At 34.9% G+C, this 57,671-nt stretch carries 62 protein-coding genes, 2 pseudogenes and 4 riboswitches; of the genes and pseudogenes, 60 read left to right on the forward strand and 4 right to left on the reverse strand.

From position 1 onward, the window contains the following. The 20 genes and pseudogenes from N3C_RS07780 to N3C_RS07875 all read left to right on the forward strand — a co-directional run. A pseudogene (locus tag N3C_RS07780) lies at positions 1–510 on the forward strand (glycosyl hydrolase family 18 protein); the annotation flags it as partial. Between the two features lie 108 nt (positions 511–618). Further along, entirely contained in the window at positions 619–1,017 is a 399-nt protein-coding gene (locus N3C_RS07785) for a phage holin family protein (protein ID WP_242944061.1), read from the forward strand. Further along, positions 1,014–2,018, forward strand: a complete 1,005-nt coding sequence (locus N3C_RS07790; RefSeq protein ID WP_074365480.1) for an N-acetylmuramoyl-L-alanine amidase — start codon at positions 1,014–1,016, stop codon at positions 2,016–2,018. Before N3C_RS07785 ends, N3C_RS07790 begins: the two co-directional genes overlap by 4 nt. A gap of 53 nt (positions 2,019–2,071) precedes the next feature. Further along, positions 2,072–2,290 (forward strand): SHOCT domain-containing protein, encoded by a 219-nt coding sequence (locus tag N3C_RS07795; protein WP_012208274.1) that lies wholly within the window; start codon positions 2,072–2,074, stop codon positions 2,288–2,290. 61 nt (positions 2,291–2,351) lie between these two features. Continuing rightward, a complete protein-coding gene (locus tag N3C_RS07800; protein ID WP_074365481.1) occupies positions 2,352–3,920 on the forward strand; it encodes a recombinase family protein in 1,569 nt (522 codons plus the stop codon). Then, on the forward strand, positions 3,884–4,375 hold the full coding sequence (locus N3C_RS07805; RefSeq protein WP_074365482.1) for a recombinase family protein: 492 nt from the start codon (positions 3,884–3,886) through the stop codon (positions 4,373–4,375). Before N3C_RS07800 ends, N3C_RS07805 begins: the two co-directional genes overlap by 37 nt. Further along, the gene (locus tag N3C_RS07810) at positions 4,338–5,906 is read left to right on the forward strand and encodes a recombinase family protein (RefSeq protein ID WP_074365483.1); all 1,569 of its coding nucleotides are present in this window, start codon (positions 4,338–4,340) and stop codon (positions 5,904–5,906) included. The genes N3C_RS07805 and N3C_RS07810 overlap by 38 nt, the downstream gene beginning before the upstream one ends. A 186-nt stretch (positions 5,907–6,092) precedes the next feature. Then, positions 6,093–6,329: a DUF5320 domain-containing protein gene (locus N3C_RS07815; protein WP_074365484.1), complete on the forward strand. Its 237-nt coding sequence runs from the start codon at positions 6,093–6,095 to the stop codon at positions 6,327–6,329. Positions 6,330–6,346: 17 nt separating this feature from the next. Next, positions 6,347–6,664, forward strand: coding sequence for a DUF5320 domain-containing protein (locus tag N3C_RS07820; RefSeq protein WP_074365485.1), 318 nt, complete (start codon positions 6,347–6,349; stop codon positions 6,662–6,664). A 128-nt stretch (positions 6,665–6,792) separates the two neighbouring features. Beyond that, positions 6,793–7,758, forward strand: coding sequence for a radical SAM protein (locus N3C_RS07825; protein WP_074365486.1), 966 nt, complete (start codon positions 6,793–6,795; stop codon positions 7,756–7,758). 83 nt (positions 7,759–7,841) lie between these two features. Next, positions 7,842–8,216 carry a DUF134 domain-containing protein gene (locus N3C_RS07830; protein WP_065820957.1) on the forward strand — a complete coding sequence of 125 codons (375 nt, stop codon included), beginning with the start codon at positions 7,842–7,844 and terminating at the stop codon, positions 8,214–8,216. A gap of 2 nt (positions 8,217–8,218) precedes the next feature. Further along, the gene (locus tag N3C_RS07835; protein ID WP_065820956.1) at positions 8,219–8,617 is read left to right on the forward strand and encodes an iron-sulfur cluster assembly scaffold protein; all 399 of its coding nucleotides are present in this window, start codon (positions 8,219–8,221) and stop codon (positions 8,615–8,617) included. Continuing rightward, entirely contained in the window at positions 8,592–8,960 is a 369-nt protein-coding gene (locus N3C_RS07840) for a NifB/NifX family molybdenum-iron cluster-binding protein (protein WP_065820955.1), read from the forward strand. Before N3C_RS07835 ends, N3C_RS07840 begins: the two co-directional genes overlap by 26 nt. A gap of 1 nt (position 8,961) precedes the next feature. Next, entirely contained in the window at positions 8,962–9,822 is an 861-nt protein-coding gene (locus tag N3C_RS07845; protein WP_065820954.1) for a nucleotide-binding protein, read from the forward strand. Further along, positions 9,800–10,684, forward strand: coding sequence for an ATP-binding protein (locus tag N3C_RS07850; protein WP_065820953.1), 885 nt, complete (start codon positions 9,800–9,802; stop codon positions 10,682–10,684). The genes N3C_RS07845 and N3C_RS07850 overlap by 23 nt, the downstream gene beginning before the upstream one ends. Next, positions 10,681–11,502 (forward strand): MBL fold metallo-hydrolase, encoded by an 822-nt coding sequence (locus N3C_RS07855; protein WP_074365487.1) that lies wholly within the window; start codon positions 10,681–10,683, stop codon positions 11,500–11,502. The genes N3C_RS07850 and N3C_RS07855 overlap by 4 nt, the downstream gene beginning before the upstream one ends. A gap of 37 nt (positions 11,503–11,539) precedes the next feature. Continuing rightward, positions 11,540–12,265: a ZIP family metal transporter gene (locus tag N3C_RS07860; protein ID WP_207648612.1), complete on the forward strand. Its 726-nt coding sequence runs from the start codon at positions 11,540–11,542 to the stop codon at positions 12,263–12,265. Between the two features lie 55 nt (positions 12,266–12,320). Beyond that, positions 12,321–13,169: an Mrp/NBP35 family ATP-binding protein gene (locus N3C_RS07865; RefSeq protein ID WP_065820950.1), complete on the forward strand. Its 849-nt coding sequence runs from the start codon at positions 12,321–12,323 to the stop codon at positions 13,167–13,169. Then, positions 13,166–13,609 (forward strand): annotated as a pseudogene (locus N3C_RS07870) (C-GCAxxG-C-C family protein); the annotation flags it as partial. The gene N3C_RS07865 and the pseudogene N3C_RS07870, both read left to right, overlap by 4 nt. A 21-nt stretch (positions 13,610–13,630) precedes the next feature. Beyond that, entirely contained in the window at positions 13,631–13,990 is a 360-nt protein-coding gene (locus N3C_RS07875) for a NifB/NifX family molybdenum-iron cluster-binding protein (RefSeq protein ID WP_074365529.1), read from the forward strand. Between the two features lie 132 nt (positions 13,991–14,122). On the opposite strand, the gene N3C_RS07880 is transcribed toward N3C_RS07875, so the two are convergent. Beyond that, positions 14,123–14,686 carry a chromate transporter gene (locus tag N3C_RS07880; RefSeq protein ID WP_074365489.1) on the reverse strand — a complete coding sequence of 188 codons (564 nt, stop codon included), beginning with the start codon at positions 14,684–14,686 and terminating at the stop codon, positions 14,123–14,125. Beyond that, the gene (locus N3C_RS07885; protein ID WP_065820948.1) at positions 14,683–15,264 is read right to left on the reverse strand and encodes a chromate transporter; all 582 of its coding nucleotides are present in this window, start codon (positions 15,262–15,264) and stop codon (positions 14,683–14,685) included. The genes N3C_RS07880 and N3C_RS07885 overlap by 4 nt, the downstream gene beginning before the upstream one ends. Positions 15,265–15,368: 104 nt before the next feature. Between N3C_RS07885 and N3C_RS07890 the strand changes: the two genes are divergently transcribed. Further along, positions 15,369–16,235 (forward strand): LysR family transcriptional regulator, encoded by an 867-nt coding sequence (locus N3C_RS07890; RefSeq protein WP_065820947.1) that lies wholly within the window; start codon positions 15,369–15,371, stop codon positions 16,233–16,235. A 42-nt stretch (positions 16,236–16,277) separates the two neighbouring features. On the opposite strand, the gene lgt is transcribed toward N3C_RS07890, so the two are convergent. Next, positions 16,278–17,084: a prolipoprotein diacylglyceryl transferase gene (gene lgt, locus N3C_RS07895; RefSeq protein WP_074365490.1), complete on the reverse strand. Its 807-nt coding sequence runs from the start codon at positions 17,082–17,084 to the stop codon at positions 16,278–16,280. Between the two features lie 340 nt (positions 17,085–17,424). Here lgt and N3C_RS07900 point away from each other — a divergent pair, with 340 nt between their 5' ends. The 39 genes from N3C_RS07900 to N3C_RS08090 all read left to right on the forward strand — a co-directional run bounded on the left by N3C_RS07900 (position 17,425) and on the right by N3C_RS08090 (position 54,854). After that, positions 17,425–17,712 (forward strand): transposase, encoded by a 288-nt coding sequence (locus N3C_RS07900; RefSeq protein WP_178377794.1) that lies wholly within the window; start codon positions 17,425–17,427, stop codon positions 17,710–17,712. Further along, positions 17,709–18,641, forward strand: coding sequence for an IS3 family transposase (locus tag N3C_RS07905; RefSeq protein ID WP_074365492.1), 933 nt, complete (start codon positions 17,709–17,711; stop codon positions 18,639–18,641). The genes N3C_RS07900 and N3C_RS07905 overlap by 4 nt, the downstream gene beginning before the upstream one ends. 120 nt (positions 18,642–18,761) lie before the next feature. Further along, positions 18,762–20,027: a transposase family protein gene (locus N3C_RS07910; protein ID WP_278281065.1), complete on the forward strand. Its 1,266-nt coding sequence runs from the start codon at positions 18,762–18,764 to the stop codon at positions 20,025–20,027. A gap of 648 nt (positions 20,028–20,675) precedes the next feature. Continuing rightward, positions 20,676–21,089, forward strand: a complete 414-nt coding sequence (locus N3C_RS07915) for a hypothetical protein (RefSeq protein WP_074365494.1) — start codon at positions 20,676–20,678, stop codon at positions 21,087–21,089. A gap of 237 nt (positions 21,090–21,326) precedes the next feature. After that, positions 21,327–21,992 (forward strand): SAM-dependent methyltransferase, encoded by a 666-nt coding sequence (locus tag N3C_RS07920; RefSeq protein WP_242944063.1) that lies wholly within the window; start codon positions 21,327–21,329, stop codon positions 21,990–21,992. Positions 21,993–22,110: 118 nt separating this feature from the next. Beyond that, complete coding sequence (locus tag N3C_RS07925; RefSeq protein WP_373432802.1) at positions 22,111–22,746, forward strand: NUDIX hydrolase; 636 nt, start codon at positions 22,111–22,113, stop codon at positions 22,744–22,746. Positions 22,747–22,827: 81 nt separating this feature from the next. Then, positions 22,828–23,646, forward strand: a complete 819-nt coding sequence (locus N3C_RS07930) for a hypothetical protein (protein WP_143312627.1) — start codon at positions 22,828–22,830, stop codon at positions 23,644–23,646. Positions 23,647–23,730: 84 nt separating this feature from the next. Further along, positions 23,731–24,273 carry a helix-turn-helix domain-containing protein gene (locus tag N3C_RS07935; RefSeq protein WP_074365497.1) on the forward strand — a complete coding sequence of 181 codons (543 nt, stop codon included), beginning with the start codon at positions 23,731–23,733 and terminating at the stop codon, positions 24,271–24,273. A gap of 39 nt (positions 24,274–24,312) precedes the next feature. Then, positions 24,313–25,665, forward strand: a complete 1,353-nt coding sequence (brnQ, locus tag N3C_RS07940) for a branched-chain amino acid transport system II carrier protein (RefSeq protein ID WP_074365498.1) — start codon at positions 24,313–24,315, stop codon at positions 25,663–25,665. Positions 25,666–26,071: 406 nt separating this feature from the next. After that, on the forward strand, positions 26,072–26,983 hold the full coding sequence (nadA, locus tag N3C_RS07945) for a quinolinate synthase NadA (protein ID WP_074365499.1): 912 nt from the start codon (positions 26,072–26,074) through the stop codon (positions 26,981–26,983). A gap of 15 nt (positions 26,984–26,998) precedes the next feature. Continuing rightward, positions 26,999–28,561, forward strand: a complete 1,563-nt coding sequence (nadB, locus tag N3C_RS07950) for an L-aspartate oxidase (protein WP_074365500.1) — start codon at positions 26,999–27,001, stop codon at positions 28,559–28,561. Then, the gene (gene nadC / locus N3C_RS07955; RefSeq protein WP_074365501.1) at positions 28,554–29,384 is read left to right on the forward strand and encodes a carboxylating nicotinate-nucleotide diphosphorylase; all 831 of its coding nucleotides are present in this window, start codon (positions 28,554–28,556) and stop codon (positions 29,382–29,384) included. The genes nadB and nadC overlap by 8 nt, the downstream gene beginning before the upstream one ends. Positions 29,385–29,704: 320 nt before the next feature. After that, positions 29,705–30,928, forward strand: a complete 1,224-nt coding sequence (locus N3C_RS07960) for an FprA family A-type flavoprotein (RefSeq protein ID WP_074365502.1) — start codon at positions 29,705–29,707, stop codon at positions 30,926–30,928. Between the two features lie 18 nt (positions 30,929–30,946). Next, a complete protein-coding gene (locus tag N3C_RS07965) occupies positions 30,947–31,303 on the forward strand; it encodes an arsenate reductase family protein (RefSeq protein WP_074365503.1) in 357 nt (118 codons plus the stop codon). 417 nt (positions 31,304–31,720) lie between these two features. Continuing rightward, positions 31,721–33,790: a methyl-accepting chemotaxis protein gene (locus N3C_RS07970; protein ID WP_074365504.1), complete on the forward strand. Its 2,070-nt coding sequence runs from the start codon at positions 31,721–31,723 to the stop codon at positions 33,788–33,790. Positions 33,791–34,027: 237 nt separating this feature from the next. Further along, complete coding sequence (locus N3C_RS07975; protein WP_074365505.1) at positions 34,028–34,870, forward strand: pyridoxamine kinase; 843 nt, start codon at positions 34,028–34,030, stop codon at positions 34,868–34,870. A gap of 128 nt (positions 34,871–34,998) precedes the next feature. Next, complete coding sequence (locus tag N3C_RS07980; RefSeq protein WP_074365506.1) at positions 34,999–35,850, forward strand: GNAT family N-acetyltransferase; 852 nt, start codon at positions 34,999–35,001, stop codon at positions 35,848–35,850. Between the two features lie 638 nt (positions 35,851–36,488). Then, positions 36,489–36,587: riboswitch (TPP riboswitch) on the forward strand. Between the two features lie 135 nt (positions 36,588–36,722). Then, on the forward strand, positions 36,723–37,556 hold the full coding sequence (gene thiM, locus N3C_RS07985) for a hydroxyethylthiazole kinase (protein WP_074365507.1): 834 nt from the start codon (positions 36,723–36,725) through the stop codon (positions 37,554–37,556). Positions 37,557–37,559: 3 nt separating this feature from the next. Beyond that, on the forward strand, positions 37,560–37,856 hold the full coding sequence (locus tag N3C_RS07990) for an MTH1187 family thiamine-binding protein (RefSeq protein WP_074365508.1): 297 nt from the start codon (positions 37,560–37,562) through the stop codon (positions 37,854–37,856). A gap of 47 nt (positions 37,857–37,903) precedes the next feature. Next, entirely contained in the window at positions 37,904–39,208 is a 1,305-nt protein-coding gene (gene thiC / locus N3C_RS07995) for a phosphomethylpyrimidine synthase ThiC (protein WP_074365509.1), read from the forward strand. A gap of 85 nt (positions 39,209–39,293) precedes the next feature. Then, a riboswitch (FMN riboswitch) is annotated at positions 39,294–39,407 on the forward strand. 115 nt (positions 39,408–39,522) lie between these two features. Then, positions 39,523–40,668, forward strand: a complete 1,146-nt coding sequence (gene ribD, locus N3C_RS08000) for a bifunctional diaminohydroxyphosphoribosylaminopyrimidine deaminase/5-amino-6-(5-phosphoribosylamino)uracil reductase RibD (protein WP_074365510.1) — start codon at positions 39,523–39,525, stop codon at positions 40,666–40,668. Next, the gene (locus N3C_RS08005; RefSeq protein WP_074365511.1) at positions 40,631–41,281 is read left to right on the forward strand and encodes a riboflavin synthase; all 651 of its coding nucleotides are present in this window, start codon (positions 40,631–40,633) and stop codon (positions 41,279–41,281) included. The genes ribD and N3C_RS08005 overlap by 38 nt, the downstream gene beginning before the upstream one ends. Before the next feature lie 17 nt (positions 41,282–41,298). Continuing rightward, complete coding sequence (locus N3C_RS08010) at positions 41,299–42,507, forward strand: bifunctional 3,4-dihydroxy-2-butanone-4-phosphate synthase/GTP cyclohydrolase II (RefSeq protein WP_074365512.1); 1,209 nt, start codon at positions 41,299–41,301, stop codon at positions 42,505–42,507. A 23-nt stretch (positions 42,508–42,530) separates the two neighbouring features. Next, entirely contained in the window at positions 42,531–42,992 is a 462-nt protein-coding gene (ribH, locus tag N3C_RS08015; protein WP_074365513.1) for a 6,7-dimethyl-8-ribityllumazine synthase, read from the forward strand. A gap of 311 nt (positions 42,993–43,303) precedes the next feature. After that, entirely contained in the window at positions 43,304–43,876 is a 573-nt protein-coding gene (locus N3C_RS08020; protein WP_074365514.1) for a GrpB family protein, read from the forward strand. A gap of 335 nt (positions 43,877–44,211) precedes the next feature. Then, complete coding sequence (locus N3C_RS08025; RefSeq protein WP_242944064.1) at positions 44,212–45,348, forward strand: putative ABC transporter permease; 1,137 nt, start codon at positions 44,212–44,214, stop codon at positions 45,346–45,348. Between the two features lie 72 nt (positions 45,349–45,420). Continuing rightward, entirely contained in the window at positions 45,421–46,200 is a 780-nt protein-coding gene (locus N3C_RS08030; RefSeq protein ID WP_074365515.1) for an EFR1 family ferrodoxin, read from the forward strand. Positions 46,201–46,400: 200 nt separating this feature from the next. Beyond that, complete coding sequence (locus tag N3C_RS08035) at positions 46,401–46,874, forward strand: GNAT family N-acetyltransferase (RefSeq protein ID WP_074365516.1); 474 nt, start codon at positions 46,401–46,403, stop codon at positions 46,872–46,874. Positions 46,875–46,972: 98 nt separating this feature from the next. Then, entirely contained in the window at positions 46,973–47,620 is a 648-nt protein-coding gene (locus tag N3C_RS08040) for a hypothetical protein (protein WP_074365517.1), read from the forward strand. A 98-nt stretch (positions 47,621–47,718) separates the two neighbouring features. Next, positions 47,719–47,818, forward strand: a riboswitch (TPP riboswitch). An 87-nt stretch (positions 47,819–47,905) separates the two neighbouring features. Further along, positions 47,906–48,005: riboswitch (TPP riboswitch) on the forward strand. A gap of 78 nt (positions 48,006–48,083) precedes the next feature. Continuing rightward, complete coding sequence (gene thiD, locus N3C_RS08045; RefSeq protein ID WP_074365518.1) at positions 48,084–48,884, forward strand: bifunctional hydroxymethylpyrimidine kinase/phosphomethylpyrimidine kinase; 801 nt, start codon at positions 48,084–48,086, stop codon at positions 48,882–48,884. 20 nt (positions 48,885–48,904) lie between these two features. Next, a complete protein-coding gene (gene thiM, locus N3C_RS08050) occupies positions 48,905–49,729 on the forward strand; it encodes a hydroxyethylthiazole kinase (protein WP_074365519.1) in 825 nt (274 codons plus the stop codon). Continuing rightward, the gene (thiE, locus tag N3C_RS08055) at positions 49,713–50,345 is read left to right on the forward strand and encodes a thiamine phosphate synthase (protein WP_074365520.1); all 633 of its coding nucleotides are present in this window, start codon (positions 49,713–49,715) and stop codon (positions 50,343–50,345) included. Before thiM (N3C_RS08050) ends, thiE begins: the two co-directional genes overlap by 17 nt. Before the next feature lie 194 nt (positions 50,346–50,539). Then, the gene (locus N3C_RS08060) at positions 50,540–51,025 is read left to right on the forward strand and encodes an RNA polymerase sigma factor (RefSeq protein WP_074365521.1); all 486 of its coding nucleotides are present in this window, start codon (positions 50,540–50,542) and stop codon (positions 51,023–51,025) included. Continuing rightward, positions 51,022–51,579, forward strand: a complete 558-nt coding sequence (locus N3C_RS08065; RefSeq protein WP_074365522.1) for a zf-HC2 domain-containing protein — start codon at positions 51,022–51,024, stop codon at positions 51,577–51,579. The genes N3C_RS08060 and N3C_RS08065 overlap by 4 nt, the downstream gene beginning before the upstream one ends. Further along, a complete protein-coding gene (locus N3C_RS08070; RefSeq protein WP_074365523.1) occupies positions 51,580–51,915 on the forward strand; it encodes a hypothetical protein in 336 nt (111 codons plus the stop codon). A 287-nt stretch (positions 51,916–52,202) separates the two neighbouring features. After that, on the forward strand, positions 52,203–52,943 hold the full coding sequence (locus N3C_RS08075; RefSeq protein ID WP_074365524.1) for an energy-coupling factor ABC transporter permease: 741 nt from the start codon (positions 52,203–52,205) through the stop codon (positions 52,941–52,943). Positions 52,944–52,946: 3 nt separating this feature from the next. Next, entirely contained in the window at positions 52,947–53,270 is a 324-nt protein-coding gene (locus N3C_RS08080) for an energy-coupling factor ABC transporter substrate-binding protein (RefSeq protein WP_074365525.1), read from the forward strand. Further along, a complete protein-coding gene (gene cbiQ / locus N3C_RS08085) occupies positions 53,263–54,051 on the forward strand; it encodes a cobalt ECF transporter T component CbiQ (RefSeq protein WP_074365526.1) in 789 nt (262 codons plus the stop codon). Before N3C_RS08080 ends, cbiQ begins: the two co-directional genes overlap by 8 nt. Beyond that, positions 54,048–54,854 carry an ATP-binding cassette domain-containing protein gene (locus tag N3C_RS08090; RefSeq protein WP_074365527.1) on the forward strand — a complete coding sequence of 269 codons (807 nt, stop codon included), beginning with the start codon at positions 54,048–54,050 and terminating at the stop codon, positions 54,852–54,854. The genes cbiQ and N3C_RS08090 overlap by 4 nt, the downstream gene beginning before the upstream one ends. A 174-nt stretch (positions 54,855–55,028) precedes the next feature. On the opposite strand, the gene N3C_RS08095 is transcribed toward N3C_RS08090, so the two are convergent. Continuing rightward, the gene (locus N3C_RS08095; protein WP_074365528.1) at positions 55,029–57,131 is read right to left on the reverse strand and encodes a methyl-accepting chemotaxis protein; all 2,103 of its coding nucleotides are present in this window, start codon (positions 57,129–57,131) and stop codon (positions 55,029–55,031) included. Between the last annotated feature and the right edge of the window lie 540 nt (positions 57,132–57,671).

Genomic DNA, 57,671 nt, shown 5'->3' on the forward strand with positions numbered 1-57,671 from the left:
CCAGGTAGTGGTTATGCAGGGTACAGCTCGGACAACCGGACGGTATGCGAGCTGCTGAGACTGGGCGATGCATGGGTATATGAACCATACGAGCGTTTTGATGTGGAACTCCCGGATGGAACTATAACCAGCTTTGGCAGGCTTGCTCGCACTGGTGTCACGTGGGATGATGAATTTCAGGTGTTTTCAGTAAATAACGATGTGGAGGAATCGGCAACTCGCAGTGAGGACATTTCGATGGACTATGACTTCTTCCACTCACAACTTTTGGCTCTTTCTTGCGGTAATGACTATGAAGTAAAGATTATACCGAAAGACATCAATATCTGGATATCCCGTCTCTTCCTCGGAGATGCGGATGGTTTTTCTATTCTGTATTACCAGGATGTGGATAGCCTTGTTTACTGGGCAAACGAAGCGGCTTATCGATGGAAATTGCGAGGTATAGCCATCTGGTCGCTTGGGCAGGAGGATATGCGGCTGTGGGAGGCGCTTCCGAAGCAAATGTAGGTTAAAAGTTTTATATATTCAGCGCTTTGCTTTAAGGCAGGGCGCTTTTTTATATGCAAAATTCAAGTTGAACGGAGGGTTAAGACAATGAAAACAGTATAGAACTGGGTGCAGGCGGTTTTTACTGCTATTGGCGGATTTCTTGGATGGTTTCTTGGAGGGCTGGATGGATTTTTATATGCGCTCATCGCTTTTGTGGCCATTGACTATGTGACCGGCGTGATGTGTGCCATTGTAGACAAAAAGCTTTCGAGTGAAGTCGGAGCCAAGGGCATCTTTAAGAAGGTACTTATTTTTGTACTTGTGGGTGTGGGACACATAATCGACAGCCAGGTGCTCGGCAACGGCGGGGCAATCCGGACAGCGGTGATTTTCTTTTACCTGAGTAACGAGGGAATTTCAATTCTTGAGAATGCAGCACATATAGGACTGCCCATTCCTAAAAAGCTGAAGAACGCATTGGAACAACTGCATGGCCACTCAAATGAGGAGGATGAAAAGAAATGAAGCTTTTTACAAAATACATGACGCGAAACGATTGCTATACAGCAGGCCGCAAAATCACGCCTAAAGGAATCATGGTACATTCGACGGCTGTGCCGGGTGTAATGGCGGCTGAGTGGTTTTCCCGTTGGAACAAATCTTACAAGGCCGGCGAAATAAATAGGCAGGTATGTGTTCACGCTTTTGTAGACGATAAAGAGATTTGGCAATACCTGCCTTGGGATCATCGCGGGTGGCATGCGGGAGGAGCAGCCAACAATACCCATATTGGCTTTGAAATCTGTGAGCCTGCTGGGTTTTCGTATAAATCCGGGTCGGTAATGGTGGGTTATGATGCAGCAAAGCAGGAAGATTATTTCCGTAAAGCGTGGCAGAATGCTGTTGAACTCTGCGTTATGCTCTGCAAGAAGTACGGCCTTAATGAGAATGACATCATCTGCCACTCCGAAGGATATAAGCTCGGTATTGCCAGCAACCATGCTGATGTGATGCACTGGTTTCCCAAGCATGGGGAGAATATGGACACTTTCCGTAAAGCAGTAAAAAAAGCGCTGGAGAACAGTACAGATACCAATACTGATATTGGAATTGGAGATATGGTGGAGTTTAAGGTCAGTGTAAAGAATTACTACCCCGGCAGTGTGGAAGTTCCAACGTGGGTCAAAAATGACTATTACCACAGGGTCACACAGACTTTATACAAAGGCAAGCTGGTCATAAAAGGCGGCAAAGAATGTGTATTGCTTGGCAAAAAGGTTAAGAAATCCGGCGGTCAAGAAATCGCAGGCATAAACACTTGGGTAGCAAAAGAAAACCTTGTAATTGTAAACAGCATTCCTGATAACAAGGGCAATAGAACCTATACAGTGCAAAAAGGCGATACCTTATGGAGAATAGCGGAAAAAGAACTCGGTAGAGGAACAAGATTTCCGGAGATTAAGAAACTGAATAGCCTGACTTCAGATACTATTTACCCCGGACAAGTTCTCAAATTGCCGGAATAACGATAAAGGACAGCCAATCGCGGCTGTCCTAAGTCTTTATAGGAGGTGCTTGAATGATAGAGGCGGCTAATCATTTACCATATAACCCGCAGGAAACGAACTATACAAAGATAACACAGGAGGAAATTCAAAGAGAGGTTGATTACTGGCGGGCGTACAAAATTCTGCAGAGGATGCTTAAGGCGGGACTGATTTCAGAAGAAGAATTCAACAAAATCGACAAGTTGAACCGCAAAACTTTCTCGCCGATGTATGCACAGCTTATGGCCTAATTGGCTTGCTATTAGCGGCACACAGAGGTAACATGTCACATACCCAAAGGAGGTGAAAACAGTGAGAAAGGTAACAAGGATTGATGGAAACAATGCTCTCCAAGCTTTCAAGCCAAAGGTGAAGGTAGCGGCTTATTGCAGGGTTTCAACAGACAGTGATGAACAAATGGCAAGCCTGGAAGCACAAAAAGACCATTATGAATCCTATATAAAAGCAAATCCTGATTGGGAATTTGCAGGGATTTACTATGACGAAGGCATATCAGGCACAAAAAAGAAAAACCGAACTGGACTTTTAAGGCTGCTTGCAGATTGTGAAAACAAGAAAATTGACTTTATTATAACCAAGTCGGTCAGCAGATTTGCCAGAAACACAACCGACTGTATTGAGATGGTGAGAAAACTTACCGATCTCGGTGTTTTCATCTATTTCGAGAAAGAGAATATAAACACACAGCGCATGGAAGGCGAATTGGTGCTGACAATTTTGAGCAGTCTTGCAGAAAACGAGTCATTATCCATTGCAGAAAATAGTAAGTGGTCTATCAGACGTAGGTTCCAAAACGGAACATACAAAATTTCGTATCCTCCCTATGGTTACGATTATGTGGATGGAAAGCTATTTATCAATAAAGAACAGGCTGAAATCATAAAGCGGATTTTTTCCGAGGCTTTGGACGGTAAAGGCACACAGAAAATTGCAGATGGGCTAAATTCCGATAAAATCCCAACAAAGAGAGGTTCACACTGGACAGCGACAACTATCCGCGGCATTTTAAGCAATGAAAAATATACTGGGGATGTTCTTCTGCAAAAAACCTATACAGATGAGAATTTTAAGCGGCATTATAATCATGGGGAAAAAGATCAATACATGATAAAAGATCATCATGAAGCCATTATATCCCATGAGGAATTTGAAGCCGCCCAAGAGATATTAAAGCAAAGAGGAATAGAAAAAGGTGTAATCAAGGGAAGCAGCAAGTATCAAAAACGTTACCCATTCTCGGGGAAAATCAAATGCGCAGAATGTGGCAGCAATTTTAAGCGTCGAATTCATGGCAGCGGTGACCGTAAATATATTGCCTGGTGCTGCACAAAGCATATAAAGGACGCATCAAGCTGTTCCATGAAGTTTGTCAGAGAGGATGCAATCCATCAGGCCTTCGTTGTAATGATCAATAAGCTTATTTTCGGTCATAAATTCATTCTAAGACCATTGCTACAAAGCTTAAAGAAAGCAAATTACTCAGATAATCTAGCGAAGATTCAAGAATTGGAAACAAAAATCAAAGAAAATACAGAGCAGGTTCAGGTGATTATGGGACTTATGGCCAAAGGATACCTGGAACCCGCTCTTTTTAATACACAGAAAAATGAGCTGCTCAAAGAAGCGGTTTTATTAAAAGAACAAAAAGAAGCCATAAAACGAGCAATCGATTGGAGTCAGACTATCCTTGTTGAGGTTGAGAAGCTTCTTAAATTTACAATGAAAGCTGAAAAGCAGATTGATAAATTTGATTGTGAAATATTTGAGAACTTTATTGAAGAAATCATTGTGTTTTCACAGGAGGAAATAGGTTTCAAAATGAAATGCGGGTTGAACCTAAGGGAAAGGTTGGTGAAATGATGAGCCATATACCTTTTGGATATACCATTCAAAACGGCAGGGCTGTCGTTAATGAAGAGGAAGCAGTTAAGATTGAGAAACTATTTGAGGCTTATCTTTCCGGGCTTTCTTTAACCGAAGCGGCACAAAAAGCGGGCATTAAACGCTACCATACATCTATTGCAAGAATGCTTTCGGATAAACGGTATGTTGAGGACAAATTTTATCCGCAAATTATCAGCAAGGACACATTCGAAAAAGCACAACTGGAAAGACGCAGGCGAGCTGAGGCACTTGGTAGGATTTATGAACATAAAGGAAATGAAAAGAAAATCTTAAATTTTAAGTTTCATGCTTCAATGCCAGATAATCTATACGATGATCCATTTCAGCAGGCAGAGTATGCTTATAGTCTTATTAAGAACGAGGTGATTTTAGATGACAACCAGGAATGTTACGGTAATTCCTGCCCGTAAGCGAATCGGGAATAGTGCAAAGGCCGAGGAATTGCCTAAGCTTCGGGTAGCAGCTTACTGTCGTGTTTCTACGGACAGCGAGGAGCAGGCAACCAGTTATGAAGCGCAAATTGAGCACTACACAAACTACATCAAAAGCAATCCCGAATGGGAGTTAGCAGGCATATTTGCAGATGAAGGTATTACCGGAACTAACACAAAAAAGCGTGAAGAATTTAACCGGATGATAGAAGAATGCATGCAGGGCAAAATCGATATGATAATTACAAAATCTATCAGCCGGTTTGCAAGAAATACGCTGGACTGCCTAAAGTACATAAGGCAGCTTAAAGAAAAAAATATTCCGGTTTACTTTGAAAAGGAAAATATAAACACATTGGATACCAAAGGAGAAATCTTGTTGACCATTATGGCATCTTTGGCACAGCAAGAAAGCCAATCGTTAAGCCAGAATGTAAAACTGGGTATTCAGTACCGATATCAGCAAGGAAAAATCCATATCAATCACAACCGGTTTCTTGGCTATACAAAGGATAAGGATGGCAATTTAGTTATCGTACCTGAAGAAGCTGAGATCGTCAAACGCATTTACAGAGAATATCTTGAAGGTTCCAGTATGCTACAGATAGCTAGGGGTTTGGAGGCTGACGGAATTCTGACGGGTGCAGGCAATCCCAGATGGCATACCAGCACCATCAACAAGATTTTGAGGAATGAAAAATATATCGGTGATGCGCTATTACAGAAAACCTATACAGTAGATTTTTTATCGAAGAAAAGGGTACCCAATAATGGTATAGTTCCACAATACTATGTAGAAAACAGCCATGAGCCTATAATCCCGCGTGAAATTTTTATGCAGGTTCAGGAACAGCTTGTCAAAAGAAGATGTGTGCATATAAGTAAGAATGGAAAGAAAAGAAACTATAGCAACAAGCATCCTTTATCACAGATGGTTTTCTGCGGCAACTGTCATGAAATATTTCGAAGGGTTCATTGGAATAACCGAGGAAAGAAATCAATCGTATGGAGATGCGTCAGCAGATTGGAAAACACCGGTTTATTTTGTACCGCTTCCACTATACTTGAAGATACGCTTAAAGAGAAAATTGTAGAAGCAATCAATGTAGCGGTCAGCGGAAAAAACTCTTTTCTGGCTATACTGAAAAAGAATATTGAAACCGTATTAAGCGCGGATTTGGATGAAAGTACAGCAGACATTGATAAAAGGCTGGAAGAACTCCAAACCGAGTTGATCCAAAAGGCAAATTCAAAGGAAGCATACGATAATATTGTCAACGAGATTTACCGCTTACGGGACTTAAGGCAAGAAACCCTTTCGAGAAATGCTCTCCGCCAAGATAAGCGGGATCGGATTGCTGAGATGACTGACTTTCTTAACACGCAAACGGGTGATATTACGGAGTTTGATGATAAACTGGTCAGAAAATTAGTTGAAAAAGCAATTGTATATGATGACAGGATAGTGGTAGAGTTTAAGTCGGGTCTGGAAATAGAAGTGAAACTATAGGATTTCAATATGATTGCCGCCAATCGAGAAAAATTCTTGATTGGCGTATTTTTTTAAAATAGTTATTGACATATGTCAGAATAGGGGTATAATATAAGATGTAAATGACATATGTCATTTACGCTGAGTAACAGTTGAAAGGATAATCAATTCATTTAATGGATTGTAAAAATGAGGAGGACTATTATGCCCAGAGGTGACAGAACTGGTCCTTTGGGAATGGGACCATTAACTGGACGGAGGTTAGGTTTTTGTGCAGGTTCCAAAGTGCCCGGTTATTTGAACGCAAGTTACAGACGAGAATTTTGGTTTGAACGACGAGGTTACAGGCGTGCATTCTGGCTTGCTGGAATGATACCCTGGTGTTTTTATCTAGCTTATCACTTATTTAATCGTAGCAAAATTAAAAGTAAGAGATTATAAGGAAAGGGGGTGACATTATGCCAAGAGGAGACGGAACCGGGCCTATGGGAATGGGTCCTATGACAGGGCGAGGTGCAGGATTTTGCGCAGGTTTTGCCGTTCCGGGTTATGCAAATCCAATCGGTTACGGATTTGGATTCGGACGGGGACGAGGCTTTAGGCGAATGTTTTATGCGACCGGTTTGCCAAGGTGGGCACGCTTTGGTACTCAAAATGCAAATGGGGCGTACTTTGCATCAGATGCTGATGAAAAAGAATTTTTGAAAAGGCAGGCTAAATTTCTTGAAAATCAGCTTGATGATGTAAAAAAGCGCCTCGATGAGTTAGAAGAATAGTCCTGTCGTAATGCGAAAGGCAGGCTTGCTGCCTGCCTTTCGCTATTATGCATAGATATGAAGTTACAAAATAATACTTACTCTAATCCTATGTGAAAGTGAGATTCTACCAGAAAGGAAATAAAATAATGCTTGTATTCGGTCCTATACCCTCACGAAGATTGGGGCAAAGTCTTGGGGTCAACAATATTCCGCCAAAAGCTTGTTCTTATTCCTGTATTTATTGCCAGATTGGAAGAACGACAAATATGCGGATAAACAGAAAAAAATTCTATGAGCCTCTTGAAGTATATTCACTAGTTCAGTCTAAGGTAAAACAGCTTCAGGAATATGAAAAGAAGCTGGACTATATATCTTTTGTTCCAGATGGTGAACCTACGCTTGATAAAAATCTAGGCACTGAACTTGATCTTATAAAAGAATTAAATATTAAGACAGCGGTTATTACGAATGCATCTCTTTTATGGATGGATGATGTTAAAGAGGATTTATCAAAAGCAGATTGGGTGTCTGTAAAGATCGATGCAGTTTGGGACGATGTTTGGCACAAGATCAATAGACCGCATGGTGGTTTAAGTCTCAAAAACATTTTAGATAGTATAATTAATTTTTCAAAATCATATAAGGGAAACCTTGTAACTGAAACCATGCTTGTCTCTGGATTTAATGATGATCTTCAGCATATTGAGGGAATAGCTGAACAAATTTCAAAAATCAATCCGCGTAAATCTTATTTATTAGTTCCAACAAGACCGCCTGCTGAAAAAAATATATCCAGAGTGACCGGAGAAAAACTCATCCAAGCTGCTGGCATTATCAACAGTATTTCGGGCGTAGATGTTGAATGTATAACCGCAGATGATACAGAACAAGGTTTTTTCTTTACCGATAACATTGTAAAGGATCTTTTAAGCATAACTTCGGTACATCCAATCAGAGAAGAAATTATTAAGCACTATTTTAAATTGGTGAAAGCAGATAGCTCAATCTTGCAAGAATTAATAAAGCAGAACAAAATAATTAGATGTACATACCAAGGAAAAACTTTTTACAAAAAAAATTTGCTTTTTTTTAATAAAAAAGATAGTTTGTAAAACAACCAAAATTTATAAATGCTTAATTTTAAACAATTAAAGAGCGCTTTAGCTACTTTTATTTATATTGAGGTGACTAAAAAATGCCTAGACCAATGAAATGGAGAAAAGTATGCTGTTTGCCTGAAAACAGTAAGTTTGGTCCCCTTGACTTAAAGGTGGATGATGAGAATATTGTCAGAATGACAGTTGATGAGTATGAAGCCATAAGGCTTATTGATTTGGAAGGCTTTACGCAAGAGGAATGCGCCAAGCAGATGGATGTTGCACGCACTACTGTTCAAGGCATTTACGCTGAAGCCAGAAAAAAGATTGCCGAGTCTCTGGTTAATGGTAAGGTACTATTGATAGAAGGTGGCGAATACAGGCTATGTGAAGGATTCGGAAATGGGTGCGGACGAGGTTGTCGCAGGCACCGGCATGGTTGGCGCTTTGCAGGTAGTGATAGAGGTGACTGATAATGTATTCTGACAAAGTGATAGAACATTTTATGTGTCCTCAAAATGCTTATAGTATGCCGGATGCCGATGCAGAGGGGAGTTTCGGTGATCCTACATGCGGAGATTATCTTACGATTTATATTAAAGTAAAAGACAATCGTATAAGTGAAATAAGCTTTCTTGTGTTTGGTTGTGCTGCGGCAATTGCAACATCCAGTATGACGACGGTATTAGCTAAGGGTAAAACCCTGGATGAAGCATTGGAAATTTCAGAAGAAGATGTCATACATGCCTTAGATGGACTTCCTGAGAACAAGGTTCATTGCTCTAATTTAGGCGTTAGCGCATTACGAAATGCGATCAATAATTATATTAATAGAACGGAGGATTCTTATGAAAATAGCAATTCCGGTAAATGAAAAAAGTTTGGAGTCGAATGTATGTGTATCCTTTGGACGCACTCCTTACTTTCTGATTTATGATACCGATACCCAGAAAAGTGTGTTCCTTGACAATAGTGCCGCAGCAAGTACAGGCGGAGCAGGAATTAAGGCAGCACAAATGATAGCAGATAATAAAGTGAATATTTTGCTTACTCCCCGATTAGGTGAAAATGCTGCTGACGTACTTAAATCTGCGGAAATCGAAATATATAAAACGACAACTGCTTCAGCTAAGGATAATATCGATGTCTTCATTGCTGGAAAGCTTCCTTTGCTGAATGAAATACATGCTGGTTTTCATGGACATGGAGGCAAATAATATGAAAATAGCTGTGCTAAGCGGCAAGGGGGGAACGGGGAAAACGCTAGTGTCGGTTAATTTAGCTGCGGTAGCCAAAACATCAACCTATATAGACTGTGATGTTGAGGAACCAAATGGACATCTATTCTTTAAGCCCAAGGATATCATTGAAGAAGAAATTTCAGTTAAAATTCCAAAGGTGGATGGAAATCTATGCAGCGGATGCCGAAGGTGTGTTGAATTTTGCAAGTTTAATGCTCTTGCCTATATAAAAGAAAAACTGATAGTATTTGAAGATATTTGCCACTCTTGCGGTGGATGTATCTTGCTTTGCCCTGAAAAGGCATTGACAGAGAAAGAAAAGGTTATCGGCAGAGTGCAAAAAGGTACTTCAGAGCAGGTGACAGTATATACCGGGATATTGAATCCTGGTGAACCTTCAGGGATACCCATAATAAAAAAGCTGCTTGATGAGAATGAACATGAAAGAAGCAAGACGATATTTATCGACTGCCCTCCTGGAAGTGCCTGTATAGTCATGGAAAGCATTAAGGATGCAGACTACTGTATATTAGTAGCTGAGCCTACATTGTTCGGAGTTCATAACCTTAACATGGTATATGAACTGGTCAAGTTATTTAATAAGCCGTTCGGAGTGGTTTTAAACAAGTGTCTTGACGGTGAAAATCCGTCGGAAAAATTTTGCATAGAAAAAGGCATTCGGATTTTAGGCCGAATACCTTTTGATAATGAGCTTGGATCATTGAATTCAAATGCAGAAATTGCTGTAAGGAAAAGTGAAAAATATCGTACAATCTTTTCTTCTTTGCTGGAGGACGTGAAAAAGGAGGTGCATCATGAAACAACTTCTGATTCTTAGTGGTAAGGGTGGTACCGGAAAGACAACCATAGCAAGCGCGTTTATCAAGCTATCTAAGGCTCGCGCTTATGCTGATTGTGATGTTGATGCACCTAACCTGCATCTTATAACAAAGCAAAACTCCTTGCCAAAGAAAAGAGACTATTATGGCTTGCCGAAAGCCGAGATAGATACAGAGTTGTGCATAGAGTGCGGACAATGCAGGCAAAACTGCCGTTTTGACGCTATTTCAGCAGATGGAAAATACAAGGTAGATCCTTTTGCCTGTGAAGGCTGCGGGGTTTGCGAGCTTGTTTGCCCTGTTGAAGCTGTGACTTTAAAACCTGCTGTAGCTGGTGAACTGCTGTTATATACAGAAGGAGAAAAAGTATTTTCTACAGCGCAGCTAAAAATGGGCAGCGGAACCTCCGGAATGTTGGTTACCGAGGTAAAGAAGCAAATGAAGTCAGCAGCCGCTGATGTGGAGTTTGCCATTATTGACGGATCTCCCGGTATAGGCTGCCCGGTTATAGCGTCTTTGAGCGGTGTTGATATGGTGTTAATTGTGGCCGAGCCATCCATATCCGGAATTAGTGACATGGAGCGGATTATAAATACAGCGACGAAATTTGGCGTAAAGACGGCGGTATGTATCAATAAGTTTGACACAAATATGCAAAACACAGAAAAGATAGAAAACTTCTGTAAAGGTCAGGGAATTAGCCTTATGGGTAGAATACCCTTTGATTCGGACGCGGTAAAAGCAATTAATAATGGGCAGACAATTGTTGATATAGTCTGTGCCTCAGGTGCAGCAGTGAAAGTAGTTTTTAGCAAGACAATGGAGCTGCTGTTTGAAGAAGGTGGTGGGCTGAGGTCATGATTATCAAAACATTAGTTGAGAATACAGCGCTATCCAAAAACTTCGGCAGCGAACACGGACTTAGCCTTTATATAGAAGCAAATAGTCGCAAAATTCTTTTTGATGTTGGTGCTAGTGAATTATTTCTTGAAAATGCAAAGAAACTGAATGTAGATATCTGTGAGGTTGATTATCTGATTATTTCGCATGGACATTATGATCATGGTGGCGGGCTAAGAGCTTTTTTGCGTGAAAACACAAAAGCCGAGATATTCCTACACCGACTGGCATTTGAAAAATACTATGCTTTGCGTTCGAATGATGAACCGGAGTATATTGGTTTGGATGAAGAATTGAAGCAAAACAGGCGAATTGTATTTACATCAGACCGTTTCTTTGTCAGCAAGGGGGTTCAAGTGTTCTCAAATATTACCAGGAAGGAACCTCTACCAAAGTCAAATGACAGTTTGCTTATGAAACAAGACGGCAAAATAGTACAGGATACTTTTGCGCATGAACAAAACCTCATTATAGAGGAGGCAGGAAAGACGCTTTTGGTAACAGGCTGCGCCCATAATGGTATTGTAAATATTCTTGAATACTTCCATGACTTAAAAAGACGTATGCCTAACTATGTGATAGGTGGATTTCATCTTTCCAGCCGTTCTGGCGGAAACGAGGCCCATGAAATGATAGATAGAATTGGTAAATACCTGGTGGATACAAAAGCAAAGTTTTACACATGTCATTGCACTGGTCTGGAGCCTTATAAAAGGCTGAAAACTATTATGGGTGATAGCATCGATTATCTGTCAGCAGGCAGTGAAATACACATATGAATTATTTGATAGTGCAAATCAAGGGAGATGAATGCCTGTGAAAGATATTAATACATTTATTTTTATTTCTGCTTTTGCAATGGGAGCAATGATAGTAAACAGTTTGGGAATCTGGAATCTTTATAAAAATCGCGAATGGGCAGAAAAAATTAAAGACTATTGTATGTGTTTTGCTGCGGGAATACTTATCTCTTCCCCGCTGATAATGACTTTACCTCAAGCTATACAAAAAACCTCCTACGCAGGATTTACTGCGCTCGCAGGATTTTTATTTATGTATTTCAGCAATGAGATCATCAAATACAAAACAAAGCAAAAAGAACTGGCCTTTGGCATAACTGCAATTGAAGGTATCTTAATTCATTCACTTATAGATGGCGTTGTATACACAGTTACTTTTAGTATCAGCACAGTAGTTGGAATTCTTACTGGAGTTGGGTTGGTTGTTCATGAGTTCGCCGAAGGCGTTATAACTTTTTCAATGTTACTTAAAGGTGGATATAGCACAAGGAAAGCTGGGATTTATGCTTTTCTTGCAGCAGCATTAACAACTCCTATCGGTGCCTTTATAGCATATCCAATTGTTCAACATCTTAGTAACAATGTTTTAGGACATATGCTTGGATTTGTTGCTGGTGTTTTAATATACGTTTCGGCATCGCATTTATTGCCTGAAGCAAGGGATTATGAGAAAAAGCACTCTACCCTAGCATTTATATTGGGAATTGTTTTCGCACTGCTTATTATGTTTACCGAACACTAAAGTTATTACAGCATAACAACCATGCATGAAAAATATACAGGAAGGAGCTAATATTATGAGCGAAAATTGCAACCAAAGCTGCAGCAGTTGCTCGGAGGACTGCGCAGAAAGAAAAGAGAAGAAAAATGATTTCTCCGTGAAACCACATGAAATGAGCAGCATTAAAAAGGTTATTGGTGTTGTCAGTGGTAAAGGAGGGGTTGGAAAGTCACTGGTAACTTCCATGCTAGCTGTTACCATGAATAGAATGGGTTATCATACCGCTGTTCTGGACGCTGATGTAACCGGGCCTTCTATTCCTAAGGCATTTGGTATCAAGGAAAAAGCCACAGGAAGTGAATTTGGCTTATTCCCCGTTAAAAGTAAGACAGGTATTGATATCATGTCTGTTAATTTGCTTTTAGAGAATGATACCGATCCAGTTGTGTGGAGAGGACCCCTGATCGGAAATATGGTAAAGCAGTTCTGGTCAGATGTTATCTGGAGCGATGTGGATTTTATGTTCATCGATATGCCACCGGGCACCGGCGATGTTCCCCTTACTGTATTTCAATCCATTGCTGTTGATGGGATCATTGTTGTAACTTCGCCTCAGGAGCTTGTATCCATGATTGTATCAAAAGCAGTCAGGATGGCTGAAATGATGAATATTCCTATCGTTGGTTTAGTAGAAAATATGTCCTATTTTAAATGTCCGGATTGCGGTAAGGAACACAAAATTTTCGGCGACAGCCATATTGACGAAATTGCCGAAAAGCATAATTTAAAAGTGCTTGCTAAGCTTCCGGTCAACCCCAAAATTTCTGCCGCCTGTGATAAGGGTATGATAGAACTTTTTGATGGCGATTGGCTTGAACCTGTAGCAAAAGTATTGGAGAAAAACATTGAGGAAGATAATAAATGAGTGCACATTCAGATTTGGCAAGAGAATTGTTTAGAAAAGGCTACAATTGCTCTCAATCTGTTTTTGCTGCTTTTTGTGATGAAACGGGGCTGGACATGGAAACAGCATTAAAAATTGCATCTTCTTTCGGAGGAGGTATGGGTAGGTTGCGGGAAGTATGTGGTGCTGTGACAGGAATGTTTATGGTGGTCGGCATGAAATATGGTTACACAGATCCATCCAGCAAAAATGCGAAAGCAGAACATTATGAGCTAGTTCAAGATTTGGCAAAACAATTTGAAAATGAAAACGGATCAATCATATGCAGGGAACTGTTAGGTATTTCAATTAAGCATGATAAACCTATACCCGAGACCAGAAATGATAATTATTATAAAAAGCGGCCTTGCGCAGAACTTGTTGAGCAAGCTGCAAGGATACTTGATGAATATATTCTAAATAAAGAATGGAGGAGACCAGCTATGATTAAAATTGCTGTAGCAAGTGAAAACGGAATGGTGACTGAGCACTTTGGACATTGCGAAGGGTTTATAATTTTTTACACCGAAAACAACAAAATTGTTAAAAGTGAAACCATCGCTAACCCCGGGCATAAACCTGGATTCTTGCCTAATTTTCTTGCCGATCGTGGAGTAAATGTCATCATCAGTGGTGGTATGGGAGGAGGTGCAGTTGACATTTTTAATGAAAGAAACATTGAGGTTATTGTTGGGGCAAGAGGTGATGCCAAAGCAGCAGTAGAAGCATACCTGCAGGGTTCTCTTAAATCTACTGGTTCTGTTTGCCATGAACATGAGCACCACGATGAATGTGGAGAATGAAACAGGACTTTGAATTATAATTTCCTATACTTGAATTGTTCCGGCATTATTCCTATGTCGGAGCAATTCATTTTAGGAGAGTTTCCAACATCAATAAACTATTCTTTATATAATCGTAGTTTCATTTTCTACCTATATCAACAAGTAAATTGCTCCACCGATAATGCCTGATCCGAGCATTACATAAATAGGATTCGGTTTCCACTTCCGTAAAATGAAAATAGCCACAGTAAATAATAAAACAGAAACCAAATTGATTGTTAGAGGATTTGTTGAAAAGCCATCTTCTCCCCATACAACCAGTATAAAAATCGACAACCCTGCTGATGCAATCAGCGCTACTATGGTAGGTCTTAGACCAGACAATATTCCTTGTACAACGGTCAACTCTTTGAATTTAAAGTAAATCCATGCCAGGAGTGAAACAATGACACAGGATGGGAAGATACATCCAATAGTCGCAACAATCGCTCCTGGAATGCCGGCAATCCTAATTCCCACAAATGTGGCTGAATTGATGGCAATGGGTCCGGGTGTCATTTCCGCAATAGTAATGAGGTCGGTAAATTCCGTTAATGTCAACCAATGGTGCAAATTAACTACTTGATTTTGAATCAGCGGCATTGCAGCCATGCCACCACCAATGCTAAACATGCCGATTTGAAAGAAACTCCAAAAAAGTTTTAATAGTATCATTGTGGATCACCGTCCTTTTGTACTTTTTTCATTTGAATCAGAATCTTTACCGCTCCGATACACCCACACACTAAAATAATATACATAACATTAATTCCAAAGAAAAATGTGGAAATAAACGCACCAACCATAACAATCACAGATACTATGTCCTTTTGTTTAAAGACATTACTGCCGAGACTCATAACCACATCTGCAATAACAGCGGCAACACCGGCTTGCATTCCTTTTAGAACCGCATTTACTACAGTGTTATCGCGAAATGCAGTGTAAAAAATAGAGATAATAGAAAGAGTTATAAAAGGTGGTAATATTGTACCCAGAATCGTTACCAGGGCACCTGATATTCCAGCAACACGATACCCCAGCAGTATCGCTGCATTGACTGCAACTGCTCCGGGTGAGGATTGTGCAATTGCTGTTAAGTTCAGCATTTCTTCCTCCTCAATCCATTGCAAATCATCTACAAATTTCTTTTTCATTAATGGTATAATGACGTATCCTCCACCAAAGGTAAAAGCGCTTAAGTAGAAGGTAGACGCAAACAATCTTCTGTAAACGTGTTTTTGGTTTTTCAAGTCATTGACCTCCTTTTAGTTTATTATAGAACTTGATAGATTATAAATAAAATAGTATTATTATATAAAGTTCATAATGTTTTTGTTATAATTAGGAGGCGTCAATGACATTAAGGCATCTCAAAATATTTGTTACTGTATGCGAAACCGGTAGTACAACTGCAGCCGGAGAAAAGCTGCATATTGCGCAGCCTTCTATAAGTCTTGCAATATCAGAGCTTGAAGATTATTATGGGATAAAACTATTTGATCGCATTGCAAAGAGACTCTATATCACAGAAGCTGGAAAGAAGTTTCTTCAATATGCAACACATATTGTAGGACTTTTTGAGGAGATGGAAAGGGAAATCAAAAACTTTGATGCAACGGGAATCATCCGTATTGGAGCAAGTATTACCATCGGAAACTATTTATTACCAGGCTACATAACCCGGTTTAAGAAAATTCATCCTCAAATGGATGTTAAGGTAATCATAGATAACTCAGAAAAAATCCAACAATATATTTTATCCAATCAGATTGATATTGGGCTGATAGAGGGTATTGTATATAGCCCTTATATTGCGGAGCATAAGTTTCGGGATGATGAATTGGTAATGGTCTGCGGGAACGCGCATCCCTTTGCTAATCAAAAAAATGTTGAGATTTCAAAGCTTCAAAATGAAAGTTTCATTTTAAGAGAATCAGGAAGCGCTGGACGTGAAATTTTTGACAGTACTATGACCTCGCTCGGAATAAAAATTCTACCTGCTTGGGAGAGTACAAGTACTCAGGCAATAATAAGAGCAGTGCAGGCAAATTTAGGTATTTCTGTGTTGCCTTATTTATTGGTAAAGGACTCTCTTAACCGTAAAGAAATCAGTCAGTTTCATATAGATGGGATACGTTTTCAAAGAAGTTTTTCTGTCATTTACCATCAAAATAAGTTTTTAACGGAGAGTGCAAAAGACTTTATTGCACTGTGTAAATAAAAAAAACACCGCTTCAGTACAAAAACTGACAGCGGTATCTTTTTATTTAATCATATATTTACCCGTATAATCAGGCGTTTTTTTGAAGAGATTTTTGTGAAACACGAATATGATAATTCCGATAATGATCAGAACCAATGACAGCGCTTGCGATATTCTAAGTCCCGGGACCAGATAAAGACTATCCGCACGCAATCCTTCAATCCAAAAACGGCCTAATCCATATCCGATAAAGTAAGTTGCCAAAAGCTGACCGCTAAACTTTGTCCTTTTGCGGAAATAAACCAGTACGGCAAATACGCACAAATTCCACATGCTTTCATAGAAAAATGTAGCTTGATGCCATTCTTCCAACTGTTCTATGAATACAGCATAGGGGAAGAATTGAAGATTCGGGTTTGTAACGAGATTGCCGAAGGCCTCCTGGTTCACAAAATTACCCCATCGACCAATTGCCTGCCCTAGAATCAAGCTAGGTACAACCATATCAACAAGCCGGAAGAATGGGAAGTGGTTGCGTTTTGAAAAAATAATCGCAGCAATGATTCCACCGATAACTCCTCCATATATAGCAAGTCCACCTTCCCAAATAGCAATCATCTTTGTAAAGCTTCCGTTATATTGTTCCCATTCAAATACAACGTAATAAATTCGTGCGCAGATGATTGCGATGGGGAGCGCTAAAAAGAGAAAATCAAAGATTATTTCACTTTTAAGGTTCTGTCTTTTAGCTTCACGACAGGCAATCAAAACACCAAGTAAAACCCCGAATGCAATAATAACTCCATACCATGCAATATTTAAGCCATTAATGCCAAATAGGTTTTTTATTAAATATCTATCTATCATACAATCCGCCTTTCTAAAGTATTCATAATGAATATGATTTTGAATTTAAAATATCAGCGTATAGAGGTAACTTTAATAATAGTATCACAATGAGGTATTTACGTAAACCATTTAAACATGTATACAGCTCTGAAAGGTAAATATTTTTCGCACTAATTATATTAAGAAATTTAAGGCTTTTGGCTGCTAGATATGATAAAATAGTAAAAACTTTTTCACAAAGGAGAATTTTTATCATGTCTAGAGCTTCTAGAAGAGTGGTGCTAGAATATAAATGGTACAAGTTAGACATGGAAATTCCTTAACATAGAAGTATAATAGAATAAATGGAGGAATGAACATGGCTATACAGTACACAGAGGAATTCAAAATCAATGCAGTAAAATACTGGAATGATCATCAGGATTTAGGCATCGGAAAGTGCGCAAAGAACTTAGGAATCAGTAAAAGTGCTCTTTCTAATTGGGGGAAAGCCTATACAATTAATGACGGCACGATCCCTACAAGAGGGCGTGGTAATTTCGAAAGCGACGATGCTAAGGAAATAGCTAGACTACGTAAAGAGTTACGTGATACTCAAGATGCACTTGATATATTAAAAAAAGCAATCGGCATACTGGGAAAATGACCGAAGCTCTGTTTCTGGAAGCTGCTATAAAAGAAGAGCAGCTTCTAGAGCAGGGAAAACGCCGGCTGAATGTCTCTGGTGTGCTGAAAATATTAGGCGTTTCAAGAAGCGGATATCTGAGCTGGAAAAAACGGCTTCCATCTAAAAGAGAGAAAAGAAAACGTATCATTAAAGAGCGGATTATCGATATCTATAAGGACTCCCATCAAAATTATGGTGCGCCAAAGATAACCGAATGTTTAAGGAAAGAAGGAGAAATCATTGCTGAAAAAACCGTAGGTAATTACATGCGTGAGCTTGGAATAAAAGCGCAGTACGTAAAACCTTATACAGTGACAACAATAAATTCAGATTTCAGCAATGAGTTAAAAAATATACTAGAGGAGCAATTTAATCCCCAAAAACCGGATGCTGTTTGGTGTTCAGATATTACATATATTTGGACATATGAAGGCTTTGTATATCTTACTAGTATCATGGATCTATATTCTCGAAAAATAATTGCTTGGACCTTGAGCAATACACTGGAAGCCAGATGGGTAATTGAGACAGTAAATAAGGCTAAAAAAGCGAGAAATGTAAGTGCCCCGTTAATCTTACATAGTGATCGAGGTATACAGTATGTAAGCACCGAATATATAAAAGCAACAATAGGCATATGCCGAAGTTACTCTAAAAAGGCATATCCGTGGGATAATGCGTGCATAGAAGCCTTTCATGCATTAATAAAAAGAGAATGGTTGAATCGATTTAAGATATACGATTATAACCAAGCATATCGTCTGGTATTCCAGTATATTGATACCTTTTACAATACAATTAGAATACACAGCCATTGTGGATATCTTTCACCTAATGAATACGAATCCAGTTACTGGGATAAACTGAATAAAATGGAACGAAAGGAAGCAAGATATGAAGCATGTTAATAGAAAAGTTCACGTTTAACTTGTACTTTTTCTTGACATAGTACCAGAGAAATTAAAAAAGCATTTCAGAAAGATATCGTTGAATTTTTAAAAGTTCAGAAGCATTTTCTGCCAGATTTAATCAAAGAGTTAAGTGCGGTAAGGGATCCAAGACATACATCTTATACCGATTATGACATTGAAGAGATTTTATATACCGTTATCATGAAAAATGTATGTACCATATCTTCTATGCAGGATATGACTGATAAGTTTAATACCGAGGAATGTGCGCATAATCTTTGTCTGATCCTTGGAAAAGAGGAAAAAGAATATCTTCCTCATTATGTGACTATCAATGAATGTCTGGAGAAGCTTGATCCAGAAGAACTACAGAAATTCAGAAAGCACATAATTAAAAAGTTACTTAGAAAGAGGAGTTTTGAGCACGCAAGATTTCTGGGTGAATATTGGATGGTAATAGTCGATGCAACACAGTTGTTCTGTTTTAATGAAAAAATAGATGAACACTGTTTAAGAAAAACTATTAATAAAGGAACCAAAGATGAAAAAACCTACTATTATCATAATGTATTAGAAGCTAAGATTGTATTAGGAGACAACCTGATTATCAGCATTGCTACAGAGTTTATTGAAAATGAAAATGAAGATGTTGAAAAACAGGATTGTGAAAGAAAAGCCTTTAAAAGACTGGCAAAAAGGCTGAAGAAAGACTACCCAAGATTACCGATTTGCATACTTGGTGACAGTCTGTATGCTTGTGAACCGGTATTTCAAATCTGTAAAGATAATAGATGGGGATATCTTCTCCGATTTAAAGATGGAAGCATCCCTTCTCTTGCAAAAGAGTATCAAACCATCGTTGGAATGGGTGAAAATGAAGAAAAGATTATAAAAGAAGAGAAAACACATAAAAGGAAAGCTCGCGAGAGTGTTAAGCATGAGATGAAATGGGTATCAGAGCTTTACTATGAGGGTCATAATCTCACAGTAATGGAACTAAAGATAGAGAAAGATGGTGAACCGGAAGGAAGCTTTCAATGGATCACCGGGTTGCCAATCAGAGGAAAGACAGCCTGGGAGTTTGCACAGACCGGAAGGAAACGCTGGAAGATTGAAAATGAGGGATTTAACATCCAGAAAAACCATCGTTATGATATAGAGCATGCAAACAGCCTTAATTATAATGCTATGAAGAACCATTATTTGCTGACACAGATAGCAGATGTACTGTTACAGCTTTATGAAAATGGAATAAAAGGATTAAGAGAAATAAAAAGAACAATAAAAAATATATCTTCCGATTTGCTAGCAAGCTTTGGTCGGCAACTAACAAGAGAAGATATATCCTATACAGAGAAACGCACATCACTAAGCATTTCTTGATAGGAACAGTATACCAAAGGAAGTGATATCTGAAAAGAGTAAATTTAAAAGAAAATAAATCCACAGATATATGAGATTAGAAAATAAGTCTAAGTATACGATGTGGATAACTTACCTGAGAGTTCATAAAACAGAGGATAGATATCCACAATTACTGTTTTAGGTGAATTTAGACATACTTAAAGAAGTTTACCTTTCAGAGCTGACATGTATATTAGAAAGAAAGGCTTGTTGATATGTTCCCGCGAACGACGATTTTTCAAAAAAGACCGAAAAACCCATTGACATGTTCCCGTAAACGTAAGGTGCAGAAAATCAGCCCAAGACATCAATCCGAGCGGCTCGGGCCATGTTGAGACGGTCGTATTGATGACAAAGAAATCAATTTAAAGTGAACCCTGATGGGTGCTGTGAATGTAGTATATATCAGGTTTTGTAAAAGCTTATCGTTGAAAAGTAGTGATAGCAATATGACCGTTTCGACGTTTGTAGTGTGTGGGAACATATCTACTACTTATAATGCGTATTATTAGCTATTAGTAATAGGATTGAGAAATATAGGGTCGACACGACACTATGGATATCAGGAAAATGCATACAGTTCAACTATATCAAATTTTAATTTACGCGCAATCAGGGGAGATGGAAATGAAAAAAGTATTTTATATTCTAATTCAATGTACATGGGGTGGATTAGCGACACTAATTGGCTTTTTTTTCTTTATAGCTAATAGAAAATGTGAACATCAATGGTATCGTTGTTGTATTGATACGAAATGGAATGCGAGAGGTGGACTTAGTTTAGGCTTATTTATTTTCACTCCTAAAGATGATGTACCAAATTCGCAATTAATTCGTGTTCATGAGTATGGTCACACGATTCAAAATCTAGTACTAGGCCCATTGATGTTGTTTGTAGGTATTATTTCAGTTATATGGGGAAATCATCCATACTTTGCGCGGAAAAGAGAACAAGGGGTACCTTATACTGCTTGTTTTGTAGAGGCATGGGCAAGTAAGTGGGGTGAACTTGTGTCGGGCGAAAAGGCAATCTGGAAATAAAGATTGGAATCATATGTTTATAACGGAGTTATAATTTTAATGTTGATTATGGGGTGAATGACAATGAAGCGGTGCAAATATTGGACAATTTAATAAAAGAATTTTTGCTATTACAGGTTTGAACAATAAGGTGAATAGAACTCGAGGATTTAGACAGGAGAACCATCCTCTTGTCTAGAGAAAGGATGACATATGAATATCAGTAATTATAAAAAGTATATTTCGGCAGAAACAATGATGGGACCAAACTGCGTAAGGATTCTTGGAGAGTTATTCGACAAATATCCTTTGCAACTTACGTCAGATGATTTAGTTCTTGATTTGGGATGCGGAACGGGGCTGACGAGTCTTGTGATTGCAAAAGAGACTGGAGCAAAGGTCTATGCAAATGACCTCTGGGTAAGTGCAGAAGAAAATGGGAAACGATTTGCTGAATGGGGGATTTATGGACAGGTAACACCTATTTGGGGAGATGCGAATAATTTGCAGTTTAATGAAAGGCAATTCAATTCTTTGGTTAGCATTGATTCATATCACTATTTTGCAGGTGAGCAGGGATTTTTCCAAGAAAAAATTCTTCCATTTATGAAAGATGGTGGAGTGATTTTAATCGGTATTCCTGGCTTGAAGGATGAATACTCAGGCTGTTCCAAAGAACTTCTATCCGATTGGCTTGGTAAGGAAGCCTATATGTTTAAAAGTCCAAAACTTTGGAAAAAGCTTATTGGCAGCCATGACAGAATTGAATCAGTGGTAACATGGGAAATGGCTTGCTTTGAAGAAGCATGGAATGAGTGGCTTGCAATTGATAATGAGTATGCACACAGCGACAGGCAATTCTTTGAAACAATTATCAAGCCTTATACTTGCTTTGTTGGTATATATGTAAAGTTAAAACGGTAATGGAAGGCTAATCTGGAACTTTGAAAACAATGGATATATATTGCCATGCAGCATGGTAGGTTGATATCAATTCCATCAACTCGAGCCATGTGGAGAGTGTAGTCTTGCTTACAAGAAGATGAGTATTGGTTTAGATTTTTCAAACTATGATGGTATGCGCAGTATTGAATCTGTTTGTGGTTTAAGGGGTGGTGGATATAAAGTGGAAATATTAGATGTAGTTGACGAAAAGGGTAATCCTACGGGAAAAACGGTAGAGCGTGAAAAGGCTCATGAGGAAGGTATAATGCATAGGACCTCCCATGTATGGCTTCTTAGAAAAAGGTGCGGCAGGACTCAGATCCTGCTTCAGAAAAGATGTGAAACTAAAGAATCATTTCCTGGTTGCTATGACATATCAAGCGCCGGTCACATTCCTGCAGGAATGGATTTTGCTCAATCAGCCATAAGAGAATTAAAAGAAGAGCTCGGTGTTTCCGCTTCTGAGGATGAACTTATTTTCTGCGGTGACAGAATTGTTATCTGGGATGACTGTTTTTATGGCAGACCATTTCATGACAGGCAGTATTCACGTGTGTTTGCCCTGTGGCATGATATAGAGGAAGAGAAGCTTACTCTTCAAAAAGAAGAAGTGGATAGTGTGCTGTGGATGGATCTTGACAAATGTATTGAGCTTGTTGAGACAGATCAGATTAACCATTGCATTTATCCAGAGGAATTAAGAATGGTAAAGGATTCTTGTGATGGTAATTAAATTATAGACAGGTCCAATAGTTTTTTTTATTTAAGGTGGAGTATTATGAAGAGGTTAGTAAAAAAATTTACGAAAACAAATATGAGTTGGAAACTCGTAATACTGATTTCTGTAGGCTGTGGAGTTATTACAGGGATGTTGATGGTACCAGACTTTCTTAAAGAAACATCTTTTCAGCAACCAGGCAGAAGCTTTGAATTCTGGATTTTTATGGCTATGTTTATTGTTTTAAATTGTAAAAAACCTTTAGAAGCGGGGCTTAAGACCTTTGTATTCTTCCTTATCAGCCAGCCTCTTATCTATTTGGTACAGGTTCCTTTCAGTTGGATGCATTGGCGGATTCTTTCCTATTATCCGGAATGGGGGATTATTACTCTCCTGACTTTGCCGGGAGGAATGATTGCTTGGTATACAAAAAAGGGAAATTTCTTGAGTATTCTGATTTTAAGTGTAGCAAACTTGATTCTTTGTTCTGAGTTGCCTTATATGGTGAATAGAATGTTCGTTTGGTTTCCGCACATGCTTCTAACCACATTGTTTATCATAGGTGAACTCTTATTGTTTATCTTTCTCATTTTTAAGGAAAGGAAAAAGCGTATTATTACCAGTGCAATTACGTTGATTATGATTCTTTTCTTCATGGTGTATGCCTTCAAATTTCAGGACATTACAACAAGCTCTATTGGTATGCCCGCAAAAGGTACTGGACCATATACCTTGCTTACAGAAAGTGAAGTATTTGATGTAGCATTTGACGATAATGGCAAAATGACTATATTATATAAACCATATAAGATTAAAGAAGATGGAAGCTATACCATTCAGTATCAGGATAGTAAAGGAAACAAGTTTCAGGTTCACCTGACTTATGGAAATGGATACTGCTCCGTTGATCCATAAAATAAGTAATGTCCACCGATTCGCTGTTTATGGTAAAGACAAAAAAGCATAGGTTTGCTATGCTTTTTTTCAGAGGTGATATAAATGAATTTAGTGCAAATAGGAAAATTTATAGCGGAACTTAGAAAAGAGCAAGGACTTACACAAGAACAGTTAGGAGAAAAAATAGGTGTAACAAATAAAACAGTATCTCGTTGGGAGACAGGAACATATTTACCACCAGCAGATGTGTTACTTTTTATGAGTGAAATCTTTGATGTTAGTGTTAATGAGATTCTTAGCGGAAAGAGATTGACTGCGGAAGAATATAAAGAGGCGGCAGAAGAAAATCTAACGCAGACAATGAAAGTCAGTAGTTTTTCTGTTAATGATAGGATTGAGTTTTATAAGAAAAAGTGGTTAAAAGAGCATATAGGAATTCTATGTTTCTGGGGAATATGTATCATTATATTATTTGTAGCTGGAATTATTTTAGGTAAATGTTTGTTAGAATATATGGCAATATTAATACTTGTCATTGGCTATGGATGGAGAAATAACACTATGATGACTTATGTAGAGAAAAAAGTTTATGATGGAAGATCTACTATACAACAAGTGGAAGAAGATCATAGCCCTAGAATATAGATAAGTGCATTATTTTTTATTATATAAGGAGTTTTACATATGAAGAAAAAGCTTGATTTTAGATCCACATTATTAATAGGTTCATTATTATTTGGATTATTCTTTGGTGCTGGCAATTTAATATTTCCAGTTAAAATGGGACAGATGGCTGGTAGTAATACCTTACCTGCCACAATTGGATTTTTAATTACAGGAGTAGGGCTTCCTTTGATAGGTGTTATTGGAGCTACATTTTCACAAAGCGAAAGTTTATTTGATTTGGCAAAGCCTGTTAGTAGAATATATGCTATTTTATTTACTTGCATGCTATATTTAACAATTGGACCTTTATTCGCCATTCCGCGTACAGCTTCTGTTGCTTTTGAAGTTGGTTTGAATCCTTTTATTGATAAAGAGTACCTTCAAATTGGATTGCTTATATTTTCGTTAATCTTCTTTGCTTTTACACTATATTTTTCACTTAGACCTGGAAGAATTTTAGATTGGGTTGGTAAATATCTTACTCCGATTTTTCTTGTACTTTTATCTATATTAATTATTGCAACTTTTGTAAGTCCAATGGGAGAGGTAGCTCAATATGCACCACAGGGCAATTATATTGATAAACCATTATTTACAGGAATACTAGACGGATATAATACTATGGATGCTTTAGCTTCACTGGCTTTTGCAATTGTTATTGTTTCAAATATTGAAAAGTTAGGGGTAAAAGATACAAAAGCAAAAGCTATTGAAACTTGTAAATCTAGTTTAGTGTGCATTATTGGAATGAGTGTTATTTATGCATCCTTAGCTTATATGGGAGCAACGAGCTTAGGCAGCGTTAGCAGTGCTGATAATGGAGGAAAAATTATGTCCATGGTTAGTGACCATTATTTTGGTTTTATAGGTAAGTTGTTGTTAGCTGCCATAGTAACCATTGCCTGTTTGAAAACAGCCATAGGGCTAATTACTTCATGTGCTCAAATGTTTAGTCAGTTGTTTCAAAAATCTATGTCATACAATAAATATGCTATTATATTTACTGTTTTTTCTTTTATAATTGCTAATTTTGGATTAAATAAAATTATACAGCTTTCTTTACCAGTCCTTATGTTTCTTTATCCACTAGCAATTGTTTTAATCATATTATCATTATTAACACCAATCATTAATAAGCAAAGACAGGTATATAGATGGACAATTATACTAACAATTATTGCAGCAGCCTTTGATTTTTGTAATGCATTGCCTACAAATTTGAAGGAAGGAGCAACAATTAAAAGATTAATTGATTTTGCAGAAATGTATTTGCCGGGATTTGACTATGGTTTTGGATGGGTTATACCAGCCCTAGTGGGGTTTGTTATTGGAACGATTATATGGAGGTCTGGTGAAAAAGCTGGTAGTTAAATAATGTAATCTATAGAGACGCTGATAGGTGGAATCTTGATGCAGTTACCAGTTCTGCAATCATATTTGAAGGAAGTAATCACATGAATAAGGTTTGATTTTTAGCTCATTGATGTATTCTTACTAATCATAAGATTAGGAGGATATGTCATGAGCTTTTTTATCTAATTTAAGGGTAGAAATTAGTATATTTCTGAAAGTGTAAAAAAGATTGAGGAGAAGGGTTTTGGTGATAACATAGCTGTGAAAAACGATGATGAATTATCAGAGTTGAGTAAGAGCATAAATTGTTGCTTCAAATTCTTTTTTTATGTATAATATGTAAAGATAAGTGTATATACACCTGTAAATATATTTTCAATTTTAGGATTAAGTTAAGAAGTTATAAGAAAAGAGGGAAAAAATTATGAATTCTCAAGAAATGATAAATGAAATTAATATACTTAAAAGAGAAAAAAGAGCAATAATACTTGCCCATAATTATCAAAGACCTGAAGTTCAAGATGTGGCTGACTTTGTTGGTGATTCCTTAGAACTTAGTAGGAAGGCTGCTAACACTGATGCAGATCTTATAGTTTTTTGTGGTGTCCACTTTATGGCTGAAAGTGCAAAAATCTTTTCACCGGATAAAAAGGTTCTTTTACCAGTGTATGATGCGGGATGTCCTATGGCGGATATGATAGATGTAGAGCAGCTTAGATCATTAAAAAAGGATCATCCAAATGTTCCAGTAGTATGTTATGTTAATTCTTCCGCAGAGGTTAAAGCGGAAAGTGATATATGTTGTACTTCTGCAAATGCATTAAAAGTAGTTCAATCCATTGATAGTGATAAAGTATTATTTGTACCAGATCAAAATTTAGGTAGTTACGTAGCAAAACAGATACCAGAAAAGGAGATAATATGCTGGGAAGGTTTTTGCATAACCCATAAAAGAGTAAGAGCTAATGATTTAGATATGGTTAGAGAACGTAGAGGTAAAGTAAAAATATTAGTTCATCCGGAGTGTTGTCCAGAAGTAGTTGAAAAGGCAGATTTTGTAGGAAGCACTTCCCAGATAATTAAATATGTAAATAACTCAGAGGAAAAGGAATTTGTAATAGGAACAGAGGTGGGAGTACTTCATTCTTTAAAAAATCAAAATCCTGATAAAGAGTTTTATTTGCTTTCTCCAGCTCTTACCTGTGTCAATATGAAAAAAACTAAATTGGAGGATGTGTATAGAGCATTAAAGGATGAAATGTATGAAATAAAAGTGGAAAAAGAAATAATTTCAGCAGCTAAAAACTCTCTTGAAAGGATGTTAAGAATATCATAGGGAGCAAATATAAAAATGAAAAGAAGATATGTTACGAATTTTAGCTTAGATAATATAAGGAAGGAATATTGTGATGTATTAATCATAGGTACAGGAGTAGCTGGTCTGTACACAGCTATAAATATAGATTCCAAGCATGGTGTAATAGTTTTATCAAAGGATAAAATTGATGAAAATAATAGTAATCTAGCTCAGGGAGGTATAGCTGCTTGTTTAAATTCTGATGATAGTATTTTTCTTCATTTTCAAGATACTATTAAGGCGGGAAATAACTATAATGATGAAAAAGCTGTAAAAATATTAGTAGAAGAAGGACCGAAAAATGTAAAAAAACTTTTAGATATAGGCGTTAATTTTGATAAAGATGAAAAAGGAAAGATAAAATCAACTAAAGAAGGAGGACATACCAAAAGAAGAATTTTGCATTTTAAGGATAAGACTGGAAAAGAAGTGATGAGAGTTTTGCAAGAAGAGGTACTAAAGAGAAAAAATATAAATATTAAAGAAAACCAATATGCAATAGATTTATTAACTTTAGATAATAAATGCTTAGGTGTTTTGGCTAAGAATGAAAAGGGAATATATGCTATATTATCAAAGGTAATTGTTTTAGCTACCGGAGGAATTGGACAAGTATATAATTATACAACTAATTCCCTTGTTGCCACCGGTGACGGCATTGCCATGGCCTATAGGGCAGGGGCAGAAATAGTAGATATGGAGTTTGTACAATTCCATCCTACCGTTTTATACAGCGAAAAAGACAGCAAGAGATTTTTAATTTCAGAGGCTGTAAGGGGAGAGGGAGCTGTACTTAGAAACAATAAAAAAGAAGCCTTTATGGGTAGATATGATAAAATGAAGGACTTGGCTCCTAGAGATATAGTTTCTAAAAGTATTTATAATGAAATGATAAAGGAAAATGCTCCTTATATTTATCTGGATATAACTCATAAAAATGAAGATTTTATTAAAAAGAGATTTCCTAATATATATAAGGTTTGCTTATCTAAAGGAATAGATATTACTAAAGAATATATTCCTGTATGTCCTGCTCAACATTATATAATGGGTGGAGTAAGAACGGATTATTTTGGAAAAACTAATATTGAGAGATTATATGCCTGTGGAGAGACAGCTTGCACTGGAGTTCATGGGGCTAATAGACTGGCAAGTAATTCTCTTTTAGAAGGATTGGTATTCGGCAGCAGAATAGCTAAAGATATAAATAATAATATAGACAAAATAGAAATAAAAGAATATTTGATAGCGAATGATGAAATTTATAGTTCTATCCATAAAAATCAAATTGAAAAGATTAAAAGTAAAGTGAAAGAAATAATGGGGAGAAAGGCTTTTATATTAAGAAGTAAGGAAGATTTAAATCAAGCTCTAAGTATGATAGAAGAAATATTAGATCAGTTAATAAATTGTAAAGAAGATAGTAAGGAATTTTATGAGTGTTTCAATATTGTAACGGTGGCATATTTAATTATAAAGGCTGCATTAAATAGAGAAAAAAGTCTAGGCAGTCATATAATAATAGATAGTTCTTGGGGGGGAATGAAAGTTGTTTAATTGGATATTAGTTGATGAAATAATCAGGAATGGATTAAAAGAAGACATAAATAATATTGATATAACTACTGATATTTTAATTGATGATGAAAGCAAGTCAGTAGGCCGTATGTTAGCTAAAGAAAAGGGAGTTATCGCAGGACTTTACATAGTTAAAAGAGTATTTGAAACTTTGGATAGAGATATAAAGGTTAAATTCAATGTTAAAGATGGAGACAAAGTGGAAAAAGGTACAGTGATTGCCCAAATAGAGGGTAGTACTAAAGCTATACTTAAAGGAGAAAGACTTGCCCTTAATCTTATTCAAAGAATGTCTGGTATAGCTACTGTATCTAGGAAATATAGAGATCTTGTAAAAGATTTTCCTGTAAGAATTGTTGATACTAGAAAGACTACTCCTGGACTAAGAATACTTGAAAAGTATGCTGTTAGGGTTGGTGGCTGCTACAACCATAGATATAATCTATCAGAAGCTGTTATGATTAAAGATAATCATATTGAAGCCATAGGTGGTATAAAAGAAGCAATAATTAAGGCTAAAAATAATCTATCACACACAGTAAAAATCGAAGTTGAAGTTGAAAGTATAGAAGAGTTAAAAGAAGCCATTGAAGCTGGTGCAGATATAGTTATGCTTGATAATATGAGCTTTGAAGATATGAAAAAGGCCGTTGAAATAGGTAAAGGAAAAGTTGTTCTTGAAGCATCAGGGGGGATTACTTTAGATCAACTTGCTGAAGTTGCTAAAACCGGTGTTGATATTATTTCAGTTGGAGCATTAACCCATTCCGTTAAGGCTATGGATATAAGTCTAGTTTTATAAGTTAATTAAGAAGGTAAAGATTAATATAAAAAATCAAAAATTCTGCCTTGGGTTACATTTTTGATTTGATATCTAAAGCAGCTGAAAGCTGCTTTTTATTATGGTAAAGTATATATTTTTTTAATTTATTGTAAACAAATATAAATTAGTTTATCATATAAAAATATTGTTATATAATATTGTATAGTATTTAATAAATTTTTTTATTTCCTGCAATACATTTTTTTGTATAAGGTGTTGTTGTTTTTCCTGTAAATTATGGTTATTCTATATGTATAATGTTTAATTTTTTTATGAAATAAATTAAAGGAGGATTGTGTATGAAAAAATTAAAAATTGCAGATGGAATACATATGCTTACCATGAACGTTGATAAAATACTATTTGAAGGAATGTGGGAACTTGCAAATGGTGTAACTCTTAACTCATACATAGTTCAGGGAGAAAAGACTGCAATAGTTGATGGAGTGATTGGTTGGGATGGAATACCTGAAACCTTATATAAAAACTTAGAAGAAATAGGTGTTGATCCACAAAGCATCGAATATTTAATTGTTAACCATATGGAACCTGACCATTCCGGTTGGATTTCAAACTTCCGAAAGATTAAGGATAACTTTACAGTAATATGTACTGACAAGGCTGCAAAGATGGTATCTTCATTTTATGGTGAAGAAAACATTAGGGTTGTGAAGGAAGGAGATACTTTAGATCTAGGAAATGGAAAGGTGTTAAGTTTCCATACAGTACCAAATGTTCACTGGCCAGATACAATGTACACTTATGAACAATCAACAAAAACCCTTTTCTCCTGTGATATGTTTGGATCCTTTGGAACTATAGCAGATCATTGTTTTGATGATGAGTTGACTCCTGAAGAAATAGATTTCTTTGAAAGTGAAGCTATAAGATATTATTCTAATGTAATGGGAACTTTTACTGCTAGTGTGAAAAAGGCAATTGATAAAGCAAAAACTCTAGATGTAAAAACAATAGCACCTGGTCATGGTATTGTTTATAGAAGTAATCCTCAAAAAGTTATGGACAATTATATTAGATATGCAAAATACTCTGAAGGAGCAGGTAAGAATGAAGTTACTATATTGTGGGGCTCCATGTATGGAATGACAGGCAAAGCTGTTGAGTATGTTGAAAAAGTACTTCAAAGAGAAGGCGTTAAATACAATAAGCTAGAAATGCCTCTAGATACTGAAAGCGAAATGGTAGCTACAGTATTTAAGTCTGCAGGAATAATTGTTGCAGCACCTACCTATGAATATAAGCTTTTCCCACCAGTAGCAACAGCTTTAAATGAAGTTGGTAGAAAGAGAATTACTGGAAAAACTGCCTTTAGATTTGGATCCTATGGATGGTCTGGCGGTGCAGAGAAAGAGTTGGTTGAAATAAATGAAAGAAACAGAATGAATTGGCAGTTTATTGAATCTGTAGAATTCGAAGGGGCACCAAAGGATGAAGACCTAGCTAAGGTGGAAGCTGGAGTATTAGAGCTTTTAGAAAAGATTAAGGATAAGGTTGTAGAGTAGTTTTATGGAGGAAAACCTATGTTATTTGTATACTACCCTAAATGCACTACTTGCCAGAAGGCAAAGAAGTGGTTGGAGTTAAACAATATAGACTTTGAAGAAAGGCATATCAAGGAAAATAATCCTACCATACAGGAATTGAAGGAGTGGCATAACAAGAGCGGTCTGCCTTTAAAGAAATTCTTTAATACTAGTGGACATATTTATAGGGAAATGAACTTAAAAAGCAAGTTACCTACCATGAGTGAAGAGGAGCAATATAGTTTACTAGCATCAGATGGTATGCTTGTGAAACGTCCAATTCTTGTTAGTGATGACTTTGTTTTGGTAGGATTTAATGAAAGCCAATGGAAAAGTGTCCTTGCTACAAAATAACTGATTTAAGCGATTACAAGATAATATAAGATAAATACATGATAAACTTGATATAAGATGGCTGTCAGTTGAGAAGTTAAATCTTCTTAATTGACGGCTTTTTTATTTTAAAATCCATAGTACTAAAACTAATTAATAAATAGCATAATTTTTATTAGCATAAAAAGAGTGCTATTCATAAACTTACTATCGGAATGGAAAAGAAAAAAGTATATTAATTGCAAAAATATTATAATTATACATAGTAATATTTATATAATTATAAGATATAGTAGAATTTTAGAAAAATACCTTTGAATAAATATAAATAATGGAATATAATGTAATCTAGAGATTAAAGTATACATATATAGAAAAATAATTAACTAAATAAATATATAATTCTAATAAACTCTAAAGCAAATTGGAGGAGTTATTATGAAGATCAAATATAAGATAAGTTTAATTACTGTAATAATGTGTATAGCTTGTGTTGCCGCCTTATGGGCAGTAAATCAATTTATATTATCCCAGTACTTGCTAGACACTATACAAGATAAGGTAATAGCTGAAGTTAAATTAAAAGCCAATGATGTGAATTTGTGGATAATACAGGAAAAGCAAAATTTAGAGATTGTTTCAGAGAAAGTAATACTAGCAAAAGATTATAATCAGGATACATTATATAAGACTTTAGAAAATACCGGGAAGATGAACTCTGGAAATCTCTATTATATGGCCTTCGAAGATGGAACTTTTATTGACGGGTCAGGATGGGAACCAGATGATAATTATGATCCTTTAACTAGGGAATGGTATCTTAAGGCCAAGGAGAATAGTGGACAAATTTATGTGTGCGATCCTTATGTAGATGCTATGTCACAGGATATGATTTTGACATTATCTAAAGAAGTTACCTTAAATGATGGCAGAAAAGCTGTATTGGGAGTTGATATGAAAATATCAGATATGAACAAGCTGTTAAATTTTATTGATAATAAGGGAGCAGATACTGAAACTTTAGCTACTATGAATAATGCAACCTATGAAAGTACATTAAAGGAGGATAATGAATACTATATTTTTTTAATAGATAGACAGGGTAATGTAATCAGTCATCCAAATCCAGATTTTTCGAAAAAAGTAGATAAAGTAACTAATGCATCCGATATATTAGAAGGAAAGCTAAATAATTTAAGAAATGCAGAAGATCTAGACTTGAATAAAAGAATTTTAAAAGATTATGATGGAAAAGAAAGAGTATTTTTCTTCGATAAATTAGATGAGACTAGCTGGGCTATAGGAATAGCAGTGGATAAAGATGTAATACTTGAAGCAGAAAATAAATTTATAAAAATTACTCTATGTATATCCCTATTATTGTTATGTGCAGGTATAATAGTTTCTTTTGTCATAGCAAATAGCATTTCAAAACCAATTATGACAACTAAGAATTTAGCAAATAATATATCTGATTTAAAATTAAATATGGATATAGATGATAAATACTTAGTAAGAAAAGATGAAGCCGGTGATATAGTAAAAGCTATTAAAGAGACTATATATAAATTAAGAGAGTTTACAGCAAACTTAAATGAGCTATCTACTGTAAATAATAAAATTTATAATACTACCTTAGAGAAGTCAAATACACTATTAAAGCTTTCAGAAGAGGTATCATCTATGACAGAAGAGCTGTCAACTAGTATGGAAGAGACTAGTTTAGCGGGGGAATCTATAACCAAATCAGTAGATGAATTAAATAGCGCAATATCTATATTTGCTATTAAAGTAGAAGAAGGAGCAAAAACAGCAAATGAGATAGCTAGTAAGGCAGCAGAATTAGATAGGCTATTTATAGAGTCTAAAGATAATACTATGAATATCTTGGATATAGCTAAGAAAGAAGTTAAGTCTGCTTTGGACTCTGCAAGGAATGTTGAACAGGTTAAAATGTTAGCAGATGCAATTTTAAGTATAGCAGAGAAAACTAATTTATTGTCCTTAAATGCAGCTATAGAGGCAGCTAGAGCTGGTGAGGATGGTAAAGGATTTGCAGTGGTAGCAGAGGAAATAAGAGAATTGTCCGAAGACTCTAATAAAGCAGCAGGAACAATAAAGAAGTTTGCAGATGACATAAGTGTATCAGTAAATAAATTAGTTTTAGCTACAACTAACTTATTGAACTTCTTAAATGAAAATGTTCTGAAGGATTATAGTTTAATGTTAAATGCGGTAGGAAATTATAAGAATGATGGAGCTGTATTAAGTGGAATTTTAAGTGAACTTTCAAAAACGGTAAAGAAATTTACAGAAACTATAAGCAATGTAGCAACGGCCATTAATGGTGTGTCTGCAACAATACAACAGGCAACAGCAGCTACAGCTAATATTGCTGGGCAAAATAACGAAATGGTTAGCTCTATACAAGATATAAATGCAGTTATGCAAATGAATATGGAGGCTTCTAATAAATTAACTAATATGATAGCACAGGTAGAGTTATAATTTAATTTTTAAAGAAATTCGGCATCATTCCCATTGGTAAGTGGTATTGCTTTTCTTTATCTTTTTGATTATAATATTGGTAATAAAAAACAACAATGCTTTTCAACTATAGGATAATATATTTTAAATAACAGTCAATGAGTAAGAAAAAACACCATTAGTATATGATGAGTGATATAATAAAGAAGTTGGACAATAAAAGCATAAGAATATATAAGTTAAACTAGGGGGATTATTATGACAGAAGCAAAAGTAATGACAATACAAGATATTTCGTGCTATGGACAGTGCTCAATTACAGTTGCACTTCCTATAATATCAGCCTGTGGAATAGAGACAGCTATTCTTCCATCTGCAGTACTCTCAACACATACTGGAGGATTCACTAATTTTACATTCCGTGATCTAACGGAGGATATTCCTAAAATAATGAAACATTGGATCAGTGAAGGTATAAAGTATGATTGTATTTACTCTGGCTATCTTGGAAGTTTAACACAAATTGAATATGTGAAAGAGCTTTTCAAAAATCTGCTTAAGGAAGGGGGACTAAAAATAGTTGACCCGGCTATGGCAGATAATGGCAAACTCTACTATGGGTTTGATGAAGAATTTGCCCATGCAATGGCAGACCTTTGTGGAGAAGCAGATATTATATTGCCTAATATAACAGAAGCTTGCTTTATGTGTGACAAGGAATTTATCCCAAATCAACATACAAGAGAATATATAGATGACCTTCTTGATGCTCTTAAGGAGCTAGGTGCAAAGAATATAGTACTTAAGGGCGTAAGTTATGAGGATTCAAAACTTGGTATAATTGTATATGATACTGAAACTGGTGAAAAAAAGGAATACTTTAGTGAAAGAGTAGCATGGACATCACATGGTACTGGTGATTGCTATGCAGCAGCCTTAACAGGAGCAGTTCTTCAGGGTAAGAGCCTTTATGACGCTGCAGCTTTAGCTGCTGACTTCGTAGTTGAAGCTCTTAAAATTACACAGGGTGATGATAATCACAGGTATGGGGTTAAGTTTGAGAAAGCTCTTCCAATGCTAGTTGAAGGATTGAATAAATAGTTAATTGCATAATGGCTTTTCCAGTGTTATTTTTTAGGAAAAGCTATTTTCTTTTTATAAAGTAACAAGTATTGAAAAATAAAAAATAAATGTAGGAAAGTTAAATAATAAAAAGAGGAATTATTAATATGATTAAATATAAGAGATGTACAGAATGTAATGAAGAGATTATATATAAAGCCTTTCAGATTGGTTTTTCTGATTATATTATAAAGATTGAAATGACAAAAGATGCATTTATGAAACATTTTTTTGGACCAGAAGGAAATAGCATGGAATATTCAGTTATAGCTTTTGATGAAGAAGAACCTGTTGGTCTTTGCTTAGGTGGCATTAAGGTATATGAAGGAATAAAAACTCTTAGATGTGGAGCACTTTGTGTTCACCCAGATTATAGGGGAACTGAAGTTAGTAACGGACTCTTCAATTTACATAGGAAAATAGCCTTAGAGAATAATTGTAAGCAGATGTTTTTGGAAGTTATCGTAGGTAATGATAGGGCTATAAGTTTTTACAGGAAAAAGGGTTATGAAAAAGTATATAATTTATTTTATTATTATCATAATAAACCATATGAAATTAGTGCTTCCACCTCCCCAAATTTAATAATAAAAAGAATAGATATGGATGCTTTAAAGAACTTAAGGGGAGAAATTCAAGATATACATATCAATTGGCAAAATGACTTTGATTATATTAGCTATTTTGATAATCAAGTACATTATGGAGTATTTGAAAATGAAAATATGATAGGAGCATTAAGTATTCATCCTTTAGGGAGAATAAATTTTTTATGGGTTAATCCTAAGTTTCGAAATAAGGGTATTGGTAAAGGACTTATCAGTCATGCTGTAGGAGAGCTTGAGTTGAAGAAGCTAACCATAAGTTTCCCTAATAATGCTTTACTTATGGGTTTTTTAAAGCCTTTGAACTTTACTAAGGATTCAATTTCACAGTATGAAATGTATATTACATTATAAATTTATATAGGAAGTAGGTAATTGAGGAGGATTTACCATATACGGATATAATCCTTCTACATGTAATTTAAATAGTATTTATTCTATTACGCTATTGTAGCAGAAAATAATTACTAAAAGTCTTATCAATTGCTGCTACATTTCTAAATATTACTATCTAAATCCTTATATTCGATATCTAAAACTCATATCCTATGTCAGCAGTTAAATAACCATTTAATACTTTTTTTCTAATTTACTTCGCAAAAGGGTTAGAGTTTGATAGGGTTATGGTAATAGATTTTGATAATGAAAATAATGATTCAAAAAATATTAGTTATGATGATAACTTACTAAAGCATATAATGTGTACAAGATCCCTACATAAGTTGCATCACTTACAAGTAGTGGAGAGATAGTAAAATTATATTATTGATTCTTTGATATGTTAATGCTAAAATATATCAAAGATGTATTCTGATAGTGTTATTTGTTTATTATCAAATAATAGTGAAGGAGCTACTATTATGGTTAAAAAATAGATGTACATTCACATATTGGAAGCTTTGGTGGCTGGGCTGGAGTTTCAATAGATGCAGAAGGATTAATAAGGCAAATAGATGAGTATGAAATTGAATTTAAAATATTTTTAAAAATTAAATAAGTTGCGGGGGGACTCGTGAGAGTTGAGAAGGTAAAACCTGACCCTTTGAACCTGTCAGTTAATACTGTCGTAGGGAAGCAACAAACTATTATTAATTAATAAGAGTAATTGCGTTCCTATGAAGGAGCGCTTTTTTTATATTAGTTATCTAAAAAAGAAGTGAAAGGATGCTGATCTTATTTTTATAAGTGAAAACTTTCCTAATATCTATTGAAAGGAAGAGTAAGAGATGATTAATGAGGGTATTCAAAATCAAATTGTTCAGGCTGTGGAAAGGGTAAAGAGAACTAACCCTATGGTAGGGTCTATCACTAATATGGTAACCATTAATTTTGTAGCCAATGCTCAGCTAGCCCTTGGAGGTTCTGCTGCAATGGTTTATTTATCTGAAGAAGGGGAGTTTTTAGCAAAGGCTGGCGGAGCTATGTACATAAATGTAGGTACACTTTTACCTATTCATGAAGAAGCTTTACCTTATATAGCAAAGGTATTAAAAGATTTAGACAAGCCTTGGGTACTGGATCCAGTGGCTGTAGGAACCGGTTCCATTCGCAGTAAGTTATTAAGGCAATTTAAAGAGTACAAGCCAACGGTGATTAGAGGAAATGCTTCAGAAATTATAGCCTTGGCTGGTTTGTGGGGCTTAGAAGGTGGTGAAGTAGTTTCTAAGGTACGAGGTGTTGATTCTACTGATACTGTAATGGAAGCAAAGACTGCAGCTGTTTCATTGGCTAAATGGACAGGTGGAGCCGTTGCTGTATCAGGAAAAACCGATTTAGTTACAGATGGAAAGGTTGTTGCCCTTTCTTACGGAGGTTCTCACTTTATGACTAAAGTTACAGGAGCAGGTTGTTCCTTAGGAGGAGTTGCAGCAGTATATGCAGCAGTAGCCTCTCCTTTTATTGCAGCACTTACAGCTACTGCGGTATACAATTTAGCAGGAAGTCGAGCTGAAAAGAAAGTAGAGGGACCAGGAAGCTTTCAGACTCAATTTCTTGATGAACTTTATAAGGCCAGTGCTGAAGATATTGCTAATAATCCATTTGAAATAGAGGAGGTTTAATGTATGAATACTTTAGTTGCAGTTGCTATTGCCCCTTTTGGTATTGGAGATGAGCTTTCTTCTGAAGTGGCAGAAGTAATAAAAGTGATTCGTGAGTCTGGATTACCAAACCGAACTACTTCAATGTTTACGGAAATAGAAGGACCTTGGGATGAGGTCATGCAGGTGGTAAAAGAGGCAACCTTTGTATTAGCCAAGAAAGGTATTCGTACAGAAGTTGTGCTAAAGGCAGATGTTAGACCAGGTCATACTAATATGATGATTAACAAGGTTAATAAAATCAATGAAATTTTGGGTTAAGAATAACAGTGGAAATAGACTTTAGATTTTTGGAAGGAGAGATGGCAGTGAGAGCTTATTCAACTCAGATGGAAGCTGCAAGAAAGGGAATTGTTACAGAGGAATTAAGAAAGGTAGCGAAAAAAGAACAAATGACCATTGAGGAATTGATGTCATTAGTGGCAGCAGGAAAGGTGGTAATATGTGCAAATAAAAATCACAAATGCATCGATCCTCAAGGTGTTGGATCAATGTTAAGAACGAAGATAAATGTTAATTTAGGGGTATCAAGGGATTGCCGAGATTATGATATGGAAATGGAAAAGGTAATGGAAGCTGTTAATATGGGTGCTCATGCCATAATGGATTTGTCTACCCATGGAGATACAAGACCCTTCCGCAGAAAGTTAATATCAGAATGTCCAGTTATGATAGGAACTGTACCTATATACGATGCTGTTATCCATTACAAGAGAGATTTGCACAAGCTTAAAGCAAAAGATTTTATTGATATAGTAAGACTTCATGCTGAAGATGGAGTGGATTTTGTTACCTTGCATTGTGGAATTACTCGAAAAACTATAGATCAAATTAAAAAACATAAAAGAAAAATGAATATAGTATCTAGAGGAGGCTCCCTTGTTTTTGCTTGGATGTGTATGACAGGAGAAGAGAATCCTTTTTATGAATATTACGATGAAATTCTTGATATATGTCGTGAATATGATGTAACCATATCCTTGGGAGATGCCTGCAGACCAGGATGCCTAGCAGATGCATCGGATGTTTGCCAGATCGAGGAACTAGTAAGGCTTGGTGAGCTTACTAAAAGGGCTTGGGAAAAGGATGTGCAGGTAATGGTGGAAGGACCAGGTCATATGCCTATTGATCAGATTGAAGCTAATATGAAAATTCAGCAAAGCATTTGTCAAGGAGCACCCTTTTATGTGTTAGGTCCATTGGTAACGGATATTGCCCCTGGCTATGATCATATTACCGCTGCTATTGGCGGTGCTGTTGCAGCTTCTGCTGGAGCAGCCTTTCTGTGCTACGTAACACCTGCAGAACACTTGGCACTACCAAATTTAGAAGATGTAAAGCAAGGCATTATTGCAATGAAGATAGCAGCGCATGCAGCAGATATAGCAAAAGGTGTAAGAGGAGCTAGAGACGTTGATGATAGAATGGCAGAGGCAAGAAGGACTTTTGACTGGGAGGCTCAATGGCAGTGTGCCATAGATTCAGGAACAGCAAAAAGAATTCGTGAGGAAAGACAGCCGGAGTATGAAGATACCTGTTCCATGTGTGGAAAGTTCTGTGCAGTAAGAAGTATGAACAAGGCATTGGCAGGAGAACATATTGATATTTTGTGATTTATGGATAAGATATACAGTATTTCATTGACAAATGTATGTTGTTGTGTTAAAGTTTAACATGTAAAATTTAATATAATATAATTTATATCTTCAGGGCAGGGTGCAAGTCCCTACCGGCGGTATAGCCCGCGAGCCGTAAGGTTGATTCGGTGAAAGTCCGAAGCCGACAGTATAGTCTGGATGGGAGAAGATAATTGTTATTCTTGATTTATAGGTATTTTTTGTCGTAATACTTATAGACAAGAAAAAATTTTCTGTGTTTTTACCCTGAGATTTATCTCAGGGTTTTTTATTTATCTAATATTGGAGTGATGTTTAATATGGATTATATGAAAAGGGCCTTAGAACTAGCAAAAAAAGGAATAGGATATACCAATCCAAATCCATTAGTAGGGGCTGTTATAGTAAAAGAAGGCAGAATTATTGGAGAAGGTTATCATAAAGTTTATGGTGATAATCATGCAGAGATCAATGCTTTTTTAAATGCTACTGAGGATGTTAAAGGTGCTACTATGTATGTTACTTTAGAACCTTGCTCACATTACGGTAAAACACCCCCCTGTGCTAAAGCTATTGTTGATAAAGGAATAAAAAAAGTAGTTATAGGTCTTAAGGACCCTAACACTTTGGTAGCAGGAAAAGGAATTAAAATCTTGCAAGAAGCTGGTATAGAAGTAACTGTAGGTGTACTTGAGGATGAGGTTAGGAAATTAAATGAAATATTTCTTAAATATATAACCACTAAGTTACCCTTTGTAATAATGAAAACAGCAATGACTCTTGATGGGAAAATTGCAACTTGCAAAAATGAATCAAAATGGATTACGGGAGAGCTTTCAAGGAAATATGTACATACATTGAGGCATAGGATGTCTGGCCTTATGGTTGGAATTGGAACGATACTTGTGGATAATCCATATTTAACCACTAGATTAGGTGATAGCAAGGGCTGCGATCCAACAAGAATAATTGTAGACAGCAATGCCCGAATTCCTCTTGATGCAAGGGTATTAAATCTTGAATCAGAAGCTAAAACCATTATAGCAGTGACTGAGAAAGCTAATAAGGAAAAAATAAGAATTCTTAAAGAAAAAGGAGCTGAGGTAATTATAACACCATGTAAAAAGGAAAGAGTTGACTTAACTTTTCTTATGAAAGAGCTAGCTGCTAGAAAGATTGATAGCATTTTGCTTGAAGGTGGCAGTCAATTAAATTATAGTGCCTTAGAAGAAGGAATAGTTGATAAGGTAAATGTATTTATTGCGCCCAAAATTATTGGTGGAAATACTGCTAAAACACCAGTAGGAGGATTAGGCATTGCACATATAAAAGATGCAATAGCACTTCACAATGTGAATGTTCAGTTATTTGGGAAAGACATAATGATAGAAGGATACATTAGAAAGGAGGGAAGGAATAATGTTTACGGGTTTGGTGGAGGAGATAGGAATAGTTGAGTCTGTAGCAAAGTCAGAAAAATCTTCTAGAATAACCATTAAAGCAAGAAAGGTTTTAGAAGGAATAAAGATAGGTGATAGTATAAGCACTAATGGTGTATGTCTTACTGTAACCTCTTTTAATAGCAATAGCTTTACTGTAGATATCATGGCAGAGACAATTAGGAGAAGCAATTTGGAATTTTGTCTACCTGGAGATGAAGTAAATCTTGAAAGAGCTTTAAGATTAGGGGATAGATTAGGAGGACACATTGTTAGCGGACATATTGATGGTATGGGAACCATTGAAGAGTTCATGAAAGAGGATAATGCAGTATGGATTACAGTTAAAACTTCACCTGCAATATTGAGGTATATTGTAGAAAAAGGTTCTATTGCAATTGATGGAGTAAGTCTTACTGTAGCATATGTGGATGATCTTAGATTTAAGGTTTCTATTATTCCTCACACTAAGGCTATGACTAACTTACTAAAAAAGAAAGCTGGAGACAAGGTCAACTTAGAGTGCGATATACTTGGGAAATATATTGAAAAGTTCCTTAGAAGCAAAGATGTAGTAGTAGATAAAAAGGAAATAGATCTGAATTTTTTAGCTGAACATGGATTTATATAAAGAAAGTGGGGATGAGGATGAATAAGTTTAACACCATAGAAGAAGCCATAGAAGACATAAAAAAAGGTAAGATTATAGTTGTAGTGGATGATGAGGATAGGGAAAATGAAGGAGATTTTTTAATGGCTGCTGAGAAAGTAAGCCCAGAAGCTATTAACTTTATGGCCAAATATGGAAGAGGGCTTATATGTTTGCCTATTATAAGGGATAGATTAGAAGAACTAAATATTTTATCCATGGTAGAAAAAAATACAGATTCACATCATACAGCTTTCACTGTATCAATTGATGCTAAGGAAACAACAACGGGGATATCAGCTTATGATAGAGCCACTACTATACTTAAGGTTCTGGATCCTAATGCAAAAGAATCAGATTTTAGAAGGCCTGGCCATATGTTCCCTTTGGAAGCTAAAGAAGGTGGTGTTTTAAAAAGAGCAGGGCATACGGAAGCAGCGGTAGATTTGGCCAAGTTAGCAGGTTTATATCCTGCAGGTGTTATTTGTGAAATAATGAATGAAGATGGAACTATGGCTAGGGTTCCACAACTTATGGAAATTGTAAAAAAACATGATATGAAAATAATTACTATAGCAGATTTGATTGCATATAGAAGGAAATATGAAACACATATAAAAAGGGTAGCAGAAGCTAAATTACCTACAAAATATGGAGAGTTTAAAATGATAGGATATATAAATACCTTAAGTGGAGAACACCATGTAGCTCTTGTAAAAGGAGAAGTTTCAGTTGGTGACCCCGTTCTTATAAGAGTTCACTCAGAATGCCTTACAGGAGATGCCTTTGGTTCTTTAAGGTGTGATTGTGGATACCAGCTTGCAGCTGCTCTGAAGAAGATAGAAGAAGAGGGAAGAGGTGTTCTTTTATATATGAGGCAGGAAGGTAGAGGAATAGGTCTTATTAATAAGATTAAAGCCTATACCTTACAGGATCAAGGTATGGATACCGTTGAAGCTAACTTGGCTCTAGGTTTTCCAGCAGACTTAAGAGATTATGGAATAGGAGCTCAGATTCTTGCAGATCTTGGTGTCAAAAAAGCAAGGCTTATGACTAACAATCCAAAGAAAATCGCTGGCCTTTCTGGATATGGAATAGAGATTGTAAGTAGGGAGCCTTTACAGGTCAATTTCAATGAAAAAAATGAATATTATCTAAAAACAAAGAAGGAAAAACTAGGTCATATTCTTTATTTTAAAGATGAATAATAAGTTAAATATGGAGGTAAAAAATGAAAGTTTTTGAAGGAGATTTAATAGCAAAAGATTTAAGATTTGGTATTATAGTAGGAAGATTTAATGAGTTCATAAGTGCTAAACTTTTAGAAGGTGCTATAGATGGGTTAGTGAGACATGGAGCAGAGAAAGATGACATTGAAATAGCCTGGGTTCCAGGAGCTTTTGAAATTCCATTGGTGGCTGAGAAGATGGTTAAGTCAAATAAATATGATGCAGTTATTTGTCTTGGGGCGGTTATAAGAGGAGCTACACCTCACTTTGATTATGTAGCAGCAGAAGTATCAAAGGGTATAGCAAAAGTATCACTTGAAAATCATATCCCGGTGATTTTTGGAGTTCTTACTACTGATACAATTGAGCAGGCTATAGAAAGAGCAGGTACAAAGGCTGGAAATAAGGGATATGATGCAGCTGTTACAGCTATTGAAATGTCAAATTTACTTAGAAAACTTTAAGAAGTTGATTTAAAATAAGCTTATTTAACGTTAGTTGGACAGGCATTTATTTAGAACGCCTGTCCTTTATAATTTAATTAAACTAATAAAATTTTCATTGGAAGTATTCCTTCCTGTAGTTATTTCTATTATGACCTATAGCACTAATGTTATTAATTTCAGCAGCGGTAGATGCTTTTACTAATAGAGTGACGTAATATCTAGAAAGTCTTTAGAGTTTATGCAAGATTCTATTATTGACGTTATACTATTTTCCATAATACAATAATTTATATAACTTTATAATTATTGATAAAGGGGAGGTTATTTGAATGTCCAAGCCCCTGTGGGAAATGACACTTGAAGAACTTTGGCGGCTATTTCCTATTAAATTGACAGAACACAAGACATATTGGAAGTATTGGTATATGGAGGAAGAAGAATTTTTGACATCCTTTTTACCTAAGAATGTTCAAATTTATCACATTGGAAGCACATCTATAGATGGAATCTGGGCTAAACCTATTATTGATATTTTACTAGAAGCCAGCCTTATAGAACATCAAAAAATTTACCAACTTTTGATTAACAATGGGTATCTTTGCATGAATCAAGGCAAAAACCGCATGGACTTTAACAAAGGATATACGCCGAATGGGTTTGCACAGCGAGTTTTTCATCTTCACTTAAGAGATTTTGGTGACAATGAGGAGTTGTATTTTCGGGATTATCTAAAGGAAAACCTAGAAGTAGCAAAGGAGTATGAAAATCTCAAGCTTTCCCTATGGAAACCCTTTGAATATAACCGTGACGGATATACAAAGATGAAAACTGATTTTGTGAAAAAATATACTCAAATAGCGATAGAAAAATATGGGCGTGGAAAATACATTCACAGAAAATAGAGGTGGAATAAACATTATGCAATAGTGATAAACTAAAACATTTTTATATTCATCATGGAAAAGAAGAGAAGCCTAAGAATCATCTTGCTCTTGGAGAGGGTGAGATTGATTTTATAGATCTATTAAATATACTTAAGGAATGTAATGTTAATTGTGTTTTAGAAATAAAGACTATAGAGGCCTTGAAGAAATCGGTGATGTGGCTGAAATCAAATTTTGCTGCGAAAGACTAAAAAGTACTTTTGATCTAAATAAAATACAGAATGAATATAATCAATATCCAATTTAAATTTGCTGCTTTATTTCAATTATGATTATGAAGGGGAGTTGCTATTTTGAATAGATATATTGTTGCATTTTTCATTTTTAGTCTTCTTGGATGGATTTGGGAAAGTATATACTGTACCATATGCAATCATAAGTGGGCTAATCGAGGATTTCTTTATGGCCCTATTTGTCCAATTTATGGTAGTGGATCAATACTGGGCTTTTTATTATATGACTTGATAAAAGCTGGACATATACCTAATATGCAATGGTGGAAAATATTTATTCTTGGTTTTATTGTAAGCATGGTTTTAGAATATCCTACATCCTGGGCTCTTGAAAAATGGTTCAAGGCACGATGGTGGGATTACAGTGATGTTCCTTTAAATATCAAGGGTAGGACAAGCATACCTACATCTATTGCCTTTGGTCTTGCTGCTATACTGTTGATGAAAGTGTTGATACCTTTGACCTATGCAGCATTAAGCTTCTTACCAGAAGTTTTATTAAATATTTTAGCTCTTTTACTTGTTGCAATTGTGTCTATGGATGCCACATTGACAATATCAACCCTAACGGATTTTCACAAACAGGTTGCTGCTATAGATGAAGGCTTCCAAAATCATATGACAGATATAGTTGATCAAATTCTTAAGAATCAAAATTCTTTTTATAATAAAGTAATTCGGCGAATTAGGGTTTTCAAGCTTTCAGATCGTAAGAATCGAATTGCAAAACAACTTAGTGAAAAGCGCTTTGAAGAGTTGATTAAAGAATACTTTGAATCTGATGTAGTACAAGAGATGGACCAGTATATTCAGCATGGCACAACTACCACCTTAGAGCATTGTGAAAATGTAGCTTGGATTAGTTATCTAATTAATGAAAAATTACATCTGAATGCTGATGAAAAGGAACTTATAGAAGTGGCTATGCTTCATGATTTATTCCTTTATGATTGGCATAATGGTGAGCCTTCACGTAAAACCCATGGTTTTGATCACCCTGAAATTGCTTGTAATAATGCAATAAAACATTTTGGTATATCTGAAAAAGAACAGGAAGCTATACGAAGTCATATGTGGCCACTGAATATTACAAAGATTCCTAAAAGCAAAGTAGCATTAATCGTGTGTATTGCAGATAAATATTGTGCCCTTATTGAGACCATTCGTTTGAATAAACGATTGGGATTAAGACGTTAAAGTTATTTTGATTAATATAAAGTATATTTATAGATAAAATAGAGCTTATGCTAGAAAATGGAGGTTCAAAAGATGGTATTATACTTCTCAGGTACAGGGAACACAGAATATATAGCAAAAATGATTGCTGAAGGATTGGGGGATGAATGTGTAGATTTATTTGATAAAATTAGGACTAATGATACATCTCCATTATATTCAGAAAAAACATATGTAATTTGTGCTCCTATATATGTTTGTGCATTGCCCATATTTTTAATGAAGTACTTAAAGTCAATAGAATTTCAGGGAAATAATAAAGTATACTTTGTTGTTACCAGTGGAGGTTATTGTGGTAGTGCAAAGGTTCAAGGAAAATTCTTTGCAAGGAAGAAAAATTTGAAATTCTTAGGTTGTGCAGATTTTGTTATGCCAAGAAATTATGTTGCTAATGATAGATATGAAATGGATAGTGAAGAATTAATTCATTCAAAAATTTCAAAATCCACTGCAAAAGTTAAGGAAGTTGTTAAAGCTATAAAGAATGAAAAGAAGCTCAAATCCCGTCATGTATGGCTTTTTGAAATTTTAATTATTACTCCTTTTGCGCCGTTGTGGACAAAGTATAAACTAGTAGCAAAGGATTTTTATTCTACAGAGTCCTGTGTAGGATGTGGAATTTGCAAAAAGGTTTGTCCCTTAAATAATATTGAACTTGTGGATAAAAGACCTAAATGGGGAGGTAGCTGTACTCATTGCATGGCTTGTATTTCTAAATGTCCTAAAAAAGCAATAGAATATGGAAATAAAACTCAGGGAAAACCAAGGTACCTTTTGAAAAATTATGTGCCTCTTAGGAAAGTAAAATTATAACTGATAGGAAAATTATATGTAAATCTTCTTAATAAGGAGAGGAAAATAGCTACTAAATTTAACCCTTGATATGTATGAATATATCAAGGGTTTCTAGTAAAGTTAAGTCTTAAATTAAGTAAGGTTAGTCAGTTAGTTACATAAACTTAATATACAAAGTAATATAATTGGCAGAAGATTAATTATGAGGAGATCTATAAATGAATGAATATGAAATAATTCGAATAAGTGATAAACCAGAACTAAAAGTCATTGGGGCAGAGTGGTTTCATCATAAGTGGGGAATTCCACTGGAGGCTTATAAAGAAAGTATTGAAGAGTCTTTAAAGGATAATACTATTGTTCCTGCCTGGTATTTATGCTTACATAATGACAAAATAGTAGGTGGTTTAGGTGTAATAGAAAATGATTTTCATGACAGAAAAGACCTTACCCCTAACGTTTGTGCAGTATATGTAGAAGAAGATTATCGTTGTAAGGGTATTGCCGGACAGCTTTTAAATTTTGTCTGTGAAGATATGAAGTCAAAAGGAATTGATACCTTGTATCTAATTACTGATCATACTGGTTTTTATGAGAGATATGGTTGGGTATTTTTGTGTATGGTTAGAGGAGATGGAGAAGAGCATATGAGCCGTATGTATATTCATAAAGCTCACAAGTGGAAGGATTGAAAAATGTTAAAAGTTTATATCACTTATTTTGTCATTCCATTGTAGTGGTATTAGTTGGTATTTGAATAACTATAGTAAAACATTAAAGGAGAGGAAATATGAATATAATCAAAATAGAAGGATTAACAGGTTGTTATCCAGAAGGGATAGAAGGCACCACAGAATGGTATTTTTGTAAAGAGGGGAAAGATAACTTTTGTGATTTATATGAGGCGGAGGAAATTTATAAAGTCAGTAAAATCTTTGGGGGTATGAATTGTCATTTGATTCATTTTCCAGAAGGAACTCTCCATAGCCCTTTTAAACTTAGAGAAAACTTATATGTAGAGAGTCCAATATGGGACAATGGGAAGATATATTTTTTAAGTGTCGATTTCAGTATGAATCTAATTCAAATTCATTGCTATTTTCCAGAAGAAAGAAGACTTGAGAGCATTAAAGAATTGCCATTAGATGTAGTGGAAGATTGTTATAATCTTAGGCTAGAGACAACACCGCTAATGCTATGCAGATCCGGTAATAATGGATTCTTTGAGATTATATGGCCGGAAAGAAAAAAGATAGAGATAGGAGATAGGGAAACTATAATATTTCGACATGGTGAAGATCTATATTTTTCTGAATGGTATGAGGATCCTGACTATCATGAAAATGTGATAATAAGAGATTTGAATACTGGTAAGGTAAAAGATAAATTTGAGGGAAATTTACTTAGATTACCTAATGAAGTATTTTGGAGGATTTGATTTAGAGCTTGAAGATAGTCTATGAAATTACAGCTATAAAATTTATTAGTAACTTAAACTTGACTAAATTACTTGAAAAATATATAATTATTCACAATTAGTGTTTGCGGGGGGACCACGCAGTGGTTGAGAAGGTAAAACCTGACCCTTTGAACCTGTTGGTTAATACCAGCGTAGGGAAGCAAATCATGTATGATATTAGTATATGATTAGGGTGCTTCTCTGTGTGGGAAAGCACCTTTTATTATTTAGTAAAGTTTTTGATTATGAAAAATTAAATATGATTAAAATTTGCGGGGGGACTACAAAGTAGTTGAGAAGGTAAAACCTGACCCTTTGAACCTGTTGGTTAATACCAGCGTAGGGAAGCAAATTATATACTACTTGTGTATGATTAGGGCGCTTCTACCTATGGTGGCAGTGCCCTAATTTTTATTATATAGAAAAATAAAAGGAGGTTTTTATGAAGACAGTTCTAACTATTGCCGGTTCCGATTGCAGTGGTGGTGCTGGAATACAGGCGGATCTAAAGACCTTTTCTGCTCATGGAGTTTATGGTATGAGTGTTATTGTTTCAGTGGTAGCAGAAAACACAAGCAGAGTACTAGATATACAGGACGTTACTCCCGATATGATTGAAAAACAGATTGATGCAATATTTGAGGACATTGAAGTTGATGCTGTAAAAATTGGTATGCTATCTACAGAAGCTTGTATGAAGACAGTATCAAAAAAGTTACAGCAATATAAGCCAAAGAATATTGTAATTGACCCTGTTATGTATGCAAAAAATGGTTGCCCTCTTATGGACCCTACTTCCATAAACACTTTGATAATGGAAGTATTACCTTATGCCGATGTGCTAACTCCTAATATTCCAGAAGCAGAGAGGATTGCGAAGATAAAAATATGCGATGTAGAAGATATGAGAAGTGCAGCAAAAATTATTCATATTATGGGTTGCAAAAATGTTCTAATAAAAGGTGGACATGCTGCTGGCAGTGCCTTAGATATTCTATATAATGGTAAGGAATTTTATTCTTTTGAAGGCCAGAGAATTAACACCAAAAACACCCATGGAACAGGATGTACTCTTTCTTCAGCTATTGCTTCCAATCTTGCTCTTGGTATGACTATGTATGAAGCAGTGGAAAAGGCTAAGAGATACATAACAGGAGCTATTGAGCATTCCTTAAACATAGGAAAAGGTCATGGGCCAACACATCATTTTTATAATCTATATAAGAATGGTTTAAAAATTTAAGATAGTGAAGGAGGTTTAATATGAATACAGTTATAAATACTTGTGCAGCTTTCTTTAATGAAATCAGGAAAAAGAATCCCTTGATTCACAATATTACTAACTATGTAACAGTAAATGATTGTGCCAATGCAGTTTTAGCCATTGGAGCTTCTCCTATTATGGCAGATGATATTGCTGAAGTGGAGGAAATTGCTTCTATGTCCTCTGCACTTGTAATTAATATAGGGACCTTAAACCAAAGAACTATAACTTCAATGATTAAGGCAGCCAAAAAAGCTAATGAAATCAATATTCCTGTAGTTTTAGATCCTGTTGGTGCAGGTGCTTCCACTCTTAGAAATAAAGCAGTAGAGGAACTTCTCTCACAAGTAAAAATAGATGTTATTAGAGGAAACTTATCAGAACTTTCCTTTATAGCAGGCTTTGGGGTTTCTACTAAGGGAGTTGATGCCTCTGAATCAGATGAAAAGTATAATGCTCTTGATATTGCTAAATTAGTTTGCGATAGATACTCTTCTATTGTAGGAATTACTGGGAAAATAGATATTATTTCTGATGGTAATAGATATGTTAAGGTAGCAAATGGGCATAAGCTTCTTTCTAAAGTAACGGGTACAGGCTGTATGACCTCTGCCCTTGTGGCTAGTTTTTGTGGAGTTACTAAAGATTTTTATGCAGCAACAGTGGCTGGAATTGCTGCTATGGGCATTGCTGGCGAGTTTGCCTATGAAAAAGCAGGAAGATTGGGAACAGGAAGTTTTCGCAATAATATAATAGATGCTTTATCGCATATGAACAGTACATATTTCTTAGAAAGGGTGAAGATAGATGAAGAGAAATATTGATTATACTCTTTACCTAGTAACAGATAGAGAGTTTATGAGTAGTGAAAAATTAGAAGATGCTGTGGAAGAAGCTATTTTAGGTGGGTGTACTTTGATACAGCTTAGAGAAAAAAAGTGCTCTACACTAGAATTTTATGAAATAGCTAAAAAAATTAAAGAGCTTACCGATAGATATAGGATACCCTTAATTATTAATGATCGAATAGATATAGCCTTAGCTGTTGATGCTGCAGGAGTACATATTGGACAAGAAGACCTGCCAGTAAAAGTTGCAAGAAAGTTAATAGGGGAGAATAAAATTCTTGGGGTATCAACCTCTAATCTTGAAGAATCTATGAAGGCCTACAATGATGGTGCTGATTACCTTGGAGTTGGAGCTATGTTCCCCACAAATACAAAGGAAGATGCAAGTGTTGTATCTATAGAGAATTTGCTGGAAATAAGAAAGCAAGTACCTATTCCTATTGTAGTAATTGGAGGAATAAATAAGAATACTATAAGACATTTTAAAGGCATAGATATAGATGGTTTTGCAGTAGTGTCTGCTATAATTGCCAAGCCAGATATAAAGTCAGCGGCGGTAGATTTTATTAATGAAATAAAAAAATTGAAATAGATAAAAGTTATTATAATGCTTATATAAGGGTTGAATACATTGTTTTTCTCTTGCTTATTTATAGGAGCATACAATGTAATTGAACCCTTATTTTTTATCAAATATTACTCAAGGTTTGATTTTATTCGTAATTTTTTTAAAATTTATTGTAAGATTATTAATCCATCTGTGTCTTATATATAGAAGATGAAAAAGTGATTGAGCTCGAGGAAATTTACAATAACTACTTTAAAGATGTCTACTTATTCATATATGGTCTATCAAAGGACAAGGATCTAGCAGAAGATTTGACCTCTGAGACCTTTGTAAAAGTAATGAAATCCATTGAAAACTTTAAAGGCAATTGTGATATCAAGGTATGGATATTTCAAATTGCCAAGAACTCTTATTATTCATACATAAGAAAGCAAAAAGATTTGATAAATCTAGATTCAGTAAGGGAAAGAAGAGCTGATTTTGATATAGAAAAATTTATGCTTTCATCGGAAGAGTCTATGAAAGTTCATAAGATTGTCCATAAACTATCTGAGCCATATAAGGAGGTATTTTCTCTACGTGTTTTTGGAGAATTAAGCTTTAAGCAGATTGGTAGTTTATTTGGGAAAACGGAAAATTGGGCTTGTGTTACTTTTCATAGAGCTAGGAGTAAAATAATAAAAGAAATGAGGGAAAATAAATGAAGATTACCTGTGAGGTTATTAAGGATCTTTTACCTCTATATGTAGAAAATATGCTCAGTGATGATTCAGTTTCTATAGTTGAGGAACATATTGAGCAATGTCAGGAATGTAAAACTAATCTAAAGGAAATGGAAAGCGGTTATCCAATACCAGCATATAGCGACAGTTCTCCTTTATTAAAGATTAAATCAAACTTACGGAAAAAGATAATTCAGGCAGTGATTCTTTCAGCTTTGATTGCTGTTATTATTTTTGCTATAACAATGCTCTACTTAACTTCGCCAGAGTATCATTACTATGAAGATAGCAGTGTAAGTATATATGAAGTTGAAAATGGCTTGCTGATGGCTGAGTTTGGTGACAATGTATATGGATATAGTATTGACAAACAGCTAACAGAAGATAGTACTGCTTATGAATATCACATTACTACATGGGATAGCATATGGAATAGATATATAAAAAAATCTAATAAAAATAACATAATCTTAAATCCAAATGGTGAAAAGATTGTTGCTGTTTATTTTTATCAGGCCTATGGAAGTGAAGACTGATTGATCTACGGTAAGGATTTGCATCCGGATGGTGGAGTTAAGACATTACCAAGACTAAGTCTTAGTTTTTACGCCTTTATTGCTCTAATACTTTCTATTATTTGTGGAGTAATTATGTTGATATTTCATGGCAATAGAAAGGTGTTTAATTCTATATCAAAAATTTTCTTATTATCATCAACCTATATATTAGCACATTTAATTGTAACAGGATTTACAAAGAAGATTTTTAATGTTACCAAGAATTTATCTGCAATATTTTTACTTACTATTCTACTATATATGGCTCTGTTAGTGCTTGTAAACTTAATTAAACATTATAAAGTAAAAAAATAATAAACTAGAGAAGGCTTTGAGTGTGAGTTAATTTTACTAATATTACTTAATAAAAGAGAGGTATAATCTAAAAGATATATTATAAAACAACTTGGATTAAGTATCCTAGTTGTTTTATTTTATTATTTAAATTTATAAATTGATTATTAATTGAAACAATGATATACTATCAATACAATACTGACATAATATGACATTAAAGTTAAATAATATACCGCTTATAGGATTCAGATTGACTATTTATTAAAAATTTAGAAAAATATTTTATATGTTGAGGAGGGGATTAAATGTCAAAAAAAGTTCAACTAGCTGTTGGACTTGGGCTTATGTTTCTTTTAATGCCCATTAATGTTTCAGCTATGCATATTATGGAAGGTTTCTTACAGCCAGCATGGTGTATAGCTTGGGGAGCAATTACTATTCCTTTCATTCTATTAGGTTTTTTTTCTATAAAAAAGACTATTACTGAAAAACCAACTTTAAAAATTATACTTGCTATGGCAGGAGCCTTTTCTTTTGTGCTTTCAGCCCTTAAAATTCCTTCAGTAACAGGAAGTTGCTCCCATCCTACAGGTATAGGTTTTGGTGCTATATTGTTTGGACCTACAGCTATGTCTGTTTTCGGATTAATAGTGCTTTTATTTCAGTCTTTACTACTAGCCCATGGAGGGTTAACAACATTGGGAGCTAATACTTTTTCTATGGCAGTAGTAGGACCTTTTGTTTCTTATGGAGTTTATAAGTTAGTTCAAAGGTTTAAAGGACCTCAATGGTTAAGTGTTTTTCTAGCAGCTGCCATAGGTAATCTTGCTAGCTATGTGGTAACTTCAATACAGCTTGCTTTAGCCTTTCCATCAGAAGTAGGAGGATTTATAGCTTCTTTATCTAAGTTTATGGGTATATTTGCAGTAACACAAATACCTTTAGCAATTACTGAAGGCATTCTTACTGTTATAATTTTTAATGTACTTTCTTCTTATGGTAAAGATGAGTTGAAAGATTTGAATCTATTGACAAGGGAGGGCTAATTTGTGGAAAGTTCGATAATTAAGCATAAAAATAAAAGATTTTTCAAAGTAAATATCATACTAATGTTAATAGTGATATTTCTAACTGCAATTCCTCTTTACATTATTAAGGATGCTGAATTTGAAGGTGCTGATGTAGTAGCACGAGATGCAATAACAGAAATAAATTCACAGTACAAACCATGGTTTTCTCCAATCTTTGAACCAGCTAGCGGTGAAATTGAAAGCTTGCTTTTTGCCCTTCAAGCTTCTATTGGTGCGGGAATAATTGGATATGGTTTAGGATTTTTTAAAGGTCGTAAAGTAAAGGATGCAGAAAATGATTAGCATGGATAAATACGCCTATAGTTCCAAGCTTAGATGTATACAACCAATGGAAAAACTAATATTTTCATTGTTAACTTTAGTAGTTGGATTATGGGCAGATAATGTATTTATTTCTATTATTATTTTTTCTATTATGCTTTATACCACCGTATATTACGGTGGTATTCCTATAAAAAAATATTTTAAGTTTCTACTTATACCTATGGGATTCTTGTTTATAAGTGTAATAACTATTGTAATAAATATATCTGAAAATCCAGAAAAATTTTTTTGGTTTTTTAGAGTAGGAAAATTTTTTATAGGGTGTTCTAAATCAGGATTTTTTAAAGCTTTGCATCTAATTTTTAAGGTTATATCATCTGTTTCTTGTTTATATTTTATATCCTTAAGCACACCTTTTATTGATTTATTATCGACCCTTAGAAAACTTAAGGCGCCAAAATTAATATTAGAAATGACAGCACTTACATATAAATTTATTTTTATAATAATGAATACAGCTGAAATCATCTTTATAGCACAAAATTCAAGATTGGGATATATAAATTTATCCACTGCATATCAATCTTTAGGAACTCTTATATCTACTTTATTTATTCGTTCATATAAAAGAGCAAAGGAGCTTTATATAGCCTTAGAATCTAGAGGCTATGATGGGGAATTGAATGTTTTAGATGAGGAATATAAAAGCAGTAAAAAGCTTTATTTTTATACTATAATTATTAATATTTTATTGATAATGATAGTTATGATTACCGAAGGAAGGGGGCTTATTTTATGAAGGATTATATTTTAGAGGTACATTCTATTAGCTTTACTTATCCTGATGGCACTAAAGCTTTATGTGATGTGAATATGAAGGTTAAAGCTGGGGAAATAACGGCAATTCTCGGGGGTAATGGAGCTGGCAAATCCACATTATTTCATACTCTTAATGGCATACTTAAACCTTCCAAAGGCCAAATTTTTTTTCAGGGTAAACCTATAGATTATTCTAGAAAAGGTCTTATTAATTTGAGAAAATCCATTGGAATTGTATTTCAAGATCCAGATAATCAGCTTTTTTCAGCTAGCGTGTATCAAGACGTGTCCTTTGGTGTAATTAATTTAAGGCTTCCTGAAGAAGAAGTAAGAAAAAGAGTAAATTATGCAATTAATAGAACTGGTATTTCTAACTTAAAAGATAAACCAACTCATGCATTGAGTTTTGGACAAAAAAAAAGAGTTGCAATTGCTGGAGTTATAGCTATGGAACCTAAAGTTATTATATTGGATGAACCTACAGCAGGTCTAGATCCAAAGGGAGCTGAGGAAATAATGACTTTTTTAAAGGAAATGCAGCAGGAGCTTGGTATATCAATAATTATATCTACTCACGATATAGATATGGTTCCTATTTTATGTGATAAGGTATTTGTAATGCATGAAGGTAAAATAGTTACTCATGGTACACCGGAGGAGATTTTTTCAGATAAAGACACCATCCGAAGGGTTAACTTACGATTGCCACATATAGGCCATATGATGGAAGTTTTAAAGGAAAAGGATGGGTTTGAGATAGAGGGTTTACCTTTAACTATTTAAAGCTAGAAAAGCTTTAAAGGCAATACTATCATAAAATATTGATATTTTGCAAATACTAATACCATGAAGCAAACAGCTATACTTTCTTATTGATGGGAATAAAACCATTTCAGATAAATATTATCTGAAATGGTCTTCGTATAATTACAATGTCTTTTATAGTACACATAATTCCTATGATACTTTAATTTTATTTAGCTGTTCTTTTAGTTTATTAGATAATACTCTTAAGTTTTGTGCAGATTCCTCTATTTGCTCTATTGTTGCTAACTGTTCCTCTGTAGCTGTTGCCATATTTACTGCTTCTTGACTACTTGTATTCGAAAAATTACTAATTTCTGACATTGTTGCAGCCATTTCTTCCATTTCAGCAGATATTTCTTGTGTAGTAGATGAAACTTCTTGGATTTGCCCTGAAGCTAGTCGAATATCATCAAATATTTGTTCTATTGTTATCTTCGTATTGTCTATTGCTTGTAGTCCTAAATCTGTTTCTTTACTCATGTGGTTTATAACATCCACATTTTTTTGAATAAGATTTATCATTTCACTTAATCTTGTAGAAATTATATTAACTGACTTAGATGTCTGTTCAGCTAACTTACCAACTTCATTTGCTACAACAGCAAAGCCTCTTCCAGCTTCTCCAGCTCGTGCTGCCTCAATATTAGCGTTTAATGCAAGTAGCTTTGTTTTAGAAGCTATATCTACTATAATATTTATAACTTCCTCCATTTCTGTTGAATATACTGCTAAACTTTCTGCAATGGATAAACTATCTGATTGAGATGTTTTTATATTATTCATCTGTTCAATGGTCTTTAATAATTGATTGCCGCCGGTCATAGCATTTTCTGATGTTACTTGCATAACATGAGCAAGATCTGATGCCGCATTAGCAATGTGATTAACCGCATTTGTTACATCGTTGAGGGCTGCATTTGTTTCATTAATTGAATCTGACTGTTTTACACTTCCTTCTGACACAATTTGAACAGATTCAGCTACCTGTTTCATAGTTTGGGAAACTTCATGTGCAACAATACTTAGTATATTTGAAGCTTCTTGGGTTTGAACAGAAATATCTTGATTCTCTTTTATAATATCTCCAACTGATATTCTCATTTGGTTCATTGCATTACCAACTTGTAATAACTCATCTTGTGTATTTAGTATAATTTCGCAGCCAAATTCACCATCTGCCATAAGTTTTGAACTATGCTGCAATGTTTTAACTGAAGAAATTACATTTATATAAAATCCAATATATAAGCATAAAACGATTAACATTAGCACTAATATCATACTAAATACAAGTATCATATGTTGTGTTAAAGCGTTTACATTTTGCTTAAGTACACTTATAAGGGTTTTTTCTAATTCTGTCATCGTGGAAGGAATAACATTAATAGTTTCGGTGCCTTCTGAAAAATAAGTTGAAGGATCCATTGTGTAATTAGATTTTAATATTATTTCTTTGGTTACTGTATCTTTATATAGAGAAGCTTTTTCTTCAGTTTCTTTTAACTTAGTTGATAATTGATTGAATTCACTATCAAAGTCCACACCTAAGCGAAGTAAGGATTGGTTTAATTCTGTCATTAACTTTTTATAAGAATTCATGTATGTATTAAGTGAAATAATTTCCTCTGTTGATGAATAACCCTTGGATAGTACTCCATTACCAGTTCCTCTTATGATTGCAATAGTTTCAGTAATACTAGGTAAGTTATTTGAATACATTTGCATCAAGTAATAGGTGATTAAATCTGAATCCAATGTCATATTGTATTCATCTGCAATAAACTTAATAGTTTCTAACAATTGTGAAATTATTTCCGAATGCATATCAAAACTCTTTGGTGCATCTATAGTATCAATGTCTTTAGTTAACGATACCCATGAGTCTTGCGCAAGCTCAAATTGCTTTTTTACTTGCGGATAATCTAACATTTGGGTATAGATAAAATCAAATTGATCATTTACACTTCTACGAATTTCTTCAATATCTTCTTCTACAGACCTATTTCCGTTTTTATATCCATTGACAAGGCCACGATGGGATTGTACTTGTAAAATAAGTGGATAAACTTTTGCTATTTTCTCTACACCTTTTCTTTCCTCGTTCATCAGTTTTATACTTTTTACTTGATAGGATATCCACATAGTCAGCAATACTACAATAGGTACCAAAAATAGTAAACTAATAAGCAAAAATTTTCTGCCATATTTAAGTTTTCCCATTAATTTTGATATAGGACTAAACAAGTTATTCATACAAATTCTCCTTTCCAAAATAACTAAATACTTGTGACAATAGAATGACTAAATTCTACTATTCAAAAATAATTTATGAGAATACAGTCCATATAGAAATTAATAGATTTTTAAGCACCATTAAATTCTAGTACAAAAAATTTAGAATTTTAACAATAATTTTAATTATATTGGTATTAATTTTGATACATCGACAAATAATTCATTCTTTATGAGATATGTTTGATAAAAGGTTTTATATTAATATGAATTTACAGGTATTCTACATATAAACCTGTACTAAAGATAGGTTCGTTTGCATGAATTTTCTGAGAAAGTATATAATTAGTTGATTATGAATATTTTGCGAATCATTTTTGCTTAGTGTTTTCTATTATATTGATTTAAAATGTCATAAAATAGAATATAATTAAAACAATTTGCGAATTTATTTGAAAATTGTGTTGATATATGTTATATTATATTATGCCTTATTTTAATTAGGTACTGTAAAAAGTTTATGAAAAACTAGCTTCAAAACTACCAACAAACTGAAGTTAG

The organism is Clostridium sp. N3C (assembly GCF_900095445.1).
GTDB lineage: Bacteria > Bacillota > Clostridia > Clostridiales > Clostridiaceae > Clostridium_AU.

Bases quoted from the DNA above. Each gene is read 5' to 3' on its own strand.
- N3C_RS07790 (WP_074365480.1), top strand. From the start codon at position 1,014: ATGAAGCTTTTTACAAAATACATGACGCGAAACGATTGCTATACAGCA.
- N3C_RS07795 (WP_012208274.1), top strand. From the start codon at position 2,072: ATGATAGAGGCGGCTAATCATTTACCATATAACCCGCAGGAAACGAAC.
- N3C_RS07805 (WP_074365482.1), top strand. From the start codon at position 3,884: ATGCGGGTTGAACCTAAGGGAAAGGTTGGTGAAATGATGAGCCATATA.
- N3C_RS07810 (WP_074365483.1), top strand. From the start codon at position 4,338: ATGACAACCAGGAATGTTACGGTAATTCCTGCCCGTAAGCGAATCGGG.
- N3C_RS07815 (WP_074365484.1), top strand. From the start codon at position 6,093: ATGCCCAGAGGTGACAGAACTGGTCCTTTGGGAATGGGACCATTAACT.
- N3C_RS07820 (WP_074365485.1), top strand. From the start codon at position 6,347: ATGCCAAGAGGAGACGGAACCGGGCCTATGGGAATGGGTCCTATGACA.
- N3C_RS07825 (WP_074365486.1), top strand. From the start codon at position 6,793: ATGCTTGTATTCGGTCCTATACCCTCACGAAGATTGGGGCAAAGTCTT.
- N3C_RS07830 (WP_065820957.1), top strand. From the start codon at position 7,842: ATGCCTAGACCAATGAAATGGAGAAAAGTATGCTGTTTGCCTGAAAAC.
- N3C_RS07835 (WP_065820956.1), top strand. From the start codon at position 8,219: ATGTATTCTGACAAAGTGATAGAACATTTTATGTGTCCTCAAAATGCT.
- N3C_RS07840 (WP_065820955.1), top strand. From the start codon at position 8,592: ATGAAAATAGCAATTCCGGTAAATGAAAAAAGTTTGGAGTCGAATGTA.
- N3C_RS07845 (WP_065820954.1), top strand. From the start codon at position 8,962: ATGAAAATAGCTGTGCTAAGCGGCAAGGGGGGAACGGGGAAAACGCTA.
- N3C_RS07850 (WP_065820953.1), top strand. From the start codon at position 9,800: ATGAAACAACTTCTGATTCTTAGTGGTAAGGGTGGTACCGGAAAGACA.
- N3C_RS07855 (WP_074365487.1), top strand. From the start codon at position 10,681: ATGATTATCAAAACATTAGTTGAGAATACAGCGCTATCCAAAAACTTC.
- N3C_RS07865 (WP_065820950.1), top strand. From the start codon at position 12,321: ATGAGCGAAAATTGCAACCAAAGCTGCAGCAGTTGCTCGGAGGACTGC.
- N3C_RS07875 (WP_074365529.1), top strand. From the start codon at position 13,631: ATGATTAAAATTGCTGTAGCAAGTGAAAACGGAATGGTGACTGAGCAC.
- N3C_RS07880 (WP_074365489.1), bottom strand. From the start codon at position 14,686: ATGATACTATTAAAACTTTTTTGGAGTTTCTTTCAAATCGGCATGTTT.
- N3C_RS07890 (WP_065820947.1), top strand. From the start codon at position 15,369: ATGACATTAAGGCATCTCAAAATATTTGTTACTGTATGCGAAACCGGT.
- lgt (WP_074365490.1), bottom strand. From the start codon at position 17,084: ATGATAGATAGATATTTAATAAAAAACCTATTTGGCATTAATGGCTTA.
- N3C_RS07900 (WP_178377794.1), top strand. From the start codon at position 17,425: ATGGCTATACAGTACACAGAGGAATTCAAAATCAATGCAGTAAAATAC.
- N3C_RS07905 (WP_074365492.1), top strand. From the start codon at position 17,709: ATGACCGAAGCTCTGTTTCTGGAAGCTGCTATAAAAGAAGAGCAGCTT.
- N3C_RS07915 (WP_074365494.1), top strand. From the start codon at position 20,676: ATGAAAAAAGTATTTTATATTCTAATTCAATGTACATGGGGTGGATTA.
- N3C_RS07920 (WP_242944063.1), top strand. From the start codon at position 21,327: ATGGGACCAAACTGCGTAAGGATTCTTGGAGAGTTATTCGACAAATAT.
- N3C_RS07925 (WP_373432802.1), top strand. From the start codon at position 22,111: ATGAGTATTGGTTTAGATTTTTCAAACTATGATGGTATGCGCAGTATT.
- N3C_RS07930 (WP_143312627.1), top strand. From the start codon at position 22,828: ATGAGTTGGAAACTCGTAATACTGATTTCTGTAGGCTGTGGAGTTATT.
- N3C_RS07935 (WP_074365497.1), top strand. From the start codon at position 23,731: ATGAATTTAGTGCAAATAGGAAAATTTATAGCGGAACTTAGAAAAGAG.
- brnQ (WP_074365498.1), top strand. From the start codon at position 24,313: ATGAAGAAAAAGCTTGATTTTAGATCCACATTATTAATAGGTTCATTA.
- nadA (WP_074365499.1), top strand. From the start codon at position 26,072: ATGAATTCTCAAGAAATGATAAATGAAATTAATATACTTAAAAGAGAA.
- nadB (WP_074365500.1), top strand. From the start codon at position 26,999: ATGAAAAGAAGATATGTTACGAATTTTAGCTTAGATAATATAAGGAAG.
- N3C_RS07960 (WP_074365502.1), top strand. From the start codon at position 29,705: ATGAAAAAATTAAAAATTGCAGATGGAATACATATGCTTACCATGAAC.
- N3C_RS07965 (WP_074365503.1), top strand. From the start codon at position 30,947: ATGTTATTTGTATACTACCCTAAATGCACTACTTGCCAGAAGGCAAAG.
- N3C_RS07970 (WP_074365504.1), top strand. From the start codon at position 31,721: ATGAAGATCAAATATAAGATAAGTTTAATTACTGTAATAATGTGTATA.
- N3C_RS07975 (WP_074365505.1), top strand. From the start codon at position 34,028: ATGACAGAAGCAAAAGTAATGACAATACAAGATATTTCGTGCTATGGA.
- N3C_RS07980 (WP_074365506.1), top strand. From the start codon at position 34,999: ATGATTAAATATAAGAGATGTACAGAATGTAATGAAGAGATTATATAT.
- thiM (WP_074365507.1), top strand. From the start codon at position 36,723: ATGATTAATGAGGGTATTCAAAATCAAATTGTTCAGGCTGTGGAAAGG.
- N3C_RS07990 (WP_074365508.1), top strand. From the start codon at position 37,560: ATGAATACTTTAGTTGCAGTTGCTATTGCCCCTTTTGGTATTGGAGAT.
- ribD (WP_074365510.1), top strand. From the start codon at position 39,523: ATGTTTAATATGGATTATATGAAAAGGGCCTTAGAACTAGCAAAAAAA.
- N3C_RS08005 (WP_074365511.1), top strand. From the start codon at position 40,631: ATGTTTACGGGTTTGGTGGAGGAGATAGGAATAGTTGAGTCTGTAGCA.
- N3C_RS08010 (WP_074365512.1), top strand. From the start codon at position 41,299: ATGAATAAGTTTAACACCATAGAAGAAGCCATAGAAGACATAAAAAAA.
- ribH (WP_074365513.1), top strand. From the start codon at position 42,531: ATGAAAGTTTTTGAAGGAGATTTAATAGCAAAAGATTTAAGATTTGGT.
- N3C_RS08020 (WP_074365514.1), top strand. From the start codon at position 43,304: ATGTCCAAGCCCCTGTGGGAAATGACACTTGAAGAACTTTGGCGGCTA.
- N3C_RS08030 (WP_074365515.1), top strand. From the start codon at position 45,421: ATGGTATTATACTTCTCAGGTACAGGGAACACAGAATATATAGCAAAA.
- N3C_RS08035 (WP_074365516.1), top strand. From the start codon at position 46,401: ATGAATGAATATGAAATAATTCGAATAAGTGATAAACCAGAACTAAAA.
- N3C_RS08040 (WP_074365517.1), top strand. From the start codon at position 46,973: ATGAATATAATCAAAATAGAAGGATTAACAGGTTGTTATCCAGAAGGG.
- thiD (WP_074365518.1), top strand. From the start codon at position 48,084: ATGAAGACAGTTCTAACTATTGCCGGTTCCGATTGCAGTGGTGGTGCT.
- thiM (WP_074365519.1), top strand. From the start codon at position 48,905: ATGAATACAGTTATAAATACTTGTGCAGCTTTCTTTAATGAAATCAGG.
- thiE (WP_074365520.1), top strand. From the start codon at position 49,713: ATGAAGAGAAATATTGATTATACTCTTTACCTAGTAACAGATAGAGAG.
- N3C_RS08065 (WP_074365522.1), top strand. From the start codon at position 51,022: ATGAAGATTACCTGTGAGGTTATTAAGGATCTTTTACCTCTATATGTA.
- N3C_RS08075 (WP_074365524.1), top strand. From the start codon at position 52,203: ATGTCAAAAAAAGTTCAACTAGCTGTTGGACTTGGGCTTATGTTTCTT.
- cbiQ (WP_074365526.1), top strand. From the start codon at position 53,263: ATGATTAGCATGGATAAATACGCCTATAGTTCCAAGCTTAGATGTATA.
- N3C_RS08090 (WP_074365527.1), top strand. From the start codon at position 54,048: ATGAAGGATTATATTTTAGAGGTACATTCTATTAGCTTTACTTATCCT.
- N3C_RS08095 (WP_074365528.1), bottom strand. From the start codon at position 57,131: ATGAATAACTTGTTTAGTCCTATATCAAAATTAATGGGAAAACTTAAA.